We start from the raw sequence: 43,471 nt of genomic DNA on the forward strand, positions 1-43,471 counted from the left end.
GCCCAGCGCTTGACAGGCATCCATGCCTGTCACCTCCCTCCGCAAGCCCTGCGCTCGGCCTCCTGAAGTCGCGATCTGCGGCGCCTGAACTACCGCGCGCTTAGAAGCAAAAGCCAAAGCAACCGCAACTGCAACTGCAACTGCAACTGCAACTGCAACTGCAACGTTAACTTAGGGTACGCGCCCTAGCGAACCCTTGCCAACGGAAATAACCGCTTGAAGTTTGTGGTGGTCTGCTCAGCCAACTGCTCATAACTGACACATCGCAATGAGGCCACATATTCAGCCACTTCCCGCACATATTGGGGCAGGTTGGGTTTACCCCGATAAGGAATAGGCGCCAGATATGGCGAGTCGGTTTCCACCAAGAGCCGATCCGCCGGCACTTGCCGCGCCACGTCCCGCAACGCCTCGGCATTACGGAATGTGACGATCCCCGAAAGCGAAATGTAATACCCAAGATCCAAAGCCGCCTTGGCCATTTCCCAGTCTTCGGTAAAGCAGTGCAGAACGCCTGCCTGGGACAAGTTCGCCTCACGCAATAGCGCCAAGGTATCGGCACGGGCCGCTCGGGTATGCACGATCACCGGTTTTCCCGTCTGCCGCGAAGCTTCCAGGTGCAAGCGAAATGAGGCCTGCTGCAACTCGGCAGCTTCCGGCTCGTAATGGTAATCCAGGCCGGTTTCACCGATCGCCACCACATGGGGATGAGCCAATTCGGTCAACAGCCAGTCCAAAGCAGGCGCTGCACCCGGCGCCAGATCCAGCGGGTGAACGCCTACCGAGCAATCCACATCGCTGTATTGCTCGGTCAAGGCTCTGACTGCGCCTGCATTTTCGGCACTGACACCGATGCACAGGAAGTGCCCGACACCACGAGCGCGCGCCGCCTGCAAGGCAGCATCGAGCGAACCCCCATGGGCGCTGAGGTCAAGGCGGTCAAGATGGCAATGGGAATCTACAAGCATGGGTACACACACGGATAAGAATTAAAGTCAGCGCCCAGTTGGCAATTGTAGCCAATGGGCCAGCAACGATTCGATCAGCAAAGCACGATTCAGGTTTGCCTTGCCCAGCACTTTCTGACGCTGCTCAAGGATCCAGGCCTGGACCTCGAGGACTTTGGCCGGACGGCTCTTTTGCGCAAGGTATTGCACCACCTTGCGCATGTCGGCCATGCCGAGCTCATCGTCGTCCTCGGTCAACTGGTAGCGCAGAATCAGCTGGGCCCAGTCGAAAAACCAATCGAACACTATCAACAACGGCACGGCTGTCCATGCGTCGGCCAACTGGCTGGGCGATTGCTGCTGCTTGAGCAGCTTCTTTACGCCTTCGGTCACCAGGGCGCGCTGTTCATGCACGCCTTGCTGATGAAGACTCAGGGCCAACAGCGGCGAACCGGCAGACAAGGTCAACAGATCGTCGCGCCGGGCCTGATCGGTCTCCGGCAAGGCGCTGGCCAACCAGGCATGGCTCTGGGCCTTGGTCGGCAGTGGACAGGTTACCTGCTGGCACCGGCTCTTGATGGTAGGCAGCAAGCGGCTGGGTTGGTGGGTCACCAGCAGCAGCACCGTGTCGCCGGAAGGCTCCTCAAGGCTTTTGAGAAGCGCATTGGACGCGTTGACGTTCATGGATTCGACAGGCTCGATCATGACCACCTTGCGCCCACCCAACTGCGCGGTCTGAGCGACGAAGGCAACCAGTTCGCGGACCTGGTCCACCTTGATCGGCTTGTCCAGCTCTTCAGGTTCAAGCATGAAGTTGTCGGGGTGACTACCGGCCTTGAGCAGGTGGCAGGACTTGCACTGGCCGCAAGCCAGGGTGCCATTAGGGCGCTGGCACAGCAGCCGCGCCATCAGGCGCTCGGCCAGATCACGCTTGCCTATCCCCTTCGGGCCGTGCAGCAGATAGGCATGGGCATGCTGGGCGCGGCCAGCCAGTTGCTCCCACAGTGTCTGCTGCCAAGGGTAGGCATCAGCCACGGCAGCGCTCCACGATACCTGGCAGCAGCCTGTCCAACGCTTGCTGGACGCCCGCCAGCGGCTGCGATGCATCCAGCAGCGTGTAGCGTTGTGGCGCCGCGGCTGCGCGATCCAGGTAGGCGCGGCGGACCGCTTCGAAAAACGCCTGCCCTTCCTGCTCGAACCGGTCCAGCCGCCCTCGCGCTGCAGCGCGGGCCAGGCCTACTTCGACGGGCAGATCGAATACCAGGGTCAGGTCAGGACGAAGGTCGTCCTGCACGAACTGCTCAAGCGTCGCGATACGCTCGACGGGCAAGCTGCGCCCGCCCCCTTGATAGGCGTAAGTAGCGTCTGTGAACCGGTCACACAGCACCACCGCCCCACCCGCCAACGCCGGACGGATCACTTGTGCAAGGTGTTGAGCGCGTGCAGCGAACACCAACAAAAGCTCAGTATCGGCGTGCATGACTTCATCGCTCGGCGACAACAACAGCTCACGAATCTTTTCAGCCAAGGGTGTGCCGCCTGGCTCGCGGGTCAGCACCACGTCCAGCCCTTGCTCGCGCAGCCGGGCAGCCAGGTATTCCCGGTTAGTGCTTTTGCCCGCGCCTTCGGGGCCTTCCAATGTAATAAACAAGCCGCTCACAAACAGTCCTTATTGGGGGGCGTCAAGCGCCGACGGTTCGGTTGCCCGATCGCTCTCGACCTTGCCCTGTTCAGGCGCAGCGGCTGGAGCAGATGGATCATCCGATGCTCCCGCCTCAGGCACTTGAGATGAACCGGACGGCGCTGCATCGCCCGAGGGTGTCGGCTGAGCGGTGCCAGGGCTTGAACGGTAATCGGCCCGACGCTTGAGCTGAAACTCGCGCACAGCAGAATTGTGGTCGTCCAGGTCATCGGAAAAAACGTGGCTACCATCACCGCGCGCAACGAAGTAAAGGCTGGTGCCATCTGCCGGGTTCAATGCCGCATGGATGGCCTCACGCCCGACCATCGCAATAGGCGTTGGCGGCAGCCCCGTCATGGTGTAGGTGTTGTAAGGCGTTGGCTGGCGCAAATCAGCGCGTGTGATGCGGCCGTTGTAGCGCTCGCCCATGCCATAGATGACCGTCGGATCGGTCTGCAGCATCATGCCCAGGCGCAGGCGGCGGACGAATACGCCAGCGATTTGCCCGCGCTCCTGTGGAATACCGGTTTCCTTTTCCACCAGCGAGGCCATGATCAGTGCCTGGTAGGGGTCGCGGTACGGCAGGTCGCGGGCGCGCTCGGCCCACTCACGGGCCAGCACCTCTTCCAGGCGCATGTAGGCTTGCTGCAACAGTTCCACATCGCTCATGCCGCGTACGAAGCGATAGGTGTCCGGAAAGAAACGGCCTTCCGGGAAGACGCCAGCGTGCCCCAGCTTTTCCATGACTTGGGCATCGGAAAGGCCATCGAGGGTCTGCTTGATCTTTTCGTGCTTGGCCACGGCCGCGCGCACTTGGCGAAACGTCCAGCCTTCGACCAGGGTCAGGTTGTATTGCACCACGTCGGCCCGCTGCCAGGCGTCGAAAAGCTGTTTCACGGTCATGCCGGGCGTCAGGCGATACTCGCCCGTGTGCAGTGGTACGCCGGCCATGTTGAAGCGCCAGTACAACCTGAGCCATAGCGCGTCGCCCAACAGCCCCTCTTCTTGCATGCGGTAGAACATGCGATTGGGCGTAGCGCCATTGGGTACATCCAGCAGGCGTTCCTGCGCCACATGCACAGGCTGATCCAGCACCGAATGGACCTTCCATGCCGACCAGCCAAGGGCCAGGCCCATGACGATCAGGCACATTTCCAGCAGCAGCAGGAATTTACGTCTCACGAATTCAGGTTTCCAGTAACGTACGGGCAACGGCCTGCAACGTACGGGTGAGCGGGCCAGGCCGCCAGTTTAGCGCGCCTGCGGCGCGGACGGGCCAGATGCCGTAGACACTATTGCAAACGAATACTTCATCAGCTTGTGCGAGCTCATCGAACGCCAGGTCACGCACTTGCACCGGAATGTTCATCATCTCCGCCCGCGCCAGCAGTGCGGCGCGCATCACGCCTGCCACACCGCAACGATCAAGCCTGGCAGTAAGAAGCGTGTCTTGCTTAACCAGAAACAGGTTGCTGTAGACACCTTCGATCAGCCTGCCCTGCCCGTCACGCATCAGGCCTTCGGCATGTTCGCCGTCCTGCCATTCGGAACGTGCCAGCACCTGCTCGAGGCGGTTGAGGTGTTTGAGCCCTGCCAGCAGGGGTTGTTCCCCAAGCCGGGTCTGGCACATGAACAGGCGCACGCCCACGTCGGCGTGTTCGGCTGGGTAGCTGGGCAACGGGCTGGCTTGCAGGATGCGCCGCGCCGCGACACCGGCCGCGGGTGCATATCCGCGCTGGCTGTCGCCGCGGGTCAGGATCAGCTTGGCCACGCCCTCACCCAGCTGAGCGGCATAGCGCCTTACCTCATCGGCCACCAGGGCCACGTCAGTGGCGATGGACAGGCGCTGACAGCCCAGTGCCAGACGCGCCATGTGCTCATCCAGCAGCAAGGGCCGCCCATGGCGTACAGCGAACGTCTCGAACAGACCATCCCCGTAGGCCAACCCGCGATTGTGCAGGTTGATCGCAGCCGCAGGCGTGCCATCGACCCAGCTTTGCATCACTCGGCGAACCGGCGGAACACCAGGGAGCCGTTGGTGCCACCAAAGCCGAACGAATTGGACAGCACGACATCGATTGGCATGCTGCGGGCCTGGTGCGGCACGAAGTCCAGGTCACAGCCTTCGTCTGGCTCATCCAGGTTTATGGTCGGCGGCGCCATCTGGCTGTTGATCGCCAACACGCTGAAGATGGCCTCCACCGCACCGGCAGCCCCCAGCAGGTGCCCGGTCATCGACTTGGTGGAGCTGACGGCCAGCTTATAGGCATGCTCGCCGAACACGCGCTTGATGGCTGCCACTTCGGCCAGGTCTCCAGCCGGTGTCGAGGTGCCGTGGGCGTTGATGTAGCTGACCTCCTGAGGCTGCACGCCGGCATCGCGCAGGGCATTGACCATGCAACGGGCTGCACCTTCACCCGATTCGGGCGGCGACGTCATGTGATAGGCATCGCCGCTCATGCCAAACCCTACGAGCTCGGCGTAGATCGTTGCACCCCGCGCCTTGGCGTGCTCAAGCTCTTCGAGCACCAATGCACCGGCACCGTCGGACAGGACGAAGCCGTCACGGCCTTTGTCCCAGGGACGACTGGCCCGCGCAGGCTCATCGTTGCGGGTAGAAAGCGCGCGCGATGCGCCAAACCCGCCCATGCCCAGCCCACAGGCGGCCATTTCAGCGCCGCCGGCGATCATGACATCGGCTTCACCGTGCGCAATATTGCGCGCAGCCATGCCGATGCAATGGGTACCGGTGGTACAGGCGGTGGCGATGGCGTAGTTCGGCCCTTGCAGACCCAGGTGGATCGACAGGAAGCCGGAGATCATGTTGATGATCGAGCCAGGGACGAAGAACGGCGAGATACGCCGAGGGCCTGCGTCGTGCAATGTACGGCTGGTCTCCTCGATATTGGTCAGGCCACCGATGCCCGAGCCCATGGCCACGCCGATGCGCTCACGGTTGGCGTCGGTCACTTCCAGGCCAGCGTTGCGCACTGCCTGAAAACCGGCTGCCAAGCCGTACTGAATGAACAGGTCCAGCTTGCGAGCCTCTTTGGCCGACAAGTATTGCTCAACCTCGAAGCCCTTCACCGAGCCACCAAAACGGGTGGAGTAGGCAGAAAGATCCGTATGCTCGATCGGACCGATGCCACTGCGGCCAGCCAGAATGCCCTGCCACGTGCTCGGTACATCCGTACCTAGTGGCGACAGCATGCCCATACCGGTGACCACGACGCGTCTACGCGACACAGTACTCTCCTTTTCTAATGACAGAGTTTCTTGCCATTGCATCCAGTTGGACGGAATGAAATGGCAACAAGCTCTTGATGCGGGGCTTGGCAGCCGACACGGCGACAGCCGAAGCTTGCAAAGAAAAAACCGCACGCCAGTCAAGGCAGTGCGGTTTTTCCCGACAAGAAGCGTCGACTACAGCGTCTTAGGCCTGGTGGTTGTTGACGTAGTCGATGGCAGCTTGAACGGTAGTGATCTTCTCGGCTTCTTCGTCAGGAATCTCGGTCTCGAATTCCTCTTCCAGAGCCATCACCAGCTCAACGGTGTCAAGCGAATCGGCACCCAGGTCATCGACGAAGGACTTCTCGTTGGCCACTTCTTCTTCCTTGACGCCCAGTTGCTCGGCGACGATTTTCTTGACGCGTTCTTCGATGGTGCTCATACCTAGTTTTCACTCCTAATGGATATATGTCAGGCAGCTGGCCGGTGGCTAATTTTATAGAAGAACGTTCGCTTTTCAAGCTCAACGCGCCTTCAGCCTAGTCCCACGACCAGCCGCCTGGAATCTGATTGCAGCTTTATAACGGATTTTAGGCTCGCAGTATGACTCTTTTTTTACGGAATCCGTCACATTGACCGGCGATATTACATGTACATCCCGCCGTTGACGGGCACGGTTGCGCCCGTCACGTACGCTGCACCGTCAGAGGCCAGGAACGAAACCACCTTGGCGATTTCATCTGCCTGACCCAGGCGGCCCAGCGGAATCTGGGTCTGCAGGGCTTCGCGCTGCGCTTCTGGCAGCTCGCGGGTCATGTCGGTATCGATGAAGCCCGGCGTGACCGAGTTGACGGTGATACCGCGCGAGCCCACTTCACGCGCCAGGGCGCGACTGAAGCCTTCGAGACCGGCCTTGGCCGCCGCATAGTTGGCCTGGCCAGCGTTACCCATGGCGCCGACCACCGAGCCGATGCTGATGATACGGCCCCAGCGCGCCTTGGTCATGCCGCGCAGCACGCCCTTGGACAGACGGTAGAGGCTGTTGAGGTTGGTATCGATGACATCGAACCACTCGTCGTCCTTCATGCGCAGCATCAGGTTGTCACGCGTGATACCCGCATTGTTCACCAAAATGGTCGGCGCACCGAACTGCTCGCCAATGGCCGACAGTACCGAATCAACCGATTCGGCGCTGGTCACGTTCAGCTCCATGCCGGTACCGGCAATGCCATGCTCCTTCAGGGTCGCGGCGATACGCTCGGCACCGGAGGCCGAGGTCGCAGTACCGATGACGGTGGCGCCTTGGCGACCCAGTTCCAGGGCGATGGCCTGGCCAATGCCACGGCTGGCGCCAGTGACCAGTGCAACTTTACCTTGCAGGCTCATGCAAGCTTCTCCAAATCAGGCCAGTGCCGCACGCGTGGCGGCAACGGCGTCAGGGGTGTTGAGGTTGTAGGTGGTTATGCCATCGGCGCAGCGCTTGTTGAGGCCAGCCAGGACCTTGCCCGGACCGCACTCGACCAGGTTGACCGCACCGTTGGCAGCCAGCGCCTGGACGCACTCGACCCAGCGCACCGGCTGGTACAGCTGCGCCAGCAGATCACGCTTGAGCGCATCCAGATCAGGTGCGATGGCGGCTGTCACGTTCTGTACAACCGGAATCTGTGGCGCCTGCCAATCGATGGCATTGACCGCGGCGGCAAATCGTTCGGCCGCAGGCTTCATCAGCGCGCAGTGCGACGGTACGCTGACTGCCAGCGGCAAGGCGCGCTTGGCGCCCTTTGCCTTGCACAGCTCCATGGCCCGGTCCACTGCGGCTTTGTTACCGGCAATCACCACTTGGCCCGGCGAATTGAAATTGACCGCGCTGACGACCTCGTCTTCAGCCGCTTCGGTGCAGATCTGCACCACGACGGCGTCGTCCAGCCCCAGGATTGCGGCCATGGCACCGTGCCCGGCAGGCACGGCTTCCTGCATCAGTTGGCCGCGGCGCTCGACCAGGCGAACGGCGTCCTTGAGGCTGATGCTGCCCGCTGCGACCAAGGCACTGTACTCGCCCAGGCTATGACCCGAGACGAATGCAGGCTTGGCGCCGCCCTCCTCGAGCCACAGGCGCCACAGCGCAATGGAGGCTGTCAAAATGGCTGGCTGGGTCTTATCAGTCTGATCGAGTTGCTCTTGCGGACCTTCCTGAACCAGTTTCCAGAGGTCGTAACCCAGCGCCTCGGAAGCTTCCTTGAAGGTCTCGATGATCACCGGCTTCTCGGCGCCGAGTTCTGCGAGCATGCCCAGCGACTGGGAACCTTGACCTGGAAAGACGAATGCGAGAGATGCAGACATTGAACAAGCCCTTATGATCTTGTCGTCGGATAGTGGCGCCTGGCGCATGCCAGGCGCGGAATCTGAACATTTGGATGAAGACCGAAACCCTGCGGTCACATTTAAGCATTTCGCCGGCAAGACCGCTAAGCGCGGCCTCGCATCACATTACTTGAGCAAATCCTCCAGGCGACCATGGAGGCGCCTGGGCAGGTTCTCCTGAATTTCGATCAGGGCGCGCTGGATCGCACTCTGAAACCCCTCAACGCCTGCCGCGCCGTGGCTTTTGACGACGATGCCCTGCAACCCCAGAAAGCTGGCACCGTTGTGACGCGCCGGGGCCAGATCGGCCTGCACGCGTTTGAGCAGCGGCATGGCCACAGCGCCCGCCAGGCGCGACAACAGGCCGCGCCTGAAGGTCTGCTCGATACGCTGCGCAACCATGGTGGCCAACCCTTCGCTGGACTTGAGCAGGATATTGCCAACGAAGCCGTCGCAGACCACCACGTCCGCGGCCCCTCTGTACAAGCCGTCACCTTCGATGAAGCCGACGTAATTGAGGCCGCGAGCCCCTTGCAACAGGTTCGCCGCCAGCCTGACTTGCTGGTTACCCTTTATGTCTTCGGTACCCACGTTCAGCAGAGCCACACGCGGGCGCTGCACGCCCAGCGCCTGCGCCGCCACCGACCCCATGACCGCAAACTGGTAAAGCTGCTCGGCCGTGCAGTCGACATTGGCGCCAAGGTCAAGCAGCTGGCAGTAGCCGGTGCGTGTCGGGATGGCAGCCACCATGGCTGGACGATCAATGCCTGGCAGGGTCTTGAGCACGGCGCGAGACAGCGCCATCAGGGCCCCGGTATTACCGGCGCTGACACAGGCCTGGGCCTTGCCGTCACGCACCAGTTGCAAGGCAACACGCATGGATGAATCGGGTTTTCCGCGCAATGCCTGTGAAGGCCGCTCATCCATACCGATCACTTCTGCGGCACCAAGGATCTGCAGGCGCGCGCGATCGGCAGCTGAAAAGCCGCTGACAAGATCTTCCAGGAGGGAGGATTGACCGACGAGGGTCAAGTGAAGCGAGGGGGTAGCCGACAGGCAGGCGATGCTGGCCTGGACAATGCTGCGGGGACCGAAGTCCCCGCCCATTGCGTCGATCGCGATGATCTGAGCGGACAAGGATTACTCGTCAGCGCCCTTATCGATCACTTTGCGACCACGGTATACGCCTTCTGGCGAAACGTGGTGGCGCAGGTGCACTTCGCCGGTGGACTTCTCTACCGACAGCGCGTTTTCCGACAGGGCATCGTGCGAACGACGCATGTCACGGGCAGAGCGGGATTTTTTGTTCTGCTGAACAGCCATAATTGATTAACTCCTAAACGTTTGGGTCACGCTTTAACTGCGCCAAAACACTGAACGGGTTGGACCGCGATACCTCGTCCTTGCTCGAGTCGGGCTCGTCTGCGCCCGCCGGCTGCTGGCATTCTTCCGGATGATGAGCAGGCACGATGGGCAAGGCGAGCAACAGCTCTTCCTCGATCAGCGCCTGCAGATCCAAAGGATCTTCGCCCAGTTCCAGCACGTCATAGCCTTTCGGCAACGACTGGGTATTCGCACCCTCCTTCACCACGGCGTAGGTACACTCGCTGTGGATCGGCAGGGTGACCAGCTCAAGACAACGCTGGCAAACCATCTTGACCTCGACATCCAGCTCGCTGTGGATAACCACAGTGTGCTGTTCGTCTCGTTCAAAATCGAACTTCGCCTGCACCATACCGACATCGTCGGAAAGCGGGTCGCAGAGTCTTTCCAAATCAGCGAGTGGTAGCGAACCGCTAAGGGTTACGCCACGATCAGCCAATTTGCGCGGGTCAACGTGAGGTGGAATCGGGTCATTCAACATAGGCGCAGCATTCTAGGGATGCCCCCCGTCCCTGTCAAAGGAATTTGGTGGCATCGTGCGTGATAGGATGGGTTCAACCGAATCAGGAGCTTACCATGCTTGCACTGTTACTGGCTTCCAGTTCCCTTTATCGTCGCGAGCTGCTCGCGCGCTTGCAGCTTCCGTTTACCTGGGCAAGCCCTGACATAGACGAAACGCGCCAGCCAGCAGAGACTGCAATCGACCTGGTCCGGCGCCTGGCCATGCAAAAAGCCCAAGCCCTTGCAGGCAGCCACCCAAACCACTTGATCATCGGCTCGGACCAGGTCGCAGTGCTAGGCGAGCACATTCTGGGCAAACCCCACACGGTCGAGCGAGCCTGCGAACAGTTGCTCGCCTGCAGCGGCCAACAGGTGACGTTTCTTACCGCAGTGGCGCTGCTCAACAGCGCCACCGGGCAGTGCCAGGTGGACTGCGTGCCGTTTACCGTGAAGCTGCGGGTGCTGGACCGTGAACGCATCGAACGCTACGTGGCAGCGGAAATGCCCCTCGACTGCGCCGGAAGCTTCAAGGCCGAAGGGCTTGGCGTGAGCCTGTTCGAAAGCACCGAGGGGCGCGATGCGACCAGCCTGGTGGGGCTCCCACTGATACGGCTCGTCGACATGCTGGCCTTGGAAGGGGTGCGCGTCCCGTAGCCAGACCAGGGGGCGCGCACCGCCCCCCCACAAAGGCGACTGGCCTTAGCGCAGTTGCGGGCCCTGGAAACCCATCCACATGGCAAGGCGCTCTGCCACGCTGGCCCCCATGCGCTTGGAGAAACGGTCAAATGGCGATTCCTGCACGGTGAAATCAACCAGATCCTTTTCGCCCACCACCTCACGCGCCACATAGCTGGCGCTGCCCAGGCCATCGATCAGACCAAGCGCCTTGGCCTGCTCGCCGGACCAGACCAGGCCGCTGAACAGCTCCGGGTGATCCTTGTCCTTGAGTCGCTCGCCCCGCCCTTGCTTGACCATGGCGATGAACTGGTTGTGGGTGGTGTCCAGCACACCCTGCCAGAATTGAGTCTCTTCAGGCTTCTGCGGCGAGAAAGGATCGAGAAACGCCTTGTGCTCACCGGACGTATAGAGCCGGCGCTCCACGCCGAGCTTGTCCATGGCACCTACGAAACCATAGCCCGCAGCCGTCACGCCGATCGACCCGACCAGACTGGCCTTGTCGGCATAGATCTCATCGGCCGCACTGGCGATGTAATAGGCTCCTGACGCACCCAGATCGGTGATGACGGCGTACAGCTTGACGCCGGGGTGCTCGCCACGCAGGCGGCGAATCTCGTCATACACATAGCCCGCCTGAACAGGGCTGCCGCCCGGGCTGTTGATGCGCAGGACCACGGCCTTGGTCTTGCCATCCTTGAAGGCATCGCGCAGGCCTTTGACGATGTTGTCGGCACTGGCAGCCTCCTGGTCGGCGATGACCCCGCGCACTTCCACAAGGGCCGTATGACTGGCACCGCGCGAGGCAGCCTTGTCCATGTCGGTCCAGGGCAGGAACAGCGCCAGGATGCCAAAGAGGTAGATGAACGTCAGCAGCTTGAAAAAGATACCCCAGCGTCGCGACCGGCGCTGCTCCTGGATGCCCGCCAGCAAGGTCTTTTCCAGCAGCTTCCAACTTTTGCGCTCCTCGCGCTCCTCGGGCTCGGCCTCGGGGGCCTTCCATTCGCCTGCCATGCTCACCTACCTCGAAAATGGACCTGTGGAACCGGACAGCCACTGACGCAGCTGGCCAAAGTGATCGATGCAAACCTGCGGCCCGAACTCGGCCAGCGCCTGGAGCGACATTGCGCCATAACCCACGGCCACGCAGTGCATCCCCGCGTTGCTGGCCATCTGCAGATCGAACGCAGAATCTCCGACCATCAGCGCACGACCCGGTTCGACGCCGCAGTGGTCAAGTATTTGTTCGAGCATCAAGGGGTGCGGCTTGCCGCGCGTCTCATCCGCCGCACGCGTGATATCGAAAAACCGCTCAAGGCCATTGGCCTTGAGCACTCTGTCGAGGCCGCGGCGCGCCTTGCCGGTAGCCACCGCCATTCGATAGCCCTCGGCGCGAAAGGCGGCCAGCGAATCGGCGACGCCGTCGAACAGCGGCGAAGGCTGCTGATCGAGTGCCGTGTAGACATCGGCATAATGCTGACGAAACCGCTCCACCTGCTCATGCGTCAGGTGCGGATAAAGGGTGTGGATCGCCTCAGCCAGCGACAGCCCGATGATCCCCTTGATGGCCTGCTCCTGACTGGGCGCTTGGCCGGCACGCTTGGCAGCGACCTGCATGGCCTCGACGATGCGCCCGACGGAGTCGGCCAGGGTACCGTCCCAGTCGAAGATCAGCAGCGTGTAATCACGGCGCACTCAAACGCTCCACGGTCTTGGCCCACATTTCATCCACGGGCGCCTCCAGCTTGAGCTCCCCACCGTCCGGAAGCGGCACCGTCAGTGCGTAGGCGTGCAGGAAAAGCCGCTTGCCGCCCAGGTCGCGGATTTCGCGACTGAAATCCTCGTCGCCATACTTGCTGTCGCCTGCGATCATGTGCCCGGCATGCAGGGCATGCACACGAATCTGGTGAGTACGGCCCGTGATCGGGCGCGCCTCCACGAGGGTGGCGAAGTCGCCGAAGCGGCGCAGCACACGGAACAGGGTCAGCGCTTCCTTGCCTTCGTCGTTGACTTCGACCATACGCTCGCCTGAGCGCAGGTTGCTCTTGAGCAGCGGTGCATTGACTTGCTTCTTCGCGGTTGGCCAGTGACCGCGCACCAGGGCCATGTAGCGCTTGTCCACGCCATCCCCGCGCAGCGCAGCATGCAGGTGGCGCAGCATGCTGCGCTTCTTGGCAATCATCAGCAGGCCCGAGGTGTCCCGGTCCAGGCGATGCACCAGCTCCAGCTCCTTGGCATCGGGGCGCAACTGACGCAGCGCCTCGATCACGCCGAAGCTCAGCCCGCTACCGCCATGCACGGCGATCCCGGCAGGCTTGTTCATCACGATCAACGCCTTGTCTTCGTGAACGATGGCAGCTTCGAGCCGCTGCAGCAGCCCCTGGGCCACCGGGGCCGGCTCGTCGCGCTCAGGCAGTCGCACGGGCGGCACCCGCACGATGTCGCCGGCCTGGATCTTGTACTCGGGCTTGACCCGACCCTTGTTCACCCGCACCTCGCCCTTGCGCAGGATGCGATAGACCAAGGTCTTGGGCACACCCTTGAGGGCTGTGATGAGAAAGTTGTCGATACGCTGGCCGGCAAGTTCCGGCGCGACTTCAATCAGCTGAACGCCGGAAGTCGGAGAGGTATTGGTTGTCATGGCGCAATCATACAATTTTTATGGAATTGAAGCACTTAATCATTGCTGCTATAGTCGCGAACGCCGCCATAAGCGGCAGGCCAGTGGAATCAGGCTGTGCGCCAGTCACTGACCTTCGCAATTCTCCAGGACGCGAGGCCGTCCTACGGGGGTTCGCCAGTTTACCGAATTGCCTGGAATCGCCACCAGCGCCGTGTAGAGAAGACCGAAAATAAACGACAAGTGCGGTGTCCAACCTGCTTACACGCTTCTTTTCGCAGTACCTCTGCCCGCCCGTCGCTTCCACGCAACCCATGGCGAATGCCTCGGAAATACCTGCCTTGGACATGAATGGCGCCAGCGCAGAATCGCGCTGGCGAAAAATGCAACCCGTTGCGGATTCAGCGCGCGGCAGCACCCGAATTATCAGGGATACGTGCAGGGTGGAGATGCACAGCCCTCGGACCGTGTAGCACCGCGTCCGGCCACCAGCCCCATCGTACGGCTGGCGAGCGGATAAGGTCCTGAACAGATGCCCCTGGGCGTCCACGGCTGAAGGTTGATTCCTCCTCCTGACTGAGTGCACCAGGCCCGCTTGGTTGATTCGGATAACAATTCGAAGCCTCCGGGGCCTTGTTGGCACCGCAGCAAAACAGGACGCGTCGTCGCGACAACGGCAGGCTGGGCAACCGGCTGGTGCCGAACGTTGCTCGACACGGGGGTGGTTAGCCACCCTTTGCGCACCTTGGCACCGACCATGAGACGTCGTGTGTGCCGAACGCCGTTTCCGGCAGCCCGGAAACCGACGGTACAACATGAAAAGAATGCTGATTAACGCCACTCAACCCGAAGAGTTGCGCGTAGCCCTGGTGGACGGCCAACGCCTCTACGACCTGGATATCGAATCCGGTGCACGTGAGCAGAAAAAGGCCAACATCTACAAAGGCAAGATCACTCGCATCGAACCCAGCCTCGAAGCCGCCTTCGTCGACTTCGGCTCCGAACGTCACGGCTTCCTGCCGCTGAAAGAAATCTCCCGCGAATACTTCAAGAAGGCCCCTGAAGGCCGCGTCAACATCAAGGAAGTGCTCAGCGAAGGCCAAGAAGTCATCGTCCAGGTCGAGAAGGAAGAGCGCGGCAACAAAGGCGCGGCCCTCACCACCTTCATCAGCCTGGCCGGCCGCTACCTGGTGCTGATGCCCAACAACCCACGCGCCGGTGGCATTTCCCGTCGCATCGAAGGTGAAGAGCGCAACGAGTTGCGCGAAGCGCTCAATGGCCTGACCGTACCAGGCGACATGGGCCTGATCGTTCGCACCGCCGGCCTTGGCCGCAGCAGCGAAGAGATGCAGTGGGACCTGGACTACCTGCTGCAGCTGTGGACCGCCATCAAGGAAGCCTCGCTGGACCGCGCCGCGCCGTTCCTGATCTACCAGGAGAGCAACGTCATCATCCGCGCCATCCGCGACTACCTGCGCCAGGACATCGGCGAAGTGCTGATCGACAGCATTGATGCCCAGGAAGAAGCCCTGACCTTCATTCGCCAGGTCATGCCGCAATACGCCAGCAAGGTCAAGCTGTACGAAGACAGCGTCCCGCTGTTCAACCGCTTCCAGATCGAAAGCCAGATCGAGACCGCTTTCCAGCGCGTGGTCGAGCTGCCATCGGGCGGTTCGATCGTGATCGATCCGACCGAAGCACTGGTGTCCATCGACATCAACTCGGCGCGCGCCACCAAGGGCAGCGACATCGAGGAAACCGCCCTGCAGACCAACCTGGAAGCGGCTGAGGAAATTGCCCGTCAGCTGCGTCTGCGCGACATCGGCGGCCTGATCGTCATCGACTTCATCGACATGACCCCTGCCAAGAACCAGCGCGCCGTGGAAGAGCGTGTGCGTGAATGCCTCGAGGCCGACCGCGCTCGCGTGCAGGTTGGCCGCATCTCGCGCTTCGGCCTGTTGGAAATGTCCCGTCAACGCCTGCGTCCATCGCTGGGCGAAAGCAGCGGCATCGTCTGCCCGCGCTGCTCGGGCACCGGCATCATCCGTGACGTGGAATCGCTGTCGCTGGCTATCCTGCGTCTGATCGAAGAAGAGGCATTGAAAGATCGCACTGCCGAAGTCCGTGCCCAGGTGCCGATCCCGGTGGCCGCCTTCCTGCTCAACGAGAAGCGCAACTCCATCACCAAGATCGAGCTGCGCACCCGTGCGCGCATCATCATCCTGCCAAACGATCACCTGGAAACCCCACACTTCGAAGTCCAGCGCCTGCGCGACGACAATCCCGAGGTGTTGAACAACCAGTCCAGCTACGAAATCGCTGCCAGCGAGACCGAAGAAGCGCCACAGCCAACCGCCACCCGCACCCTGGTTCGCCAGGAGGCCGCCGTGAAAACCGCACCGGCCCGTGCGAATGCACCCGTGCCAGCCAGCGAGGAGCCACAGCCTGCGCCAGCCGCCGCCCCTGCCCCAAGCGCCCCGGAGCCAAGCCTGTTCAAGGGCCTGGTGAAGTCGCTGGTGAGCCTGTTCGCTGGCAAGGAAGAACCTGCTGCCGCCCCTGTCGCCCCTGCTGCGGAAAAGCCGACTACCGAACGCAGCCCGCGTAACGAGGAACGCCGTAACGGACGGCAGCAGAGCCGTAACCGCAACGGTCGCCGCGATGAAGAGCGCAAGCCGCGTGAAGAACGTGCCGAACGTACCCCGCGCGAGGATCGCCAGCCACGCGAGGAGCGTGCTGCGCGTGAAGAACGTGCCCCACGAGAAGAACGCGCCCCGCGCGAAGAGCGAGCACCACGCCAGTCTCGCGAAGACCGTCGCGGCAACCGTGGCGAAGAGCGCGTGCGTGAACTGCGCGAGCCGCTGGACGCCACACCGCAAGCAGAACGTGAAGAGCGTCAGCCCCGTGAAGAACGTGTAGCTCGCGAAGAACGTACCCCACGTGAAGAGCGTGCGCCTCGCGAAGAACGTGCTCCACGTGAAGATCGCGCACCTCGCGAAGAGCGTGCTCCGCGTGAAGATCGCGCGCCTCGAGAAGAACGTGCTCCACGTGAAGAACGCGCTCCACGTGAAGAACGCGCTCCCCGTGAAGACCGCGCGCCCCGCGAAGAGCGTGCTCCACGTGAAGACCGAGCGCCTCGCGAAGAGCGTGCCGCCCGGGAGGAACGCGCCCCGCGCCAACCTCGTGAAGAACGTCAGCCACGCGCGACCGAGGAAGCTGCCGAACACGCTGCCGAAATGGCCGAAGAGCAACTGCCGAACGAAGAGCACCTACAGGACGAGCAGGACGGCAACGATGGCGAGCGTCCGCGCCGCCGGTCGCGTGGCCAGCGTCGCCGCAGCAACCGTCGCGAGCGCCAGCGCAACGCCAACGGTGAGCTGATCGACGGCGAAGAAGAAGGCAGCGAAGAGCAGCCTCAACAGCGCCAGGCCACCGAGCTGGGCGCAGAGCTGGCCGCAGGTATTGCGGTGACCGCTGCGGTTGCAACCAGCAACATCAGCACCGACGCCGAAGCCCAGGCCAATCAGCAGGCCGAGCGCGCTACTGCCGAAGTCGCCGCTGTTGCCCCGACTGACAGCAGCGAAATCGCTCAACCGGCCGAGCAAGCTGAAACTGTAGTTCCAGCAGAAGCGGTCGCCGTGGCCCCAGTGGTCGAGCAACCGATCAGCGAGCCAGCGCCATTTGTCGAGGCCTCGGCCGTGCCGGTGGTCGAAGTCGCCCCGCAGCCGGTAATCGAACAGGCGCCCGTTGCTGAGCCAGCCGCGACCACCGAAACCGCAGTCGTTGAAGCCCCGGCAGACGTTCAGGCACCCGAAGCGCTAATCACCGAAGTGCCTGCAGAAGCCCCGGCCATCGAAGCCGGCGAAATCGAGCAAGCACCCTCTGTGATCGAGGTCGCCCCGGTTGCCGAACAGCCTGCCCCGGCGGTAGAGGCCCAGCCAGAGGTTTTGGCCGCGCCTGAAACGGTCGCACCTGAGCCTGAGCCAGCCCCCGCTGCCGCGGCAGAGCCTGCCACCGTCATGCTGTCCAACGGCCGCGCTCCAAACGATCCACGTGAAGTGCGTCGCCGCAAGCGTGAGGCCGAGGCTGCCGCCAAAGCCGCTCAGGGTGGCGCTGCTGCCGACGAGCCAACGCCCGGCACCGCCGACGAGCCAAAAACCCACCAGGGTTGATAGCCAAGGCTGAATGAAAAAGCCCCGCCAGTGCGAACTGGCGGGGCTTTTTCTTGGTCGGGCGTTTACCGTGGTCGGCGGACACGGCGCCTAGGAAGTTGCCGTAGGCAGCATCAATAAAGATTCGGCTCCATCTCCAGCTCAACCCCGAACCGCTCAAGGATGTCGACCTGGATCCGCCGCGCCAGGGCGTGCATTTGCGCCCCGCTCGCCTGGCCATAGTTGACCAGCACCAGCGATTGCAGGCGATGCACCCCGGCATCACCTTCTCGATAGCCCTTCCAGCCCGCCTGTTCGATCAGCCAGCCCGCTGCCAGCTTCACCTGGCCATCGGCCTGCGGGTAGGCGATGACATCTGGATGTTGCGTACGGATACGCTCAACCACCTGCGCCGCAACCACAGGGTTCTTGAAAAAGCTCCCGGCATTACCCAGCTCGGCCGGATCAGGCAATTTTTCACGACGAATGCTGCAGATGGCATCGCTGATGGCCTGCGCAGTGAGCGCGGTGGTGCCCTGCTCGGCCAGGCGCTGACGCACCGGGCCGTAGTCCAAGCGCGCCTGCAAGGTGCGACTCAAGGCGAAGCGCACACGCAGGATCAGCCAGCGACCAGGGTTACGCTTGAACACGCTGTCACGGTAGCCGAACGCGCAGTCGGCCAAGGCGAAGTCACGGACGTCACCCGTCTTGCGGTCCAGCGCGGTCAGGCCGGCGAAGACATCCTTGATCTCTACGCCATAAGCGCCCACGTTCTGCATGGGCGCAGCACCCACTGTGCCGGGAATCAGGCTGAGGTTCTCCAACCCGCAAAAGCCCTGCGCGAGCGTCCACTGCACGAACGGGTGCCAGGCCTCACCCGCCTCGGCCTCGACCACAACGCGCCCACCATCGTCACTCAGCACGCGGCGCCCCTGGCTTGAGACGTGCAGCACCAGGGCGTCGACATCGCGGGTCAGCAGCAGGTTGCTGCCCCCGCCTATCACCAGCACGGGTACACCCTGCTGCTGCGCAGCGTCCAGCGCCTGGCGCACCTGCAGGTCGTCTTTGGCTTGGCTGAAAAAGCGCGCTTTCACGTCGATGCCAAACGTGTTGTACGGCTTGAGCGAGACCTGCTCCTGCCATTGCCCGGTCATAACCGCCCCTTGATTTCCACGACCAGCGCTTGGCAGGCGGTTTCGATCAGGTCGAGCACCTGCTCGAAACCATCGGCACCGCCATAGTACGGGTCTGGAACTTCATCGAGCGCAGAACCGTAGCGGCGCAAAAACAGGTCGAGCTCGCCTACCGCCGTGTGCGGGCGCAGGGCACGCAAATCGCGCAGGTTGCTCTGATCCATCGCCAGTACCAAGTCGAACTCGGCAAAGTGCCCCACTTTGACCTGCTGGGCGCGCTGTTTCGACAGGTCATAGCCACGTGCCAGTGCGGCCTTGAGGGTGCGCCCGTCGGGCGCCTTGCCAACGTGCCAGTCGCCCGTGCCGGCCGAGGCCACCTGCACCTGATCGGCAAGGCCGGCGGCCTGCAGTTGATGACGCAGCACGCCTTCGGCAGTCGGCGAGCGGCAGATGTTGCCCAGGCACACGAACAGAACGCGCATCAGGCCTCCAGCAAGCGCCGTACGCGCTCCAGGTCTTCAGGGGTGTCCACGCCCACGGCGGGTGCCTCGATGGCATCCTCCACATGGATCCGCACGCCGTGCCACAACGCACGCAGTTGCTCCAGCGCTTCGGTCTGCTCCAGCCAGCATGGGCCCCAACCGACGAAATCATGGAGGAAACCAACCCGGTAGGCGTACATGCCAATATGGCGGCGGTAAGGCACACCGGGCGGCAGCTCCTGGCCTTTGGCGAACGCATCGCGCGCCCACGGCAGCGGCGCACGGCTAAAGCTCAGGGCTAGGCCGTTCTTGTCGCTCACTACCTTGACTGCGTTGGGGTTGAACACCGCTTGCGGCTCATGGATGGGCTCGGCCAAAGTCGCGATACCAGCGTGCGGATTAGCCGCCAGGTTGGCGGCCACTTGGTCGATGATCACCGGCGGGATCAGCGGCTCGTCACCTTGCACGTTGACTACGATGGCCTCGCTGGGCAGGCCGAGCTGCACGGCCACTTCGGCCAGACGGTCGGTGCCGGACTCATGATCCACGCGGGTCATCAGCACCTCAGCGCCAAATGCCTGGCAAGCCTCAAAGATACTGGCATCGTCGGTTGCGATGACAACGCGACTGGCGGCACTCCTGCGCGCCTGTTCCCATACGTGTTGCACCATTGGTTTACCGGCGATGGGCAGCAGGGGCTTGCCTGGCAGGCGTGTGGAGCGCAGGCGGGCTGGAATGACGACGGTGAAGTCCAGGTTCATTTGTCCAGGCGCTCATCATCGGTCAGGGTACGTGCCTCGCTTTCCAGCATCACCGGGATACCGTCGCGAATGGGATAGGCAAGGCCGGCGCCCTTGCTGATCAGCTCGGTCTTGTCGGCGCTGAGCTTGAGCGGGCCCTTGGTGATCGGGCAGGCCAGGATATCGAGCAGTTTGGTGTCCATTGAAGGCTTCCTTTAGGCCAGAAGGCCGAAATTGAAAACGGGATCAGGGCTTGGGTAGCAAACGTTGCAACTGCAGGTCGAACCAAGTGCCAAATGCCGGCGTGGGTTGTGCTTCTACCGCCAGGTACCACCAGTTCTCGGCGGCAAAAGAACGGCACTTCACCGCATCCTTCTCGGTCATGATGAGCGGCAGTGGCGGTGTGAAGGCAAGGTTTCGGGCATTGAATTGCGCGTGGTCGGCAAAGGGATGCGGCAGCGGCTGCCAGCCTAGGCCCTGCAAGGTATTGAAAAAACGCTGCGGGTTACCAATGCCAGCCACCGCATGCAGGCGCTGACCTACGGGAAAATGGTCGAGTGCACGGCGCTCGCCCGTGCGCAGGTTGACCAACGCGCTGGGCTGCAGGCGAAAACCAAAGCCCTCGGCACTGTCTTGCGCTGCACCATTGAACAATACCGCGTCGGCCGCCTTCAGACGCTCGACAGGCTCGCGCAAGGGGCCGGCCGGTAGGCATCGGCGATTGCCCAGGCCGCGGGCTGCGTCGATCAATACCAATTCCAGGTCTCGCGCCAGGCGGTAGTGCTGCATGCCGTCGTCACACAGAATCAAGTCCAGGGGTTCGCTGACCAGCAGGGCCTGCACCGCACGTGCGCGGTCCGGATCGATCATCAGCGGCACACCGGTACGTTGCACGATCAACAGCGGCTCGTCGCCTGCCTGTTCGGCCGCCTGATCGGCCGTCACCCGCCAAGGGAACTGCGGCGGCTTGGCGCCATAGCCACGGCTGACCACTCCCACCCTCAACCCCCGCTGGCGGCAGTGCTCGATCAGCCAGAGAATCATAGGAGTCTTGCCGGTACCGCCGACAGTGATGTTTCCCACCACGATGACGGGCACCGGAGCGCGATAGCTGGCGCGCTCGTCGTTGAGAAAACGCCTGCGCTTGCGTTTGACCACCCAGCGGTACAGCGCTTCCAGCGGACGCAGCAATGCCAGTGCCGGGTGGCCGGTGTACCAGGCAGCAAGCAGGCGATCGGCTAATGTCATCAGGGTGTGCTCTGGGCCGCCTCGACGGTGGTCATGCGCAATTGGCTGAAGCCGAGCTTGCCGGCAGCATCCATTGCGGTGACCACAGCCTGGTGCGGGGTCTTGCCGTCGGCACTGATGGCCAGGGGCAGCTTGTTGTCGCCACCTGATTCACGCTCGATGGCCTCGCTGAGGGTGGCCAAGTCGCTCTTGGGCAACAGGTGGTTGTTGACCGAGTACACGCCTTCGGCACTGATGGTGATTTCTACCAGCTTGCCCTCATCGCCCGGTGCACGCTCGGCGCTGGCCGCTTCGGGCAACTCGACGCGCAGCTGGGTTTCGCGGGTGAACGTGGTGGTGACCACGAAGAACAGCAACAGCACGAACACCACGTCGATCAACGACGCCAGGTTGATGTCGATGTTCTCGCGCTGGCGATTGCGCCGAAACTTCACGCCTTGCCTCCAGCCACTTCCACCTCGCGGTCACCCTGAATCACTTCCACCAGCTTGATCGCCTCCTGCTCCATACCGACCACCAGCTCGTCGATACGGCGCAGCAGAAAGCGGTGGAAGAACACCGCCGGGATACCCACCATCAGCCCGGCCGCCGTGGTTACCAGCGCCTTAGAAATGCCACCCGCCAGCACCGCGGCGTTGGCGGTCATCTGCGACCCCATGAACGCGCTGAAGATGTCGATCATGCCCAGCACGGTGCCCAGCAGGCCCAGCAGCGGCGCCATGGCGGCGATGGTGCCCAGCGTGCTGATGTAGCGCTCGAGCTCGTGGATAACGCGTGAGGCGGCTTCCTCGATGCACTCTTTCATGATTTCGCGACCATGACGCGAGTTGGCCAGCCCCGCCGCGAGGATTTCGCCCAAGGGCGAGTCGGCACGCAGGGCCTTGAGCTTGTCACTGGTCAGTTGCTTGTCCTTGATCCACATCCACACCTGGCCCAGCAGGTGGGGCGGGCTGACGCGACTGGCGCGCAGGGTCCACAGGCGTTCGACGACGATAGCCATGGCGGCGATGGAACTCAGAATGATCGGCAGCATCATCCAACCGCCGGACTTGACCAATTCCCACACAGTAGAAGCCCTCTGGAAAAGGTCGCCACTTTACCATAGGCGCGGCAGGCGCTCATCAGCATTAACCACCCCTGGCGTCGCGCCAGAAGCGGCGCTGGCTGCGCATACCCTCGACCTCGCCTTGCGCACCGAGCACCAGACGCAACGCCCCCTCCACTGCCGTGTCGTGCAGGGTCATGCCATGCCTGCGATAGCGTTCGACCACCTGTGCATGGGGATGCCCGAAGCTGTTGTTGCGCCCGCGGGAAATCAGTACCCCACGCGGGGCCGCAGCGCGGATGAAGGCTTCGGTCGACGAACTGCGGCTACCGTGGTGCGGCGACTGCAGCCAGTCGATGCGTGGTGAATCCATGGCAGCCAGCCACGCACGTTCGGCCCCTGCCTCCATGTCACCGGCCAGCAGCAACCGCTCCCCCGACGCCTCGACCAGCAACACGCAGGAGCGGTCATTGCTGGTGCGCGCATCCGCCCAGCGCCACAGGGAAAAGCGAACCCCGTCCCACTCCCAGGACTCGCCACTGACGCAAGGCTGTAACTGAACCTCTTCCAGCGGCTCACCGCCAATCGCCCGTCTGACCGGCAGCCCGCGCTGGATCGCACCTGCACCGCCGGCGTGATCGGCATGGGCGTGACTGACCAGCAGCACATCCAGGCTGTCGACTCCCAACTTGCGCAAGGTGGGCAACACGACCCGCTCACCCAGATCGCTTTCGCCCCTGGCCGGCCCGGCGTCATACAGCAGACTGTGCTGCCGAGTGCGCAGCAACACCGCCAAGCCTTGGCCCACGTCCAGCTGCCAGACCTCGACCTGGCCGTGCGAGACCGGCTCCCGAGGCACCCAGAGCGCCAAAAGCATCACCGCGCCCAACCCACGCAGCGGCACACCCCGTGGCAGCAACAGCAGCAGTGCACCCAGGCATACCAGCAGCCAGGCCCACAACGGCGGTGCCGGAGGCACCCATGCCGGGCGCTGCTGGGCGACCAGTGCTAGCGCGCGAAACAAGACATCCAGCAGGCCGCCTGCCAGCCACAGCAATGCCTCACCTGCGTCGCCCAGCGGCAGCAACAAAGTGCCCAACAGTGCCAGCGGCAATACCGCCAGGCTCACCCACGGCACCGCCACCAGGTTGGCCAACGGGGCACTCAGGCTCACCGGCAAGCCCACGGCCAGCAGCACCGGGAGCAGCCCGACGGCGATGACCCACTGCGCTCGCGTCCATGCCTGCCAGGGTCGCCAGGCCCCTAGCCGGGCACTGAAGCTGTAGATGAGCGTGGCCACGGCGCCGAATGACAGCCAGAAGCCTGGAAGCAGCGCCGCCAACGGCTCGAACAGCAAAACGGCAACCAAGGCAAGTAACAAGGGGTGGAACGCGCCAAGGTGACGAAAGCGCAGGCGCCACAGCAGCACCACGGCCAGCATCAGACAGGCGCGCTGTACTGGCACCCCTGCCCCGGCCAGCCACCCGTAGGCCAGCGCCGCACTCATGGCCAGCACACAGGCCCAAGGTAGCCACGGCAGCCGGGTCGGCCACAGCCCCCAGCGGGCTAACCACGCGACCACGGCATAGAGCAGACCCGCCACCAGGCCAATGTGCTGGCCTGAAATCACCAGCAGGTGCACGGTGCCGGTGGCCTGAAGCGCCTGCCAGTCTTCGCGCGCCAGGCCGGTCCCATCACCAAGCACCAACGCCACCAACGCGGCTTGCCGACCATGGGCTTCGACCGCCAGCAGACGCTCGCGCAGGCCATCGCGCCACCCGACTGCCGCGGGCGTCAGTAACTGCCCGGCTTTCACCGCTCCGCTGGCGCCGATCCGACGTGCCAGCAGCTGCGCCTCCCGGTCGGGCCCGTGGGGGTTCAGAAGGCCGGTCGGCCGCTGCAGGGTGACGGCCAGGCGCCACTGCTCGCCGGCACGTAGCGGTGGCCCGTCGAACCAGCTCAATTGCAGGCGTTGCGGCAACTCGGCACGCCGGGAATGCGCCCCCTCAAGCTCGAAGCGCACGCCTTGCGCAGTGCGCGCCGGCAGACCGGCCACCCGCCCTTCCAGCCATAAGGTGCGACCATCGAGCCCTGGCGCCAGACGATCCTCCACGGCCTGCTTGGCAGACCAACAGGCCCAGCAGAAGCCCAGCAGGAACAAACCCAATAACCAACCCCGGGTGAACAGACTGACGACGGCGCCCACTGCAAGCATTAGCTGCCATCCGACCGATGGCAATTGAGGTACCAGGCAAAGACTGAGCAGACCAAGCGCGAGCGCCAACATCCCTGTGCGCATGAGGTAGAGCTCCAGAAGCTGAATCAACCTCTGAGGCATAGCCCACTTGCCGGCACTGCTTGCTCAACAATTGTCACAAACTCTGAACGAGGCTGAACGGGAATCAGGGCATACTGCCCCGGTCAACGCCCCGGGAGCCCCCATGCCGCGCCGACTATTCAAACGCTTCATGCCGGATCCGAGCAGTATTCGGGAACACAAGTCCTTACGCTTTTTCGGCAAGTTGCTGCATGACCCGAACCTGTGGCACCTGAACCGTCATTCGGTAGCGCGAGCCATGGGCGTCGGCCTGTTCGCCGCATTGATCCCGATGCCCGCACAGATGCTGCTGGCCGCTGCATTGGCCATCCCGCTGCGAGGCAACCTGCCGATTGCCGTCAGCCTGGTATGGCTGACCAACCCGCTGACCATGCCGCCGGTGTTCTTCGTTACCTACATGGTCGGTGCCTGGCTGATGCAGGTACCGCCACGCGCGCTACCTGACGCGCTGACCTTCCAGTGGATCACTGACCAACTGTCGACGGTCTGGCAACCCTTCCTGCTCGGTTCAATCGTGTGCGCCGTACTGCTGGGTATGCTCGGCTATTTCAGTACCCTGATGTACTGGCGCTGGTGGGTAGGCCGGCAGTGGCGTCGTCGCCAATGCCGGTGCAAGGTTTCAGGCACGCATGCCCCGGCCGCTGACCAGCAGCCGCACGCACAACAGGTAGAGCACGGCAGTGGCCACCAACATGAACGTGATCGCCGTGCCGATGCTGATGTCCGACACCCCTAAAATGCCGTAGCGGAAGGAATTGACCATGTGCAGCACAGGGTTGGCCAGCGATACGGTCTGCCAGAACGGTGGCAACAGGGTGATCGAGTAGAACACGCCGCCCAGGTAGGTCAGCGGAGTCAGTACGAACGTCGGGATGATCGAAATGTCGTCGAAGTTGCGAGCGAACACCGCGTTGACGAACCCCAGCAAGGAGAAGATGGTCGCCGTCAACAGTACCACTGCCACAGTCACACCCAGGTGATGCACTTGCAGGTCGGTGAAGAACATCGACAGGATGGTGACGATCACCCCTACCGCCAAGCCACGCAGCACGCCACCTAGGACATAACCCACCAGGATGGTGTGCGGCGATACCGGCGAGACCATCAGCTCTTCGATCGAGCGCTGGAACTTGCTACCGAAGAAGCTCGATACCACGTTGCCATAGGAGTTGGTGATCACCGACATCATGATCAGCCCCGGCACGATGTACTGCATGTAGGTGAACCCGCCCATGTCGCCAATCTGCCGGCCAATCAGGTTCCCGAAAATGACGAAATACAGAACCATGGTGATTGCCGGTGGCAACAGGGTCTGCGGCCAGATGCGCAGGAAGCGCCGCACTTCGCGATAGACGATGGTGTTCAGGGCGACCCAGTTGGTGCGCAGTTCCACGCTCATACGGCCACCTTCGACAGGTTTTTTTCCACCAGGGCCACGAACAGCTCCTCGAGTCGGTTGGTCTTGTTGCGCAGGCTTTGCACGTCGATGTTCTGCAGGGCCAACTGGCCGAACAGGGCGGTGATGCCGATGTCTTTCTCTACCTGTACTTCCAGGGTGTGCGGGGTCAGCAGCCGGCACGGGTAACCCTGCAACACCGGCGCCGTGGCCAGGCCCTGCTTGATGTCGAGGACGAAGGTTTCGACATGCAGCTTGCCCAGCAACTGGCGCATGCTGGTGTTCTCGACGATGGTGCCGTGGTCGATGATGCCGATATTACGGCACAGCTGCTCAGCCTCTTCCAGGTAATGGGTGGTGAGGATAATGGTGATGCCTTTCTGGTTCAGCTCGGTGAGGAAGCTCCACATCGAACGGCGCAGCTCGATGTCCACGCCGGCGGTGGGCTCGTCGAGAATCAGCAAACGCGGCTCGTGGATCAGCGCACGGGCAATCATCAGCCGGCGCTTCATGCCGCCGGACAGCGAACGCGATGGCACGTCGCGCTTATCCCACAGGCCCAGTTGGGTCAAGTACTGCTCGGCACGCGCCTTGGCGATCTTTGGCGGGATGCCATAGTAGCCAGCCTGGGTAACGACGATGTCGAAGCACTTCTCGAACTGGTTGAAATTGAACTCCTGTGGCACCACGCCCAGGCAACGCTTCAGCGCCGCGGGCTCGCGGTCGAGGTCGTGACCGAACACATTGACCGTGCCGCTGGTTTTATTCACCAAGGTGGAGAGAATGCCGATGGTGGTGGATTTGCCGGCGCCGTTGGGGCCGAGCAAGGCGAAGAAGTCCCCTTCGGCGACATCCAGGTCGATGCCGTTGAGGGCCTGAAAGCCGTTGCCGTAGGTTTTGGTGAGCTGTCGAATGGACAGGGCAGAACTCATAGCGGGTCACTTACCGAAAAATAAGGTGCAGGACACGCCAGACAAGGTCACTGGCGCAGTGAGTGCGGCCAATGGTGCAAGGCGCGGCCGCACAAGTACAGTCATGTGTATTGATAGTGACTATCGAAACAGCCGTAGTGTTCGATCAGGTCAGCGCAGTCATTACTGCAGCCTGGTAGGCCGGGCGGGCCTTGAGGCGTTCGTACCAAGCTTCCAGGTGGTGCATGGCCGGGCGCTCGATGGGCATTTCGAACCAGGCAATAGACGAAGCTACCCAGTGGGATGTCGCCCATGCCGATCTGGTGACCGGAAAGATAGGGCTGTGTGGCCAAGGTTTCGTCGGCAATGGCCAGCAACTGGGCGCACTGCTTGTGCGCAGCGTTGATCGCCACCCAGTCGCGCTGGTCTTCGGGGGTGCGCAGCAGGCCCCAGAACAGCGGGCGGAACGGCGCTGCGAAGGATGAGGTGGCCCAGTCCATCCATTTGTCGGCCAAAGCGCGTTGGCGCGGGTCTTCCAGGTACCAACCTTGCTCGGTGCCATATTCGGCGCACAGGTAGCGGACGATGGTGTTGGACTCCCACAGGGTCAGGTCGCCGTCTTCCAGCATCGGCACCAGGCCATTGGGATTGCGGGCGCGGTAGTACGGCTCGTTGACCACGCCGAAGGCGCCGCCGGCGTCGATCGATTCGAAGTCCAGGCCCAGTTCGTGGGCGATCCACAGCGCTTTGCGCACATTGCTCGAGTTCTTGCGGCCCCAGATCTTCAGCATGGCAACGTCCTTATGAATGCGGATGTTGCACAGTCTACTCCAGAGTTTTGTTGCCTGTACCGGCCCTTTCGCAGGCAAGCCCACTCCTACAAGAATCGCGCCTTATCTGGGGACGGTGCCCCCTGTAGAAGCGGGTTTGCCCGCGAGAGGGTCAGTACAGGCAATCACCGGACTGAAACTCCCACCGCCACACCCTGTCACTGTTCTGACCCTGCCTTTCCCGGCGTTGCGTCTAAGCTGTCCGGAACGGCTCAAGCCCCCTGGTTCCAAGGAGGACCGATTATGTTGCTGTTGTGGTTGGTAGTGCTGGTGATAGGCGCGGCGTACCTCACGCACAGGCGCCTGGCACCCTTGCAGATTCTCGGCATCATGGCCGCCTATGTGCTGCTGATGGGCATTTTCAGCAGCGCTCCTGGCTGGCTGCTAGCACTGATCTGGCTCGTGCTGGCACTCAAAGGCGCCTTGTTGGCACTGCCCGACTGGCGCCGCAAGGTGTTCACCGGCCCGGTTTTCAACTGGTTCCAGCGCACCCTGCCGCCCATGTCGCAAACCGAGCGTGAAGCCATCGACGCCGGTACCGTATGGTGGGACGGCGAACTGTTCAGCGGCCGCCCCGACTGGCGCACCTTGCTGGCCTACCCGGCACCCAAGCTGACCGACGAAGAGCAGGCCTTCATTGATGGCCCTACCGAACAACTGTGCGCCATGGTCAACGACTGGCAGATCGGCCAGGACATGGACCTACCACCCGCGGCCTGGGCGCATATCAAACAAAATGGCTTCTTTGCCCTGATCATCCCCAAGCAGTACGGTGGCAAGGGTTTTTCCGCTTACGCACACTCCCAGGTGGCGATGAAGCTGGCCACCCGCAGCGGCGATCTGGCCTCCACGGTGATGGTGCCCAACTCCCTCGGCCCAGCTGAACTGCTGCTGCATTACGGAACCGACGAACAACGCGCCCACTACCTGCCACGCCTCGCCCGTGGCGACGACATCCCTTGCTTCGCACTCACCGGCCCTCTGGCCGGCTCAGACGCTGGCGCCATGCCCGACACCGGCGTGGTGTGCAAGGGCCAGTGGCAGGGCGAGGAAGTCATCGGCCTGCGCCTGAACTGGGAAAAACGCTATATCACCCTAGGCCCGGTTGCCACGCTGCTGGGCCTTGCATTCAAGGCCTACGACCCGGACCACCTGCTGGGCGAGGAGGAGGAACTGGGCATCAGCCTGGCGCTGATCCCTACCGACACCCCCGGCGTGGACATCGGCAAACGTCACCTGCCGCTGGGCGCCGCCTTCATGAATGGCCCCAATAGCGGCAAGGACGTGTTCGTGCCACTGAGCTACCTTATCGGTGGCCAGGCCATGCTCGGCAAAGGCTGGATGATGTTGATGAACTGCCTGTCGGTGGGCCGTTCCATCTCCCTGCCCGCCGTGGGCACCGGCGCCGCCAAGTACACCAGCCTGGTCACCGGCCAGTACGCCAACATCCGCGAGCAATTCAACGTGCCGCTGGCCGCATTCGAAGGTATCCAGGAATCGCTGGCACGCATCGGCGGCAACGCCTGGCTGATGGACAGCGCGCGCCTGCTGACGGCCAAAGCGGTAGACCTGGGCGAGAAGCCCTCGGTGCTGTCGGCGATCCTCAAGTACCACCTGACCGAGCGCGGCCGCGAATGCATCCAGCACGCCATGGATGTGCACGGCGGTAAGGGCATCATCATGGGCCCGAACAACTACCTGGGGCGTAACTGGCAAGGGGCACCGATCTTCATCACGGTCGAGGGCGCCAACATCCTCTCACGCAACCTGATGATCTTCGGTCAGGGCGCCATTCGCTGCCACCCGTTCGTACTCAAGGAAATGGCTCTGGCCCACCGTGAGGACCGCGACCAGGCGCTAAGAGAGTTCGATGACCTGTTGATGAAGCACATCATGTTCGCCGCCGGCAATGCGGCTAGCACACTGGTGTTCAATCTGGGATTGGGCCGCCTGGAAAGCGTACCAGGCGATACCCTCAGCCAAGGCTACTTCCGCGCCCTGAACCGCCAGGCCTCAGCCTTTGCATTGCTGGCGGACCTGTCGATGATGCTGCTGGGCGGCGCCCTCAAGCGCCGCGAGCGCCTGAGTGCCCGGCTAGGCGATGTGCTGAGTTATCTGTATTTGTCCAGTGCGGCGCTCAAGCGTTATCACGACTTGGGCTCGCCCGAGCAGATGCAGCCATTGCTACGCTGGGCCATGGAAGAAAGCCTGGGGCAGGCGGAAAAGGCCTTGGATAAGTTACTCGACAACTTCCCAAATCGCTTTGTCGGCTGTGCACTGCGAGCCCTGGTGTTCCCCTTCGGCCGTCGTCATACCGGGCCGAGCGATGAACTGGATGCAGAGGTAGCGGCGCTGATTGGGCGTAACAAGGGTGACCCAGCGCTGGAAGAGCTGCTCGCGGGCTGCTTCCGGCCACAGGCGGACGGTGACCCAGTGGCGGCACTGCAACGGGCTTGCGACTTGCTCGATGAGGCAGCGCCACTGCACAAGGCGCTGCACCTGGGGGTCAAGGAGGGCAAGGTAAGGCCGGCACCTGGGCAGTCGGTGATTGATGCGGCCATCGAAAGCGGTGTGCTGCAGCCTGGCGAAGGTCAACGGCTCCATGCGGCGGAACAGGCACGCCGGGCGGTGATCGACGTGGATGCGTTCGATAAAGCGCAGTTGCTGCCTGAACAGGGCAAAGTGCGTTGATTGGTGGAGGCCGCTCAGCGGCTTTCCCCCCTCGCCTTCAACCGGCGTATACTCCGCCCCCGTTTCAACCACCCCAAGGACTGCCCCCATGGCCATCCCCCACCTGGAATACCACCTGCACCTGCTGAACCACCTGCGTACCATCCTGGTGGCTTTAGGCGAAGCCGAGCAGGTACCAGAGGAAAGCCACGCCCTGTTCCTCGAACGCTTCGACGAACTGCTGACCCTGCTGCCGCAAAACCCGCTGGAAAGCCAGTATCTGGGGCAGGACTTGATCTGCCAGGTGATCCAGCGCTACCCGCAGATCGCTCATCTTGTACCGCGGGATCTGCTGTGGTTCTTTGGCGGCGACTGCTTGCATTTCATGCCCGATGACGAGCTGGACCTGTATCAGCGCCTTGAAGAGCGCCGCTACGAAGCCGAGCAGAACGGTGAGCCGTTCGACTGGAATCAGGAAAAACAGCTGCTGAACCTGCAGCCCGGGAACGCCCACTGACGCCATCCGCCCAGAGCGATGCGCCCCGGGCAACGCTGCTCAAGCTTGCTGTAGCCGCAATACATCGTATGCAGACAGCATTGGCAATGGAATCATCGTTACTGCAAAGCGCCACTCATCAACACTGCGTGTATCCAATGCCAGCACCACCGTTACACCACTCGGCGCTGTCGACGCTGGCGTAAACACACCTTCCGCCGATACCACACCGTTGCCTGCAAGGATGTGCCATTCAACATCCTTGGCCGGCACGGCAACCTCGTTGCTGTCTAAGTTGAAATAGCAGCAGTTCAGTTGCAACGCATCGCCGGCAAAGGCAAATCGGATGAAATGCGTCGGGTACACGAATGTCGTGACGAAAGATACCGAAGCGCTAACCCCACCGCCCGCAGCCGTGAGTACATCGGTACGTGCGGGCACCCGAGGGAAACTGGCCCTGGTAGCAGCAGGGATCAAGGTTTCTCCCGGTACATTGAAGGCGATACCGGGTGGCTTGACGGCAGGAACGTAGAAGTGGTCATTACCCTCTTTAACGAGGGTGCCGCCTGCATCACCCGTCACACTCCAATTGACACCAGGCATGGGTGTAGCGACGAAGCCCAGCCGCTCCTTTGCATCCCCTGCATGGAAAACTTGCGAGTACGGCGCGATTCTGTAGAGCGGTGTTGGGATAGCGGACTCAGCGGGCTTCAACGACTTCTTGGGGGCTTTCCTGTAACCGAATATGCTGCCCCCGGGAGTTACTGCGCCAACGAGTTCAGTGGACCCTGGTGGGGTTACCAGATCGCCAATGAATGCACTGTCCAAAGGTGCTCGACCGGCCCCCACCTCTGGAAAATTGTCTGCAGAAAACATGCCAAACAAGGGTGGATCAGCTGCGAGCGCGATAGGTTGCTGTATCCCGCTTACCAAACTTTCGTATGCCATGGGCTGCTGAGCAAAAAAAAAATGCCTGGTGAGCAGGTTATCATCAGTAACCATATAGATAAAAAGATCTTGCAGCTTCGCATTTTCAGGGCGTGGCATGATCGCAATGTCAATTTTCTTTCTCTGGTTATAATATTCAACGTACTCTGGAGGCACTGCAGTCTCGACACGTGAATCCTCCGTATCGTAGAGGCCAAAGTCGGCCCCACCCGTCCATTCGAAACTCAGCACACTTTGGCCTTGCGCCCGGTATCGGAGGTAGCACTGATCCATGCGCAACACAACCCTGAGCCTCATTGCGCCAGTGCTCGTCTCCGTCAACCGCAAGATCTGCTCCGCACCCAAGTTGGAGAGCCTCTTCGTGAAGATGAGATATTCATGGTCTGAATGAAGAACGACCTCGGTATTGACGTTAGCGACCGATAATACTTCGACTTGGGTAAACTTCCTCAGCAATGCCTCCGCCCCTTCCCGCCCCGCTACAGCAGGCGGCCGAGTCCTTACAACTGACTCAATCAGAAAATCATTATTAGCGTCTTCCCGCCACAGCCAATTAATCCACAAAGCACGCGTCCACATTGAGCACACAGCATCCGCGGACGGTGAGCCGACACCCGCTATTTCATCACTTTGATTTTTTTTCACTGCACGGTCCCCTGTAGTGCGAACCCCAATGAAATACCTGCCAAACAATCGAGGCAACTGGCAGTTTTATCAGTAGGCAGACGAAGCTTGGCCTCACCGTGCGATCAGCACTGCCCGACACGCATAGCCTCCACGGTTTGGCAACTGGTATTTCTATCAGTTGACGCAACGGCACGGCCCTTCCACGCTCTATGAAAACAGGCCCATGGAAACAGTACGACCTTCCATCGAACAACTGCCGTAAAACCGGGAGAGAAGATCAGTGCAAGCCAATCGCACTTCGGATTATTCCTACATACGAACTGCGATCAAACTTGCACGCTGTGTACCGCCGCATCTACCGATGCTTGGGCAGCCTTACCCAACATCCACCTGACGCACTCTAACCTGGAGCACCTCAATGAAAAAAACTCTCCTGGCCTTAGCGCTTGGCCTGGCCAGCAACGCCGCATTAGCCAATACCGGTTCGATCAACTTCTACGGCCAGGTGCATGCCGGGACCTGCCCGATCGAAATCATCGACCCTTCGACAGGTCTGCCGGTGGCCCGCGTCAACATGGGCAACGTCAGTGTTTCGCAGTTCGCCGCCGTAGGCGATGAAGCGGCATCTCGCGCCTTCGGCATGCGTATCACCCCAGGCGGCGGTTGCACCGTTGCCCCTGGCAGCAATGCCAATGTCACCTTCACTGCCGCCTATGGCGGCGCCGGTACAGGTGGTACGTTGTATGCACTGGAACCAGGCGGAGCCAACAACCTGGCCTTGATCATCAAGGATAATACCGGCACCCCCGTGAATAACGGCCTGGCCTCCAAGGATTACCCACTGGATGACACGAACCCTACCACCATGATCTTCTCTGCGGCCTATAAATCCATAGGTGCCGCCGTGACGGCCGGTACGGCTAACACCGATGTGCAATTTCTTGTCGATATTCCATGAGAACGCACCTCAGGCGAGCTGATACCGCCTGAGGTTACCTCGCACCATTCAGAAGGTATCGTCAGATGAAGATTCACCCGCGCCGCCTGGCCTTGGGTATTTGCCTGGCAGCCACCCTGCAAACTGCTCAGGCAGCGCTGACCGTCAATACCACGCGCGTCGTTTTCGACAGCGACAAACGCAGCACCTCGGTGGTGATAGCCAACCCCAGCCCCCGCCCCTACGCTGTGCAAAGCTGGGTCAACACTGCCAAGGACGATACCGACACAACCGTCCCACTGGCAACCTCGCCTGGGCTGTTCCGTCTGGACCCGAGCAAGGAACAGATGGTGCAGATCAACCGCCTGCCCAACAAGCTGCCTGAAGACCGGGAAACACTGTTCTACCTCAATGTTCAGGAAATCCCCGAGGTCACCCCTGAGGATGTGAACGTACTCAACATTGCACTGCGTACGCGCCTCAAGCTCTTCTATCGCCCCAGCCAATTGAAGGACCGGCCCGCCGACCGCATCGGCGAGCTGAAATGGTCCGTGCGTCAAGGCCCTGGACGCGTCCAGTTGGTAGTCGACAACCCGACACCTTTCCATTACACGTTCGGCCGCCTGGAAGTCAGCGCTGCAGGTGCAACAGAGGCTATACAGGCCATGGCCATGGCGCCCCCGTTTGGCCAGCAGGTCTATGACCTTGCCCAGATCAAATCGCTCAGTGGCTTGCAGTTGACCTTCACCACCATAAATGACTATGGGGTCGCGACCCCAGTGATGCAGAAGGCGCTGTCCAGCCGCCCCTGAGCACTCCCACCCGACACCTGCAAACGAGCCCTATGGGCTCGTTTGCTATTGTGATTCACAGAAATCAAGGAGCTTTCCATGAAGCCTCTAGTCATTGCCTTTGGGCTCGCAATGGCCAGTCAACAGGCGCTTGCGAACACCGGCTCGATCAACTTCATCGGCCAGGTGAACAGCGGGACCTGTGCGATTGAAATCATCGACCCTTCGACGGGCCTACCTGCTTCCAGAATCTACATGGGCACAGTGAGCACAGCCCAATTCAAGCAAGCAGATGACGAGGCCGCCAACCGCGCCTTCGGCTTGCGCCTTACACCCGGCGGTGGCTGTATACTGCTGCCAGGGGCCAATGCCCGCGTGACCTTTACCGGGAACTACGGCGGCGCTGGCGCCAGCGGTACACTGTATGCTCTGGAACCAGGTGGTGCTACGGGTTTGGCCTTGATCATCAAGGACAACACAGGCACACCAGTAGACAACGGAATAGCCTCCAAACAGTACCCCCTGTACGACACCAAACCCACCGACATGCTGTTTTCTGCTGCCTACAAAGCGATCGATAGGCAGGTAACCGCCGGCTTTGCCAACAGTGATGTGCAGTTCAGGGTGGACATACCGTAAGCGTTACTGGGGCCACTTTGCACCCCTTCGCGGCGGTTTGACGCGAAGGGGTGCAAAGTGGCCCCAATTTGCTTGAGTATTCGCTTAACCGAGGAGCACTAGCTCCTCGGCCCGATCTTCATTTCATCGGCCTTCATACCTCCTGGCCTGACAACCTGTCCAAAGGATCGTAACTGTAACCACTGCCGTCATAGCTGCTCAGGCGGCCCAGGGCGTCGTACTCCAACGTTTTGCCCTTATCATCGAGGCTCATGTTGCCGTCCTTGTCGTATTGCAATGTGAAATCGCCATAGTCGGGATGGGTATTGCGCACGCCACTCAGTTGCGCAGGGTCTTCATTGTCGAATAGGTAGGTCGCCTCGTTACTGCCCTTGCTACCGTTCTCTTCCTCGAACTCGGTCAGCACCCAGGTGATGTTATCGAGCGCATCAAATTCGAAATACTGCTGACGAATGGTCTTCCCAGCCGGGTCCGTCGGGCTATGGGAAACCAGCCCGTCGCAACTGTATTCCTCCAGCCGACCCCGCAGGTCGTACTTGAATGTTTCCTCACGCAAGACAGTGCCATTATCACTCAAGCGTTTTGACGTGATCTGGTCGAGCACGCTGTATTCCTGCGCCAGCTCCTGTACTCCCTGCACCACCAGCCCGGCCTCTGCAACCAGCGCCTGCACACGGTCATTGGCGAAAGTAAAGCCTCCGATCGGCGCTTCGGCCACGCTACTGAGGAACACAAACCGACGCAGGCGTTCGCGCCCCTGGTGATCGTACTCCAGCTCGGTGGCGAGTCCTTGAGTGCCATCCAGGGTGAGTATGCATTGGGGATTGCTAAGCCCGTCATAGAAGAATGAACTGCTGGTGCTCCCCAGTGCAGTGCGCTCCAACAGGCCGCTGGGGTAATAATCGTAGGTCTGCGTCTGGCCGAGTACATCCTTATAGAACAACTGGCGCCCCAACAGGCTGGTGCCGTACTCCATGGTCCAGGTTTCGTCGCCGATCACGCGGGTTTCCTGCTTGATTTCGCCGGTACTGAAATAGACGCGGCTCAATTCCTCTCCCTCCTCCTTGCAGTAGGTAAGCCGGGCGTTGAGCGGGTCGAATGCATAGTCGGCCTGCTTACCCGGAATGCGCCGTAGTTGAGGCTCCTCACCCAGTTGAGGAAGGTATTGATACTCGATGACATTGCCAGCGGCTGTCCGCACCTTGCTCGGTTTGATCTGGCCAGGCTCATAGTGCATGTGCCGTGCCCGTCCGCCGGTAACGGAGGTGATCATACGGCTCAGACCGTCGAAAACCTGCTCCCCCAGCACGACTCCCCCGACACTGATGCTGATCGGTAAGTCTTCACTGCTGTGCACGGCATAATCGCGATGCACCACCGACCGGTCCGCCAGTGTCTGGTCAACCAGGCGGCCGAAAGTGTCATAGCTGGAGCGGGTAACCGCTTTACGCGCATCGATCTCCCTTACATTGCGCCCCAAGCCGTCATAGAAGTACTCATGCGTGGCGTACATTTTATCCGCCAGGTCAAAGCGCCGTACTTGGGCAGCCTGCTCGAACAGGTTCAACCAGGTGGTGGTCTTGCCCAGGCTCAGCTTGCCATCTGCAGACTCACTCCACACGGTTTGGGTGGCCAGGTTGCCCTTGGGGTCGGTACCGTAAGGGTTCGACCCGATCGGGTCATGCTCCTGGAACCGCTTGACACCGTCCGGCCCTGTCTCGCAGCGCTGTTGGCCCCAGTCGTCGTAGGCATACTGGGTCGCCAACGGCATTTGCTGTTCGCCTTTCCAGTCGTATTCAATTGCCTCGGTCAACTGGCCAAGTTCATCGTAGGTAAACGAGCTGCGTGGGCGGAAGACTTGACGCAGGCGGACATCTTCTGCGTCGACGTCAGCATCGTGCCGCTCTTCGCGGACCACTCGCCCCAGGCCATCAATGTATGAGTTGATGGCGACTCCCTTGACGTCTATTCGGGTTTGCACGGCCTGACCACCCGGTGCGCTCACAAGCCCGTACGTGTAGATGCGAGATGCCCTATACGCATCGTCATTGGGAGACACCGTCTCACGAACCACACGGCGTAACGCATCGTAGGCGTACTCGATTTCAACATCGTTGTCATCGCGATTGAGCAATGGCTCCCCAATGAGCATTGAATGCTTCAGCGTGATCACCTTGCAAACATGGCGCGGCTCGCCAGTTTCTTGGTCAATACTCCCATGATCAAAGCCGGTCACCTGCTGCTCGGTCACCAGCACAGGGTGCCCATTGAGATCGTCCAAACTGTACGTAAAACCGGTCGTGGTACTTTTACCGCCCATGACCAGGGTTTCCAGCGATGAACGCCCATGGCGCAGCAAGTCGGCAGGGTCATCGACCGGGCTCACGGTGGTCACTTTCAACGCTGCCTGCTCTACCTCGCCAACGACTTCACACAGGCTTTCCTGCGTGAGGACCAGCCAATCGGACGCCGACTGTTTGATCGAGGCACCCGGATAAGCTACCCGAGCGAGCGCCTTGTACTGGCAGCTTTTTCGCAGTACCGGCGCAGGCTCGTCGCCAACCGCTGCGGGATGTTCCGTCACGCTCTTCTGGTTGCGCACGAAGCCGTCCGGGTCGTCTTCGGCAGGGTAATACGCGATCACGGTGCGCTGCCCGGAGGGCAGGATCTGCTCGACCAAATTGCCATGGAGGTCATATACGGTCCTGGTGGCAGGCTCTTGGCGAAACCTGGAAGCATCCCCCAGCAGTGACCACGCCTGGGTTTGCTCCAGCGGTAACTGGAAGTTACGCGGCTGATTGTCGAACTCAGTCGTTACATCGCCGTGATACGTCGTGCTGTTGACAAGTTGGTTCTTGCCTTGCACCACGACCTCACCCACCTGCAAGTGAAAACGGTTGTACGTGCGATGGGTGGTGCGCAATACCTGGTCCTTGCCATCCGCACCTTTACCCCATTGAGACGCCGTGCTGCCATACAGGTAGGTGGAGCGGGCGCGATAGAGGTTATCCTCACCATCGTCACGCCAGCTGACACCGCTGCCGTTACCGACGAAATTGTTCGGCGCCTCAATGCTGTCTTGCAGGACGGTGTAGGTGTAGCTGGTTTTCATCGACGGCTGGCCGCCGCCAGGGTTGACCGTATGCGAGGTCACACGCGGTATCGCCGCACGGGTTCCACCGCCTGGCAACAAATGGCCTGTATCACCGCCCTCACCGTAGCGGATATCTTCCACACTACCGTAGGGTGTCGAAACCTTGGCCAGGCAGGTCAGACCAAAAGACGTGGTGTATTCGAACCGCCAGTTGCCACCCACTTCGGCCGGCAAGTCGGCCTGACGCAACTGCTCATTGACCAGGCTGAGCTTGTATTCGGCGACCGGCTTGCCGCCATTGGCCCCAGGGTGCAGCTTGAGTATTACCGTGCTGCCATAGCTGATTTCCAGCAACGCCTGACCCGTGCCGTCGACAATGCGCTCCAGCCTTTGGTTGGCGGTGTAACTCAACAGAATACGGTGGCCCGAAGCGGCGCGAACCTCAGACGGCAGTGCAACAAGATTATCCCCGGTACCGTACTCGCTCAGCACTTCTTCCATATAGGACTTGTGCACCACACGGTATTGTTTCTTGCCCCCTTCACTGTCCTCGAAAAAACGAAAACTTTCGAGTTTTCTTTCCTTAATGCTCGGCTCTGCACCAGACCCGGTCACCTTGAAACTTTCTCCGGTGTGAAGCCGCAACATGCGCGTAGCCGGCACGTATTGAGTAAGGTCGACATACCAACCCCGGCCGAAGCCGACATTTTTGTCGCTGAACGGGTTGAACACCAAGCGAATGGGCAGTTCTGGACCGAGCTGATAATTACCAACAAGGGCTGGCAAGTTGATACTTACCGCATACTGGCCAGTACGTGGGTCGACATTATTTTGCACAAAGCTGGACGCATTCAGTGCATTGGAGTGAAGTACGGTTTCAATTGCCATCTTGTTTATCATCCGAAAAAGAATGGGGGACTCACCTCGGCACACCCGTGCACCCAGGTGAGCCGTTGCTCAGCGAATTGCAAGTTTCAGAACATCGCGGTGGGTGATGCCCTGCCTCTCTTCGTCAGCCGTGACAGCAAAAGAAAATGTCAGGGGATGTTCGTTACCTTCCACATCCAGCAGAGTGAACTCCAAGTTTTTTTCAAGCGCCTGACGATAACCCGACTCCTCGCTTTTTCTCGAGAGAACAAACCCCGTATCCCGCTGCAGGATGATCATCAGTTGCCCAGCACCGGGCTTGGTGCCTTGCACCTCCGTCGGCAGTACATACGTTCGATGCTTGGCCATGCGGTAAAGAAGTCCGTCGAACAGCAAATCGTCCTTCACGCGGCCATCAACCGACTGGAAGGAGAAGCCAGTGAAGCTGACGAAATCATCGTCCAGGACTGGCCCCGGCGACGTCCCGGGCTCCCACGACCACCGTACAGCCGATTTTCGTTCGGTATCCTTGATGAACAGGCGAGCGAACTTGATCACTTGGCCGTCTCTGATGACGTGCTCAAGCAACCAGTTGTCGGTACTGGTATCGACATAAGCGAATTCATCGCCCTCGGACGGTGACGCAGCCCCCGCCACACGCGTGCGCTTGAAGGAATAATGTTGCTGCGTGAAGGTCGGGGAGACCAGCCCGAGCAACTTGAGCTTACCTTTCTCGCCGGCGGCTGCAGACGTGATCGTCTTGCCCGTCAAGGTGTTCTGTATCGACGCAATCACTTTGATCACCCCCGCCTTACGGGAGTGCAGGTAGAATCGGCGGGTTCTGGCCGCCAAGGGCGCGCTCGCCCCAGGGGGCGTTGGTACTTGCCGGTCGATGTGGTTCGCCTCCCTGTTTACCGCCCAGTCCTCCTCTTCTTCATCCGCCTTGCCAACGGCCAAGGCTTCTTCATTCGGCGCCAGGAAAGGTAGCTCGTTGTTGCTGTCTTCATTCAAGAACGTCAATGTTGCCAAATCGGCGTCGGAGATCTCGACCGGTTGATCGTTGTGATCGTTACTCGCAGCAACGGTCACCTCAACTTCTATCTGCTGCCAGCCATTGGCGAAGCACTGCGGCGCGCTGATGGCTTTAAGTTCAAAGGTGCTAAGGCTCTCCCATGACAACAGGCCAGCGGTTTGCTGCCGACTTTCGCTGAACTCGACGATGGCGTAGCCGGTGCGCTCAACGCCATCGAACGCAGTCACCACCGCAATGGGTGATCGGGGATTTTCCGGAGGCGTGTAAATGTTGCCAACGAACACCCCTTCGCCATTCACAGTCCACGTTATATCGCGGCGAAGGTCTAGCTCAGGCTCGTCAGGCATTACCGTGAAGGGTATGGATTGAACCGAAAGCCCTTGCACCACGTGGAACGGCGCCACATTCAGGCCCGCATGCCACCTGATCACCACCACCGAAGCTTCAGCACTGTCCCCGTTCTGACGGTTGGTACAACGGATTCGCTGCACCTTGAACAAATCGCGGTCGCTGCCAGGCGGGTCGGGCGTGAAAATGGCCCGGCCGCCCCCCTTGTCTTCAAGTTTCCCTATCGGGTTGGCAAGCCTCTGAACTCGCTGCTCCCCCTCCGACAGCAGTACTGCCTCCACTAGGCTCCATTGCAGGCTACCGGCATCGACACTAGAGGCGCGCAGCTCAATCGGATCTTCACCTTGCACCCAGGTGGCAACGCGCGGTACGACCTGCACCGCTCGGGCGGTTTCCATGACCAAGGCATGACTGCGCACTGCGTCACCGCCTTCAGCCGAAGTGGCAGTCACCAGCACCATCTGCTGATCCTCGACGAAACTGCCTGCAGGACGCGGACTATAGCTGGCACCATTGAATGTGCCGACCGCCGCAGGGCGTTTCAGGTTGGTGGCCGACCACTGCACCGGGCCAGGCGCGCCATCAACAGTGAAGGCGATGGTGCGCCCGGATACCACGTTCGCCAAAGCAGGCTCTACCGTTGCGGTGTTCTGCGTTTTTGTCCACTGTCCGGGCACCACAAGGTCGATGCCTGGTTGCGGTATACCAGTAACGAAGTTGTAACCGTTAGGCAGGCTGAAGGTACTCAGCACATCCTTAACCCCGCCAGCCCCGAGCTCTGCGATATCCGGAACAAGGATCAGGGTACCCGGCAAATTGGTAGCCTTCTCTGCGATCGGATATGGGATTTCGGTCCCCGGGGATGGCTGCCCCCCTGCGTGCAGGTCGATCCCCAGTTTCATGAAGACCAGCGCTGCCCCGTCCCCGTACCGGGGACCACCTTCACTTTTTCCCCAAGGTGCGAGCATGGTGCGCACCATGAGCTGATCCGGGCTCAGCGGATGGTAGTCGTCCATGACGAAACGGCCCAGGGAATAGGTGAGCTGGTAAGCCCGCATATAGCTGATCGATTCCTGCAAGCGCCGGCCAATCATGACCCCGGCATACTCGGTTGGCCCCAAATTGGTGGAAAACTCGACCGCACGGGCAAGGTTTAACTCCAGCGAGGCGAACCGGCTCGTCTTTGGCCGGCTAACCTCCAGGGCCAGCGGTGCTTCGACCCGATAGCCCATGGCTTCGGTGATGGTGAAACTTTCCACGACGCGCTTAGGCCTGCCAGGAAGATGCAGAATTCGCATGTAGTCCCCGGCAATGATGTTCATTCGCAGCGTCAAGTCCGAGCTGAACCCTGTTGCATTCTGGAAGCCGACCTGGGGCGCGCCCAGCACCATCCCTTGCACCGAAACGCTGATGCGCTCGCCCTCGTCAAGGTAGGCCTCCAGATGGATAGGGTCCATCGCACCAAAGTTAGCAAGCGCATCGAGATACTGCTCACGCAGCACAAGGTCAAGGAGGCTGCGGTCCAAGGCGAGCATGCCACCCCAGCCTATGCGTGCCGATGTTTCCTGTTTTTCATGCGAAGTAGTTTTAGGATTCATCTCAAACCTCCTTGATGGTTGGGCTGAGAATCTCGGCATAATTGCGCACCGGTACGAATGGCAGTGGCAAAATCACATAGTCGTGGGTATCGGGAGAGTCGTTGACGTAGAAGGCCGATACAATGACGTACTTGTCGTCAGAACCGGGTGCGGGCTTATAGGTTTGGGTTTTGCTGTCAATGGTCCCACTACCGCGCAGCACGTGCCACTCGATTGGCTCAGGTACCTTGACCTTTTCCATGTCCAAATTGAGCCTGTAGAAAGGCAGCGCCACGGAGCCATCGGCATTGACTGCTGGCTCTATCCAGTAGTTGGGGCTCTTGGCCCCAACGACCAGCATGTCGATGTTAGCGGGCGAGCCACCTGCAGCCGGCTCAACGGTGACCTCGTCCAGGCGCAGCACTCTGTAATGGTTCGGCTGGGTTGGTTCACGCTTAGGCAATGTGGTTGGCGCGGTGTACTTTTGCCCCCCTGGGTTAAGCGGGTCGGTATCCTCAGCGACATTACCCAGTTCTGGCTGATTCCACTTCAGCTCGGCATTATCGGGAGTGCCTGCCGACAATGCATAGCTTTTGCCCAGGTTTACCACCGCCACCCAAGGGTTCACCGAGACATCGCTAGGTACAATGCTGACCAGCGCGCGGCTGACATACTCCCCACTGGTGGCCTTCACAATCACTCGGCGCTGGCCTTCTGTAACCAAGGCGTCATCGGATGGCGCCGTATATCGCCCCACCGGCGTTGTAGCGAACGTCCCAGTTTCTCCAGTTTCGCCAGGGAGATTTTCCACTGTCCAGGTGATAGCGCTTGTAGACGAGGCGCTGAAATCAATAAACCCACCGCTTGCCACGATCGGTTCCAGAGGCGTTATGGACATCGCGGTGCGCTTGGGCGCCAAGTTACCGAGCAGGGTCAAGTCATTCGGCACCGCCACGTCGCGCGGGTCAACGACATTATCGCCTCGGAATAGCAATTGGTTCAGACGCAACGCATCAATTTCGAACGTCATGGACTGGAGGTCGTTAAGTTTTGTCTCGATAGCCTTAATCAGTTCAGTCTTCAGTAGCGGCTTTAGACCTTCGGATCTTGCTCTGGCCTGGTCGGCAGCGTGCCCAAAACCGAATAGGTCTTGAATAGAAATCTCTATACTCGATTCAAAGTTGCTCAGCGAAAACTTAAGCGTGGCTTGATTAGCCTCCCTCGAAATATCAAACTTACAATCTGCACGAATCTCTACCTGCGCATCGACCTGCAGATTTTCGGTTCTGCTGCCCCAATCGGTGGTCTGAATAAAATATCTAAGAAAACCCACTGGCATAGCGGAGGACCAGCTTATCTTCAGCATCCTTTTATCGAAAACGACTTCGCTGCCCTTCTCAAACAGGTGGATGGTGGCTTTATCCATTTTCAAATACCAGCGCCACAACTCCGAATTATTACTAGAGTCGGAATCAAAGAGATTGAAATCGGCATGGGCGTCACCGCTCGGGGCGTTGGCCACCAATTTGTAGCGTTCTTCATCCACTTGGTAGCGGTCGTCTTCCAACGCCTTCAGGTCAAACCTTCCTTTCATCCAGTCAAACTGGTCAAAGCCCAGCTTCACGACGTGCTGCGCAACCAGCTTGTGCGACAACACTAAATTACTGGTGTACGGGTTAGTCGCATCAGGCAGCATGTACAACAAATCTTTATCCTCTGGGGGATAACCACCTGATTCATTTCCGCGCATGGCAACGAACACCACCACTGCACCGTC

The 43,471-nt window shown here is 60.9% G+C and carries 37 protein-coding genes and 1 pseudogene; 8 read left to right on the forward strand and 30 right to left on the reverse strand.

Annotated elements, in window-relative coordinates:
- Positions 1-185 precede the first annotated feature (185 nt).
- From ACK59L_RS14325 to ACK59L_RS14380, 12 genes are all read right to left on the reverse strand, one after another.
- Positions 186-968, reverse strand: coding sequence for a TatD family hydrolase (locus ACK59L_RS14325; RefSeq protein ID WP_409274348.1), 783 nt, complete (start codon positions 966-968; stop codon positions 186-188).
- Between the two features lie 27 nt (positions 969-995).
- Positions 996-1,982, reverse strand: a complete 987-nt coding sequence (locus tag ACK59L_RS14330) for a DNA polymerase III subunit delta' (protein ID WP_058605739.1) — start codon at positions 1,980-1,982, stop codon at positions 996-998.
- Positions 1,975-2,607: a dTMP kinase gene (tmk, locus tag ACK59L_RS14335; RefSeq protein WP_409274351.1), complete on the reverse strand. Its 633-nt coding sequence runs from the start codon at positions 2,605-2,607 to the stop codon at positions 1,975-1,977. The genes ACK59L_RS14330 and tmk overlap by 8 nt, the downstream gene beginning before the upstream one ends.
- 9 nt (positions 2,608-2,616) lie before the next feature.
- Complete coding sequence (gene mltG / locus ACK59L_RS14340; RefSeq protein WP_409274353.1) at positions 2,617-3,810, reverse strand: endolytic transglycosylase MltG; 1,194 nt, start codon at positions 3,808-3,810, stop codon at positions 2,617-2,619.
- 4 nt (positions 3,811-3,814) lie between these two features.
- Positions 3,815-4,630: an aminodeoxychorismate lyase gene (gene pabC, locus ACK59L_RS14345; RefSeq protein WP_409274355.1), complete on the reverse strand. Its 816-nt coding sequence runs from the start codon at positions 4,628-4,630 to the stop codon at positions 3,815-3,817.
- On the reverse strand, positions 4,630-5,874 hold the full coding sequence (fabF, locus tag ACK59L_RS14350) for a beta-ketoacyl-ACP synthase II (RefSeq protein ID WP_023533084.1): 1,245 nt from the start codon (positions 5,872-5,874) through the stop codon (positions 4,630-4,632). The genes pabC and fabF overlap by 1 nt, the downstream gene beginning before the upstream one ends.
- Positions 5,875-6,061: 187 nt before the next feature.
- On the reverse strand, positions 6,062-6,298 hold the full coding sequence (gene acpP / locus ACK59L_RS14355) for an acyl carrier protein (protein WP_196136806.1): 237 nt from the start codon (positions 6,296-6,298) through the stop codon (positions 6,062-6,064).
- 203 nt (positions 6,299-6,501) lie between these two features.
- Positions 6,502-7,242 (reverse strand): 3-oxoacyl-ACP reductase FabG, encoded by a 741-nt coding sequence (gene fabG, locus ACK59L_RS14360; RefSeq protein WP_058605744.1) that lies wholly within the window; start codon positions 7,240-7,242, stop codon positions 6,502-6,504.
- 15 nt (positions 7,243-7,257) lie between these two features.
- Entirely contained in the window at positions 7,258-8,196 is a 939-nt protein-coding gene (gene fabD, locus ACK59L_RS14365) for an ACP S-malonyltransferase (protein ID WP_409274358.1), read from the reverse strand.
- 147 nt (positions 8,197-8,343) lie between these two features.
- On the reverse strand, positions 8,344-9,354 hold the full coding sequence (gene plsX / locus ACK59L_RS14370; protein ID WP_409274360.1) for a phosphate acyltransferase PlsX: 1,011 nt from the start codon (positions 9,352-9,354) through the stop codon (positions 8,344-8,346).
- Positions 9,355-9,357: 3 nt separating this feature from the next.
- The gene (gene rpmF / locus ACK59L_RS14375) at positions 9,358-9,540 is read right to left on the reverse strand and encodes a 50S ribosomal protein L32 (protein ID WP_008096416.1); all 183 of its coding nucleotides are present in this window, start codon (positions 9,538-9,540) and stop codon (positions 9,358-9,360) included.
- Between the two features lie 13 nt (positions 9,541-9,553).
- The gene (locus tag ACK59L_RS14380; RefSeq protein ID WP_078478212.1) at positions 9,554-10,081 is read right to left on the reverse strand and encodes a YceD family protein; all 528 of its coding nucleotides are present in this window, start codon (positions 10,079-10,081) and stop codon (positions 9,554-9,556) included.
- Positions 10,082-10,176: 95 nt separating this feature from the next.
- Between ACK59L_RS14380 and ACK59L_RS14385 the strand changes: the two genes are divergently transcribed.
- Positions 10,177-10,755, forward strand: coding sequence for a Maf family protein (locus ACK59L_RS14385; RefSeq protein ID WP_409274363.1), 579 nt, complete (start codon positions 10,177-10,179; stop codon positions 10,753-10,755).
- A gap of 45 nt (positions 10,756-10,800) precedes the next feature.
- Here ACK59L_RS14385 and ACK59L_RS14390 read toward each other — a convergent pair whose 3' ends face one another.
- From ACK59L_RS14390 to rluC, 3 genes are read right to left on the reverse strand one after another with little or no spacing between them, the layout of a single operon-like run.
- A complete protein-coding gene (locus ACK59L_RS14390) occupies positions 10,801-11,790 on the reverse strand; it encodes a S49 family peptidase (RefSeq protein ID WP_196136802.1) in 990 nt (329 codons plus the stop codon).
- Positions 11,791-11,796: 6 nt separating this feature from the next.
- Positions 11,797-12,471, reverse strand: coding sequence for an HAD family hydrolase (locus ACK59L_RS14395; protein WP_196136801.1), 675 nt, complete (start codon positions 12,469-12,471; stop codon positions 11,797-11,799).
- Positions 12,461-13,417 (reverse strand): 23S rRNA pseudouridine(955/2504/2580) synthase RluC, encoded by a 957-nt coding sequence (gene rluC, locus ACK59L_RS14400; protein ID WP_058605749.1) that lies wholly within the window; start codon positions 13,415-13,417, stop codon positions 12,461-12,463. The genes ACK59L_RS14395 and rluC overlap by 11 nt, the downstream gene beginning before the upstream one ends.
- A gap of 794 nt (positions 13,418-14,211) precedes the next feature.
- Between rluC and rne the strand changes: the two genes are divergently transcribed.
- The gene (gene rne, locus ACK59L_RS14405) at positions 14,212-17,565 is read left to right on the forward strand and encodes a ribonuclease E (protein ID WP_409274366.1); all 3,354 of its coding nucleotides are present in this window, start codon (positions 14,212-14,214) and stop codon (positions 17,563-17,565) included.
- Positions 17,566-17,678: 113 nt separating this feature from the next.
- Here rne and murB read toward each other — a convergent pair whose 3' ends face one another.
- The 8 genes from murB to ACK59L_RS14445 form a co-directional block, all read right to left on the reverse strand.
- Positions 17,679-18,698, reverse strand: a complete 1,020-nt coding sequence (murB, locus tag ACK59L_RS14410; protein WP_409274368.1) for a UDP-N-acetylmuramate dehydrogenase — start codon at positions 18,696-18,698, stop codon at positions 17,679-17,681.
- Positions 18,695-19,159 carry a low molecular weight protein-tyrosine-phosphatase gene (locus tag ACK59L_RS14415; protein ID WP_409274370.1) on the reverse strand — a complete coding sequence of 155 codons (465 nt, stop codon included), beginning with the start codon at positions 19,157-19,159 and terminating at the stop codon, positions 18,695-18,697. The genes murB and ACK59L_RS14415 overlap by 4 nt, the downstream gene beginning before the upstream one ends.
- Positions 19,159-19,920, reverse strand: coding sequence for a 3-deoxy-manno-octulosonate cytidylyltransferase (kdsB, locus tag ACK59L_RS14420; protein ID WP_058637706.1), 762 nt, complete (start codon positions 19,918-19,920; stop codon positions 19,159-19,161). The genes ACK59L_RS14415 and kdsB overlap by 1 nt, the downstream gene beginning before the upstream one ends.
- Complete coding sequence (locus tag ACK59L_RS14425) at positions 19,917-20,102, reverse strand: Trm112 family protein (RefSeq protein ID WP_003247142.1); 186 nt, start codon at positions 20,100-20,102, stop codon at positions 19,917-19,919. Before ACK59L_RS14425 ends, kdsB begins: the two co-directional genes overlap by 4 nt.
- A 43-nt stretch (positions 20,103-20,145) precedes the next feature.
- Positions 20,146-21,147: a tetraacyldisaccharide 4'-kinase gene (gene lpxK / locus ACK59L_RS14430; RefSeq protein ID WP_409274373.1), complete on the reverse strand. Its 1,002-nt coding sequence runs from the start codon at positions 21,145-21,147 to the stop codon at positions 20,146-20,148.
- Positions 21,147-21,581, reverse strand: coding sequence for a biopolymer transporter ExbD (locus ACK59L_RS14435; RefSeq protein WP_100851112.1), 435 nt, complete (start codon positions 21,579-21,581; stop codon positions 21,147-21,149). Before ACK59L_RS14435 ends, lpxK begins: the two co-directional genes overlap by 1 nt.
- Positions 21,578-22,213: a MotA/TolQ/ExbB proton channel family protein gene (locus ACK59L_RS14440; RefSeq protein WP_027919457.1), complete on the reverse strand. Its 636-nt coding sequence runs from the start codon at positions 22,211-22,213 to the stop codon at positions 21,578-21,580. Before ACK59L_RS14440 ends, ACK59L_RS14435 begins: the two co-directional genes overlap by 4 nt.
- Before the next feature lie 61 nt (positions 22,214-22,274).
- Complete coding sequence (locus ACK59L_RS14445; RefSeq protein WP_409274376.1) at positions 22,275-24,491, reverse strand: DNA internalization-related competence protein ComEC/Rec2; 2,217 nt, start codon at positions 24,489-24,491, stop codon at positions 22,275-22,277.
- 142 nt (positions 24,492-24,633) lie between these two features.
- Here ACK59L_RS14445 and ACK59L_RS14450 point away from each other — a divergent pair, with 142 nt between their 5' ends.
- Positions 24,634-25,266 carry a DUF2062 domain-containing protein gene (locus ACK59L_RS14450; RefSeq protein ID WP_409274378.1) on the forward strand — a complete coding sequence of 211 codons (633 nt, stop codon included), beginning with the start codon at positions 24,634-24,636 and terminating at the stop codon, positions 25,264-25,266.
- Here ACK59L_RS14450 and ACK59L_RS14455 read toward each other — a convergent pair.
- The 3 genes and pseudogenes from ACK59L_RS14455 to ACK59L_RS14465 all read right to left on the reverse strand — a co-directional run bounded on the left by ACK59L_RS14455 (position 25,150) and on the right by ACK59L_RS14465 (position 27,628).
- Positions 25,150-25,929, reverse strand: a complete 780-nt coding sequence (locus ACK59L_RS14455; protein ID WP_058637710.1) for an ABC transporter permease — start codon at positions 25,927-25,929, stop codon at positions 25,150-25,152. The genes ACK59L_RS14450 and ACK59L_RS14455 overlap by 117 nt on opposite strands.
- Complete coding sequence (locus tag ACK59L_RS14460) at positions 25,926-26,858, reverse strand: ABC transporter ATP-binding protein (protein ID WP_196136794.1); 933 nt, start codon at positions 26,856-26,858, stop codon at positions 25,926-25,928. The genes ACK59L_RS14455 and ACK59L_RS14460 overlap by 4 nt, the downstream gene beginning before the upstream one ends.
- A gap of 145 nt (positions 26,859-27,003) precedes the next feature.
- Positions 27,004-27,628, reverse strand: a pseudogene (locus tag ACK59L_RS14465) (glutathione S-transferase).
- A gap of 282 nt (positions 27,629-27,910) precedes the next feature.
- On the opposite strand from ACK59L_RS14465, the gene ACK59L_RS14470 reads away from it, so the two are divergent.
- Both ACK59L_RS14470 and ACK59L_RS14475 read left to right on the forward strand, forming a co-directional pair.
- Complete coding sequence (locus ACK59L_RS14470; protein ID WP_409274381.1) at positions 27,911-30,358, forward strand: acyl-CoA dehydrogenase; 2,448 nt, start codon at positions 27,911-27,913, stop codon at positions 30,356-30,358.
- Positions 30,359-30,446: 88 nt separating this feature from the next.
- Positions 30,447-30,854, forward strand: a complete 408-nt coding sequence (locus ACK59L_RS14475; protein ID WP_196136791.1) for a PA2817 family protein — start codon at positions 30,447-30,449, stop codon at positions 30,852-30,854.
- Positions 30,855-30,893: 39 nt separating this feature from the next.
- Here the strand turns inward: ACK59L_RS14475 and ACK59L_RS14480 are convergent, their stop codons facing one another.
- Entirely contained in the window at positions 30,894-32,426 is a 1,533-nt protein-coding gene (locus tag ACK59L_RS14480) for a hypothetical protein (protein WP_409274383.1), read from the reverse strand.
- Positions 32,427-32,826: 400 nt separating this feature from the next.
- On the opposite strand from ACK59L_RS14480, the gene ACK59L_RS14485 reads away from it, so the two are divergent.
- The 3 genes from ACK59L_RS14485 to ACK59L_RS14495 all read left to right on the forward strand — a co-directional run bounded on the left by ACK59L_RS14485 (position 32,827) and on the right by ACK59L_RS14495 (position 34,775).
- On the forward strand, positions 32,827-33,366 hold the full coding sequence (locus tag ACK59L_RS14485) for a fimbrial protein (RefSeq protein WP_196136789.1): 540 nt from the start codon (positions 32,827-32,829) through the stop codon (positions 33,364-33,366).
- A 65-nt stretch (positions 33,367-33,431) separates the two neighbouring features.
- Entirely contained in the window at positions 33,432-34,157 is a 726-nt protein-coding gene (locus ACK59L_RS14490) for a molecular chaperone (protein WP_196136788.1), read from the forward strand.
- 78 nt (positions 34,158-34,235) lie between these two features.
- A complete protein-coding gene (locus ACK59L_RS14495; RefSeq protein WP_409274386.1) occupies positions 34,236-34,775 on the forward strand; it encodes a fimbrial protein in 540 nt (179 codons plus the stop codon).
- A gap of 133 nt (positions 34,776-34,908) precedes the next feature.
- On the opposite strand, the gene ACK59L_RS14500 is transcribed toward ACK59L_RS14495, so the two are convergent.
- From ACK59L_RS14500 to ACK59L_RS14510, 3 genes are all read right to left on the reverse strand, one after another.
- A complete protein-coding gene (locus tag ACK59L_RS14500) occupies positions 34,909-38,757 on the reverse strand; it encodes a sugar-binding protein (protein WP_409274387.1) in 3,849 nt (1,282 codons plus the stop codon).
- 69 nt (positions 38,758-38,826) lie between these two features.
- Positions 38,827-41,715 (reverse strand): hypothetical protein, encoded by a 2,889-nt coding sequence (locus ACK59L_RS14505; RefSeq protein WP_409274389.1) that lies wholly within the window; start codon positions 41,713-41,715, stop codon positions 38,827-38,829.
- A 1-nt stretch (position 41,716) separates the two neighbouring features.
- Positions 41,717-43,471: hypothetical protein (locus ACK59L_RS14510; protein ID WP_409274391.1), on the reverse strand; the 1,755-nt coding region annotated here is incomplete at its 5' end.

Origin of the sequence: Pseudomonas sp. KCJK9111 (assembly GCF_046231935.1) — a bacterium.
In the GTDB taxonomy this organism is placed as follows: Bacteria; Pseudomonadota; Gammaproteobacteria; order Pseudomonadales; family Pseudomonadaceae; genus Aquipseudomonas; species Aquipseudomonas parafulva_B.

What these genes read in the sequence shown, in the direction of transcription:
- ACK59L_RS14455 (WP_058637710.1), bottom strand. Translation starts at nt 25,929, where the DNA reads ATGAGCGTGGAACTGCGCACCAACTGGGTCGCCCTGAACACCATCGTC.
- ACK59L_RS14450 (WP_409274378.1), top strand. Translation starts at nt 24,634, where the DNA reads ATGCCGCGCCGACTATTCAAACGCTTCATGCCGGATCCGAGCAGTATT.
- ACK59L_RS14460 (WP_196136794.1), bottom strand. Translation starts at nt 26,858, where the DNA reads ATGAGTTCTGCCCTGTCCATTCGACAGCTCACCAAAACCTACGGCAAC.
- ACK59L_RS14385 (WP_409274363.1), top strand. Translation starts at nt 10,177, where the DNA reads ATGCTTGCACTGTTACTGGCTTCCAGTTCCCTTTATCGTCGCGAGCTG.
- rpmF (WP_008096416.1), bottom strand. Translation starts at nt 9,540, where the DNA reads ATGGCTGTTCAGCAGAACAAAAAATCCCGCTCTGCCCGTGACATGCGT.
- murB (WP_409274368.1), bottom strand. Translation starts at nt 18,698, where the DNA reads ATGACCGGGCAATGGCAGGAGCAGGTCTCGCTCAAGCCGTACAACACG.
- ACK59L_RS14325 (WP_409274348.1), bottom strand. Translation starts at nt 968, where the DNA reads ATGCTTGTAGATTCCCATTGCCATCTTGACCGCCTTGACCTCAGCGCC.
- ACK59L_RS14425 (WP_003247142.1), bottom strand. Translation starts at nt 20,102, where the DNA reads ATGGACACCAAACTGCTCGATATCCTGGCCTGCCCGATCACCAAGGGC.
- ACK59L_RS14475 (WP_196136791.1), top strand. Translation starts at nt 30,447, where the DNA reads ATGGCCATCCCCCACCTGGAATACCACCTGCACCTGCTGAACCACCTG.
- lpxK (WP_409274373.1), bottom strand. Translation starts at nt 21,147, where the DNA reads ATGACATTAGCCGATCGCCTGCTTGCTGCCTGGTACACCGGCCACCCG.
- fabG (WP_058605744.1), bottom strand. Translation starts at nt 7,242, where the DNA reads ATGAGCCTGCAAGGTAAAGTTGCACTGGTCACTGGCGCCAGCCGTGGC.
- ACK59L_RS14485 (WP_196136789.1), top strand. Translation starts at nt 32,827, where the DNA reads ATGAAAAAAACTCTCCTGGCCTTAGCGCTTGGCCTGGCCAGCAACGCC.
- rluC (WP_058605749.1), bottom strand. Translation starts at nt 13,417, where the DNA reads ATGACAACCAATACCTCTCCGACTTCCGGCGTTCAGCTGATTGAAGTC.
- kdsB (WP_058637706.1), bottom strand. Translation starts at nt 19,920, where the DNA reads ATGAACCTGGACTTCACCGTCGTCATTCCAGCCCGCCTGCGCTCCACA.
- ACK59L_RS14380 (WP_078478212.1), bottom strand. Translation starts at nt 10,081, where the DNA reads ATGTTGAATGACCCGATTCCACCTCACGTTGACCCGCGCAAATTGGCT.
- ACK59L_RS14445 (WP_409274376.1), bottom strand. Translation starts at nt 24,491, where the DNA reads ATGCGCACAGGGATGTTGGCGCTCGCGCTTGGTCTGCTCAGTCTTTGC.
- rne (WP_409274366.1), top strand. Translation starts at nt 14,212, where the DNA reads ATGAAAAGAATGCTGATTAACGCCACTCAACCCGAAGAGTTGCGCGTA.
- pabC (WP_409274355.1), bottom strand. Translation starts at nt 4,630, where the DNA reads ATGCAAAGCTGGGTCGATGGCACGCCTGCGGCTGCGATCAACCTGCAC.
- fabD (WP_409274358.1), bottom strand. Translation starts at nt 8,196, where the DNA reads ATGTCTGCATCTCTCGCATTCGTCTTTCCAGGTCAAGGTTCCCAGTCG.
- ACK59L_RS14500 (WP_409274387.1), bottom strand. Translation starts at nt 38,757, where the DNA reads ATGGCAATTGAAACCGTACTTCACTCCAATGCACTGAATGCGTCCAGC.
- ACK59L_RS14470 (WP_409274381.1), top strand. Translation starts at nt 27,911, where the DNA reads ATGTTGCTGTTGTGGTTGGTAGTGCTGGTGATAGGCGCGGCGTACCTC.
- ACK59L_RS14505 (WP_409274389.1), bottom strand. Translation starts at nt 41,715, where the DNA reads ATGAATCCTAAAACTACTTCGCATGAAAAACAGGAAACATCGGCACGC.
- ACK59L_RS14495 (WP_409274386.1), top strand. Translation starts at nt 34,236, where the DNA reads ATGAAGCCTCTAGTCATTGCCTTTGGGCTCGCAATGGCCAGTCAACAG.
- ACK59L_RS14415 (WP_409274370.1), bottom strand. Translation starts at nt 19,159, where the DNA reads ATGCGCGTTCTGTTCGTGTGCCTGGGCAACATCTGCCGCTCGCCGACT.
- ACK59L_RS14490 (WP_196136788.1), top strand. Translation starts at nt 33,432, where the DNA reads ATGAAGATTCACCCGCGCCGCCTGGCCTTGGGTATTTGCCTGGCAGCC.
- ACK59L_RS14390 (WP_196136802.1), bottom strand. Translation starts at nt 11,790, where the DNA reads ATGGCAGGCGAATGGAAGGCCCCCGAGGCCGAGCCCGAGGAGCGCGAG.
- acpP (WP_196136806.1), bottom strand. Translation starts at nt 6,298, where the DNA reads ATGAGCACCATCGAAGAACGCGTCAAGAAAATCGTCGCCGAGCAACTG.